At 71.2% G+C, this 57,671-nt stretch carries 45 protein-coding genes and 1 pseudogene (2 of these 46 running past the window's edge); 24 read left to right on the top strand and 22 right to left on the bottom strand.

Going from position 1 to position 57,671, the window contains the following annotated elements; translation table 11 throughout:
• The 6 genes from IE307_RS20345 to IE307_RS20320 form a co-directional block, all read right to left on the bottom strand.
• Window positions 1–536, bottom strand: partial view of an AfsR/SARP family transcriptional regulator gene (locus IE307_RS20345; protein ID WP_268250388.1) — the 5' portion only. 253 nt of this gene lie to the left of the window's left edge; the window shows 536 of its 789 coding nt (coding positions 1–536); it begins with the start codon at window positions 534–536; the stop codon falls past the left edge of the window.
• A 185-nt stretch (window positions 537–721) separates the two neighbouring features.
• A complete protein-coding gene (locus tag IE307_RS20340) occupies window positions 722–1,597 on the bottom strand; it encodes an LLM class flavin-dependent oxidoreductase (RefSeq protein ID WP_191299744.1) in 876 nt (291 codons plus the stop codon).
• A complete protein-coding gene (locus IE307_RS20335; RefSeq protein WP_191299743.1) occupies window positions 1,594–2,664 on the bottom strand; it encodes an acyl-CoA dehydrogenase family protein in 1,071 nt (356 codons plus the stop codon). Before IE307_RS20335 ends, IE307_RS20340 begins: the two co-directional genes overlap by 4 nt.
• Window positions 2,665–2,671: 7 nt before the next feature.
• Window positions 2,672–3,643 carry a TauD/TfdA family dioxygenase gene (locus IE307_RS20330; RefSeq protein ID WP_191299740.1) on the bottom strand — a complete coding sequence of 324 codons (972 nt, stop codon included), beginning with the start codon at window positions 3,641–3,643 and terminating at the stop codon, window positions 2,672–2,674.
• 7 nt (window positions 3,644–3,650) lie between these two features.
• Window positions 3,651–10,523 carry a non-ribosomal peptide synthetase gene (locus IE307_RS20325; RefSeq protein WP_191299739.1) on the bottom strand — a complete coding sequence of 2,291 codons (6,873 nt, stop codon included), beginning with the start codon at window positions 10,521–10,523 and terminating at the stop codon, window positions 3,651–3,653.
• Window positions 10,524–10,538: 15 nt separating this feature from the next.
• Complete coding sequence (locus tag IE307_RS20320) at window positions 10,539–10,739, bottom strand: MbtH family protein (RefSeq protein ID WP_191299737.1); 201 nt, start codon at window positions 10,737–10,739, stop codon at window positions 10,539–10,541.
• An 87-nt stretch (window positions 10,740–10,826) separates the two neighbouring features.
• Between IE307_RS20320 and IE307_RS20315 the strand changes: the two genes are divergently transcribed.
• The 6 genes from IE307_RS20315 to IE307_RS20290 are packed head-to-tail and all read left to right on the top strand — an operon-like array spanning window position 10,827 to window position 18,934.
• On the top strand, window positions 10,827–12,620 hold the full coding sequence (locus IE307_RS20315) for a non-ribosomal peptide synthetase (RefSeq protein ID WP_191299735.1): 1,794 nt from the start codon (window positions 10,827–10,829) through the stop codon (window positions 12,618–12,620).
• Between the two features lie 31 nt (window positions 12,621–12,651).
• Entirely contained in the window at window positions 12,652–13,989 is a 1,338-nt protein-coding gene (locus tag IE307_RS20310; RefSeq protein WP_191299733.1) for a DUF6002 family protein, read from the top strand.
• A gap of 25 nt (window positions 13,990–14,014) precedes the next feature.
• Window positions 14,015–14,437, top strand: coding sequence for an aspartate 1-decarboxylase (gene panD / locus IE307_RS20305; RefSeq protein WP_191299731.1), 423 nt, complete (start codon window positions 14,015–14,017; stop codon window positions 14,435–14,437).
• Window positions 14,434–15,555 (top strand): GNAT family N-acetyltransferase, encoded by a 1,122-nt coding sequence (locus IE307_RS20300; RefSeq protein WP_191299729.1) that lies wholly within the window; start codon window positions 14,434–14,436, stop codon window positions 15,553–15,555. The genes panD and IE307_RS20300 overlap by 4 nt, the downstream gene beginning before the upstream one ends.
• Window positions 15,555–17,375, top strand: a complete 1,821-nt coding sequence (asnB, locus tag IE307_RS20295) for an asparagine synthase (glutamine-hydrolyzing) (RefSeq protein WP_191299727.1) — start codon at window positions 15,555–15,557, stop codon at window positions 17,373–17,375. The genes IE307_RS20300 and asnB overlap by 1 nt, the downstream gene beginning before the upstream one ends.
• A complete protein-coding gene (locus IE307_RS20290) occupies window positions 17,372–18,934 on the top strand; it encodes a DUF885 family protein (RefSeq protein ID WP_191299725.1) in 1,563 nt (520 codons plus the stop codon). Before asnB ends, IE307_RS20290 begins: the two co-directional genes overlap by 4 nt.
• Window positions 18,935–18,937: 3 nt before the next feature.
• Here IE307_RS20290 and IE307_RS20285 read toward each other — a convergent pair whose 3' ends face one another.
• A complete protein-coding gene (locus IE307_RS20285; protein ID WP_229904904.1) occupies window positions 18,938–19,879 on the bottom strand; it encodes an alpha/beta fold hydrolase in 942 nt (313 codons plus the stop codon).
• Window positions 19,880–19,942: 63 nt separating this feature from the next.
• Between IE307_RS20285 and IE307_RS20280 the strand changes: the two genes are divergently transcribed.
• From IE307_RS20280 to IE307_RS20270, 3 genes and pseudogenes are all read left to right on the top strand, one after another.
• Window positions 19,943–20,890, top strand: coding sequence for a helix-turn-helix transcriptional regulator (locus IE307_RS20280; protein ID WP_191299721.1), 948 nt, complete (start codon window positions 19,943–19,945; stop codon window positions 20,888–20,890).
• Window positions 20,891–20,940: 50 nt separating this feature from the next.
• Window positions 20,941–21,432 carry an SRPBCC family protein gene (locus IE307_RS20275; RefSeq protein WP_191299719.1) on the top strand — a complete coding sequence of 164 codons (492 nt, stop codon included), beginning with the start codon at window positions 20,941–20,943 and terminating at the stop codon, window positions 21,430–21,432.
• 64 nt (window positions 21,433–21,496) lie between these two features.
• Window positions 21,497–22,153, top strand: a pseudogene (locus IE307_RS20270) (sugar isomerase domain-containing protein); the annotation flags it as partial.
• 78 nt (window positions 22,154–22,231) lie between these two features.
• On the opposite strand, the gene IE307_RS20265 reads toward IE307_RS20270, so the two are convergent.
• Both IE307_RS20265 and IE307_RS20260 read right to left on the bottom strand, forming a co-directional pair.
• Window positions 22,232–23,065, bottom strand: coding sequence for an alpha/beta fold hydrolase (locus tag IE307_RS20265; protein ID WP_191299716.1), 834 nt, complete (start codon window positions 23,063–23,065; stop codon window positions 22,232–22,234).
• 84 nt (window positions 23,066–23,149) lie between these two features.
• A complete protein-coding gene (locus tag IE307_RS20260; RefSeq protein ID WP_191299714.1) occupies window positions 23,150–24,358 on the bottom strand; it encodes a PucR family transcriptional regulator in 1,209 nt (402 codons plus the stop codon).
• A gap of 89 nt (window positions 24,359–24,447) precedes the next feature.
• Between IE307_RS20260 and IE307_RS20255 the strand changes: the two genes are divergently transcribed.
• Complete coding sequence (locus IE307_RS20255) at window positions 24,448–25,224, top strand: SDR family NAD(P)-dependent oxidoreductase (RefSeq protein WP_191299712.1); 777 nt, start codon at window positions 24,448–24,450, stop codon at window positions 25,222–25,224.
• Between the two features lie 64 nt (window positions 25,225–25,288).
• Complete coding sequence (locus IE307_RS20250; protein ID WP_191299710.1) at window positions 25,289–27,430, top strand: DEAD/DEAH box helicase; 2,142 nt, start codon at window positions 25,289–25,291, stop codon at window positions 27,428–27,430.
• Window positions 27,431–27,442: 12 nt separating this feature from the next.
• On the opposite strand, the gene IE307_RS20245 is transcribed toward IE307_RS20250, so the two are convergent.
• The 6 genes from IE307_RS20245 to IE307_RS20220 all read right to left on the bottom strand — a co-directional run bounded on the left by IE307_RS20245 (window position 27,443) and on the right by IE307_RS20220 (window position 35,568).
• Complete coding sequence (locus tag IE307_RS20245; RefSeq protein WP_229904903.1) at window positions 27,443–28,912, bottom strand: family 43 glycosylhydrolase; 1,470 nt, start codon at window positions 28,910–28,912, stop codon at window positions 27,443–27,445.
• A 10-nt stretch (window positions 28,913–28,922) separates the two neighbouring features.
• Entirely contained in the window at window positions 28,923–29,882 is a 960-nt protein-coding gene (locus IE307_RS20240; RefSeq protein ID WP_191299708.1) for an arabinan endo-1,5-alpha-L-arabinosidase, read from the bottom strand.
• 54 nt (window positions 29,883–29,936) lie between these two features.
• Entirely contained in the window at window positions 29,937–31,376 is a 1,440-nt protein-coding gene (locus IE307_RS20235) for a family 43 glycosylhydrolase (protein ID WP_191299706.1), read from the bottom strand.
• A gap of 11 nt (window positions 31,377–31,387) precedes the next feature.
• Entirely contained in the window at window positions 31,388–32,740 is a 1,353-nt protein-coding gene (locus IE307_RS20230) for a glycoside hydrolase family 43 protein (RefSeq protein WP_191299704.1), read from the bottom strand.
• A gap of 277 nt (window positions 32,741–33,017) precedes the next feature.
• On the bottom strand, window positions 33,018–34,724 hold the full coding sequence (locus IE307_RS20225; protein ID WP_191299702.1) for an RICIN domain-containing protein: 1,707 nt from the start codon (window positions 34,722–34,724) through the stop codon (window positions 33,018–33,020).
• 307 nt (window positions 34,725–35,031) lie between these two features.
• Window positions 35,032–35,568, bottom strand: coding sequence for a TetR/AcrR family transcriptional regulator (locus IE307_RS20220; protein ID WP_191299701.1), 537 nt, complete (start codon window positions 35,566–35,568; stop codon window positions 35,032–35,034).
• A 109-nt stretch (window positions 35,569–35,677) separates the two neighbouring features.
• On the opposite strand from IE307_RS20220, the gene IE307_RS20215 reads away from it, so the two are divergent.
• The 4 genes from IE307_RS20215 to IE307_RS20200 are packed head-to-tail and all read left to right on the top strand — an operon-like array spanning window position 35,678 to window position 39,138.
• Entirely contained in the window at window positions 35,678–36,472 is a 795-nt protein-coding gene (locus IE307_RS20215; protein WP_229904902.1) for an ABC transporter permease, read from the top strand.
• Between the two features lie 14 nt (window positions 36,473–36,486).
• A complete protein-coding gene (locus IE307_RS20210) occupies window positions 36,487–37,506 on the top strand; it encodes a taurine ABC transporter substrate-binding protein (protein WP_229904901.1) in 1,020 nt (339 codons plus the stop codon).
• Entirely contained in the window at window positions 37,499–38,293 is a 795-nt protein-coding gene (locus IE307_RS20205; protein WP_191299697.1) for an ABC transporter ATP-binding protein, read from the top strand. The genes IE307_RS20210 and IE307_RS20205 overlap by 8 nt, the downstream gene beginning before the upstream one ends.
• Window positions 38,290–39,138, top strand: coding sequence for a TauD/TfdA dioxygenase family protein (locus IE307_RS20200; protein ID WP_191299695.1), 849 nt, complete (start codon window positions 38,290–38,292; stop codon window positions 39,136–39,138). Before IE307_RS20205 ends, IE307_RS20200 begins: the two co-directional genes overlap by 4 nt.
• Before the next feature lie 159 nt (window positions 39,139–39,297).
• Here the strand turns inward: IE307_RS20200 and IE307_RS20195 are convergent, their stop codons facing one another.
• Together IE307_RS20195 and IE307_RS20190 are read right to left on the bottom strand one after the other, a co-directional pair.
• On the bottom strand, window positions 39,298–40,626 hold the full coding sequence (locus IE307_RS20195) for an FAD-binding oxidoreductase (protein WP_191299692.1): 1,329 nt from the start codon (window positions 40,624–40,626) through the stop codon (window positions 39,298–39,300).
• Window positions 40,626–41,309 carry an alpha/beta hydrolase gene (locus IE307_RS20190; protein WP_191299690.1) on the bottom strand — a complete coding sequence of 228 codons (684 nt, stop codon included), beginning with the start codon at window positions 41,307–41,309 and terminating at the stop codon, window positions 40,626–40,628. The genes IE307_RS20195 and IE307_RS20190 overlap by 1 nt, the downstream gene beginning before the upstream one ends.
• A 155-nt stretch (window positions 41,310–41,464) precedes the next feature.
• Here IE307_RS20190 and IE307_RS20185 point away from each other — a divergent pair, with 155 nt between their 5' ends.
• From IE307_RS20185 to IE307_RS20175, 3 genes are all read left to right on the top strand, one after another.
• The gene (locus IE307_RS20185; protein WP_191299688.1) at window positions 41,465–42,337 is read left to right on the top strand and encodes a LysR family transcriptional regulator; all 873 of its coding nucleotides are present in this window, start codon (window positions 41,465–41,467) and stop codon (window positions 42,335–42,337) included.
• A 78-nt stretch (window positions 42,338–42,415) separates the two neighbouring features.
• A complete protein-coding gene (locus tag IE307_RS20180) occupies window positions 42,416–43,636 on the top strand; it encodes an LLM class flavin-dependent oxidoreductase (RefSeq protein ID WP_191299686.1) in 1,221 nt (406 codons plus the stop codon).
• Window positions 43,633–44,790: an acyl-CoA dehydrogenase family protein gene (locus IE307_RS20175; RefSeq protein ID WP_191299684.1), complete on the top strand. Its 1,158-nt coding sequence runs from the start codon at window positions 43,633–43,635 to the stop codon at window positions 44,788–44,790. The genes IE307_RS20180 and IE307_RS20175 overlap by 4 nt, the downstream gene beginning before the upstream one ends.
• Here the strand turns inward: IE307_RS20175 and IE307_RS46865 are convergent.
• Window positions 44,766–45,143: a molybdopterin dinucleotide binding domain-containing protein gene (locus IE307_RS46865; RefSeq protein ID WP_229904900.1), complete on the bottom strand. Its 378-nt coding sequence runs from the start codon at window positions 45,141–45,143 to the stop codon at window positions 44,766–44,768. The two genes, IE307_RS20175 and IE307_RS46865, sit on opposite strands and share 25 nt — an antisense overlap.
• Entirely contained in the window at window positions 45,089–46,984 is a 1,896-nt protein-coding gene (locus tag IE307_RS20170; RefSeq protein WP_229904899.1) for a molybdopterin-dependent oxidoreductase, read from the bottom strand. The genes IE307_RS46865 and IE307_RS20170 overlap by 55 nt, the downstream gene beginning before the upstream one ends.
• A 110-nt stretch (window positions 46,985–47,094) precedes the next feature.
• Between IE307_RS20170 and IE307_RS20165 the strand changes: the two genes are divergently transcribed.
• Genes IE307_RS20165 through IE307_RS20145 form a run of 5 tightly spaced genes read left to right on the top strand, consistent with a single transcriptional unit; the run spans window position 47,095 to window position 53,447 of the window.
• On the top strand, window positions 47,095–48,720 hold the full coding sequence (locus IE307_RS20165; RefSeq protein WP_191299682.1) for an ABC transporter substrate-binding protein: 1,626 nt from the start codon (window positions 47,095–47,097) through the stop codon (window positions 48,718–48,720).
• Window positions 48,717–49,754: an ABC transporter permease gene (locus IE307_RS20160; protein WP_191299680.1), complete on the top strand. Its 1,038-nt coding sequence runs from the start codon at window positions 48,717–48,719 to the stop codon at window positions 49,752–49,754. Before IE307_RS20165 ends, IE307_RS20160 begins: the two co-directional genes overlap by 4 nt.
• Window positions 49,751–50,818 (top strand): ABC transporter permease, encoded by a 1,068-nt coding sequence (locus tag IE307_RS20155; RefSeq protein ID WP_229904898.1) that lies wholly within the window; start codon window positions 49,751–49,753, stop codon window positions 50,816–50,818. The genes IE307_RS20160 and IE307_RS20155 overlap by 4 nt, the downstream gene beginning before the upstream one ends.
• Window positions 50,797–52,401 (top strand): dipeptide ABC transporter ATP-binding protein, encoded by a 1,605-nt coding sequence (locus IE307_RS20150; RefSeq protein WP_191299678.1) that lies wholly within the window; start codon window positions 50,797–50,799, stop codon window positions 52,399–52,401. Before IE307_RS20155 ends, IE307_RS20150 begins: the two co-directional genes overlap by 22 nt.
• Entirely contained in the window at window positions 52,398–53,447 is a 1,050-nt protein-coding gene (locus tag IE307_RS20145) for an LLM class flavin-dependent oxidoreductase (RefSeq protein WP_191299676.1), read from the top strand. Before IE307_RS20150 ends, IE307_RS20145 begins: the two co-directional genes overlap by 4 nt.
• Before the next feature lie 4 nt (window positions 53,448–53,451).
• On the opposite strand, the gene IE307_RS20140 is transcribed toward IE307_RS20145, so the two are convergent.
• On the bottom strand, window positions 53,452–55,242 hold the full coding sequence (locus IE307_RS20140) for a rhodanese-like domain-containing protein (protein WP_191299674.1): 1,791 nt from the start codon (window positions 55,240–55,242) through the stop codon (window positions 53,452–53,454).
• A 112-nt stretch (window positions 55,243–55,354) separates the two neighbouring features.
• Window positions 55,355–56,308 carry a zinc-binding dehydrogenase gene (locus tag IE307_RS20135; RefSeq protein ID WP_191299672.1) on the bottom strand — a complete coding sequence of 318 codons (954 nt, stop codon included), beginning with the start codon at window positions 56,306–56,308 and terminating at the stop codon, window positions 55,355–55,357.
• A 49-nt stretch (window positions 56,309–56,357) separates the two neighbouring features.
• On the opposite strand from IE307_RS20135, the gene IE307_RS20130 reads away from it, so the two are divergent.
• Window positions 56,358–56,927 carry a TetR/AcrR family transcriptional regulator gene (locus tag IE307_RS20130; protein WP_191299670.1) on the top strand — a complete coding sequence of 190 codons (570 nt, stop codon included), beginning with the start codon at window positions 56,358–56,360 and terminating at the stop codon, window positions 56,925–56,927.
• Here IE307_RS20130 and IE307_RS20125 read toward each other — a convergent pair.
• A protein-coding gene (locus IE307_RS20125; RefSeq protein WP_191299668.1) for an NADP-dependent oxidoreductase crosses the window boundary here: on the bottom strand, window positions 56,924–57,671 show its 3' portion. It continues 230 nt past the right edge of the window; the window shows 748 of its 978 coding nt (coding positions 231–978); its start codon lies off the right edge, out of view — the gene reads right to left on this strand; it ends in the stop codon at window positions 56,924–56,926. The genes IE307_RS20130 and IE307_RS20125 overlap by 4 nt on opposite strands.

The raw sequence follows: 57,671 nt of genomic DNA, 5'->3' as shown, positions 1-57,671 counted from the left end.
TGCACGAGCCCGAGCAGCTCGCTGATCAGCTCGTGGTGCAGGCCGAGGCGGAGCTCCGCCTCGATGCGCTCCTCCAGGCAGCTGAACCGCAGCTCGCGCAACGTGGTCAGGTGGGCAGAGATCAACGGCCCCGCGTCGACGTCGGCGAGCGCCTCACCGGTCCATTCGCCGAGCGCCTCACGCAGCAGCAGCGCACCACTTTCGTAGTCGTCGAGCGCGAACGCCCGCCGTGCGCGCGCGACGCGATCGGTGAACCCGGTGAGGTCCAGCTCGTCGTGGTCGAGCGTCAGCTCGTACCCGCGCGGACGGGTGTGCAGGCGCTCGTCCGTCCCCGGCAGCCGGCGCAGCGCGCGACGGATCTGCAGCACGTACGTCTGCACGGTGGACACCGCAGTCGCCGGCGGTTTGGTGTCCCACAATTCGTCCACGCACATCGACATGGACACCGTTTTGTTCGCGTTCAGCGCCAGCAACGCGAGCAATTGACGTGGTTTCGGTGCGGTCGGCGCGCATTGAGGTCCGAATTCTTCACCCACGTGCAACGGCCCCAGCAGTTTGACCCTCACAGCAATTCCCCCCGAGAACTGAAAGGCGAGCCTCTCATCCCCACTGTAGGGACGGCGAGGGGGTCGTACAACCCGCCCCGGGGGCCGCCGGGGTGAATTGTCCGGTGGTGGGTGGTGGATCCCCTGCTGGGGGCGACTATTCAACGTTGACTGGACTACCTCGTGCTGAGCACCGCCCGTTCGAACGCCGTGACGTCACCGGCGAACACCCCGGACGGCCGGGGGTGGTTCACCACGACGTCCGTGAAGCCCAGCTCGGCGCACGTGCCGAGCAGGTCCGCGAACCGCGCGGGGGAGGCGAACGGCGCCTCGAACGCCCGGCTCAGGTTCACGAGCTTCCCGACCGAACCGAGTTCGCGGTTCCGCTTCTCGCACGCCTCGGCGAGCAGCGAGAGCTGCCGGCGCAGCACCTGCCTGCTCTCGGTGTCGGTCCGCTCACCCGGCCGCCGGGCGTCGCCGATCGTCACCCACGTCCGCGCGTGCGTCGCCACGAGGTCCAGGCCACGCGCACCCGTGGCCGCGATCGCGAACGGCACGCGGGGCCGCTGCACGCAGCCGGGGACCATCCTGGCGTCCACCACCTCGTAGAACGACCCCGAGAACGTTGTGGCGGGAGAGCGCAGCAGGCGGTCCGACAGCTCCACGAACTCGGCGAACCGATCGGCGCGCGTCGCGGGGGAGAGCTCCGGCCCGCCGAGGAGCCCGGAGTCGGCGCCCAGCGCGCCCGCGCCGATCCCGAGGACGAACCGGCCCCCGGAGATCTCGTCGAGCGTCATCACCTGCTTCGCCAGCACCGCGGGATGCCGGAAGTTCGGCGTCGACACCATCGTGCCGATCCGGATCGTGCCGGTGGTGGCGGCCACGGCGGTGAGCGTGGAGATCGCGTCGTACCAGGGCGAGTCCCGCAGGTCACGCCACGAGTGGTGGTCGAAGGTCCATGCGTGGTCCAGGCCCATCTCCTCGAGTCTGCGCCACGTCTCCCGCGTCCGCGCCCATCCGTGTTCCGGCAGGACGATCGCGCCGACCCTCATCGGGTGACCAGCTCGCGGCACAGGTGGTTGGGCGGTCCCATCAGCGTCACCGCGCGTGCGTCCTGGGCGAGCCGGTTGAGCGGGTGCGTGCGGGCGAACGCCGCGCTGCCCGCGAACTCCTGCGCCACCCGGCAGATCGACTCGGCCCGCTCGGACGCGAACACCTTCGCCGTCAGTGCCGCGCGCGACCTGTCCCCGTCGCCCTGCGTCGCCGCCTGCACGACACCGCGGATCGCGCTGACCGACGCGTGGAGCTCGAACAGCTGGTGCCGGTGCAGCGGGCTGTCGAGACCGCGTTGCGCCGCGGTCGCGAGCGCGATCTCGTACGCGCTCTCCGCCACCCCGAGTCCCACGGCGCCGAGGGTCAGCCCGAGCGTGTGCGGGTGGCTGATCACGGCCGGGGTGTCCGCCGGGCTCGCCAGCGCGTCGTCCGGGCCTGCCACGTAGGAATCGAGCCTGATCAGCCCGGTCGCCGAACGCCGCATCCCGGCCAGGTCCAGCACGCCGTCGAAGACGAAGCCGGGCCGGGCGGCCTCGACGACGAACAGGCCCTGGTTCGTCTGCCCGTAACTGCCGGCAGGCCCGTCCGCCTCACCGGTCTTCGCGAGCACCAGGTAGAGCTCCGCCACGCCCGCGCTCGTGGTGAACGACTTCGCGCCGTCGAGCAGCCAGCCGCCGTCCGCCCGCGGCGCCGCCGAGGTGGCGATCTTCTGCTTCGACGCCCCCGCACCGGGTTCGCTCCACGACGACGCGAAGATCATCCCGTCGTCGACGACCGCCGTGAGCAGCCGCTTGCGCTGCTCCGGCGTGCCCCAGTGGACGATCCTGCTCAGTGCCGCGTAGTGCAGGAACACGACGATGGCCGTCGACGCGTCCACCCTGGCCAGGGAGGTGATGACCGCGTTCGCCTCGGCCCAGCTCGCCCCGCCGCCACCGTCGTCGGCGCTGAGCGGGAGCCTCAGCACACCCGCGCGGCGCAGCGCCGTCAACGCCTCGTCGCTCGGCCGGCCGCCGGTGTCGTCGGAGGCCTCGGTCGCGAGGACGGTGAGCACATCACCCAGTTCCACGGTTCTCCTATCGGGTCAGCACGTAGCTGTCGGACGGCCGGAAGTCCCGCGAACGGCGCAGGTCCGCGAACGCGAACGTGCGCTGCACCCACCGGTCGCGCCCGTCGTAGCGGGGACGGAACGCGGTCCGGCCGTGCAGGCTGGTGCGGTTGTCGACGATGGCCAGGTCGCCGGATCCCATGCGCACCGTCCGCGCCACCGAGGCCAGCGCCCCGGACAGCTCCGCCAGAGCGGCCTCCGCTTCCGGGGTGAGGGCGACGGTGGCGGCGAAGTCGACCTGCACGGCGGGATCACCGAGGTCGCCCGCCAGCACCGGGTGGCTCGGCTGCGCTCCGCCGCCGGCACCGAACGACGGCGGCGGCTGGGTGCTGAACTCCGGCCGGGAGAGCCGGGTCCTGGCGTCCTGTGTGAGCAGCGGGAGCGCCTCGCGGATCGACGCCGTGGACAACCCGGCGACGCGCTCGTGGTCCGGTCGCAGGCACAGCAGCATCACGTGGTCCGGGCGATGCGGGTGGAACGCGTTCTCGTTGTGCATCATCAGGTCGACCGACCCGGCGTTGCCCTGGAACTGCTCCTGGCCCGGCACCGGCACGACGTCCTGCACCAGCGCGCCGGACTTCTCCGCCAGGAACGCTCCCGGGTCGCCCAGCCCGCAGGCGGTCATCACCAGCAACGCGGCGGGTGTGCTCGTCGCACGCTGCACAGAACCCCTGACCGTCGGCGTGGGCGGCAAAGCCGCCTCGTCGACGGGCAGCCCGCGCACGATCATGGCGCCCGCCGGGCCGGAGTGGCGCCGGAACTCCCTGACGCGCCGCCGGTACGTGACGGGCAGCAGGTCCCATGCGGCGCGGGCGGCGGCGACCCAGTGCGCGTCGTCGATCTCGCTGGAGACCGATCGCAGCTTCTCCGCGATCTCCAGCACGTCCCGCGCCTCCTCGGCGGAGATGGTGTGGACGACGTCGTCGACAGTGTCGATCATGGTTGTCTTACCCCCGGTTGAGCTTGTCGTTCAGCACGGCGGCGATCAGCCGCGCTGGTTCGGCGTGCACCATCTCGCCGTGTCTGCACGGGATCTCGTGGTGCTCGATCACGCCGGTGAGGTGGGGCCGCCACGACTGGGGCGTCGCGTCACCCGGAGTCGCGGTGAACAGGACGGCGTCACCGCGGAGGACCGACGGGCGGTGGGTGCGGCCGAGGCCCGCGTGGGCGACGAACACCCGCCCGAGCGCGGTGATCATCTCGTCGTCGAAACCGGCGAGCGGGCCGGCGCTGTTCGCGATGCGCACGAAGTCCTCGATGCCCGGCGCGGTCGTGACGTCATGGCCGAGCGAGTCGAGCAACTCGGCCAGCGCGTCGGTGTCCGCGAGAGGAGGGGTGTCGTCATCGGCCGGATAGCCGTCCAGCAGTGCGAGCAGTTCGACCGGTTCACCGAGTTCCTGCAACCGCACGGCCATGGCGTGTGCGACGAGTGCGCCGAACGACCAGCCGAGCAGCTGGTACGGCCCGTGCGGCTGGACCGCGCGGATCTGCTCCACGTAGTCCGCGGCCATCTCCGCCACGCTGCCCGGCACCGCGTGCGGATCGCGGACACCGCGCGCCTGCAGCGCGTGCACCGGCTGGTCGCGGTCGAGGTGGTCGAGCAGCGACGTGTAGACCCAGCCGATGCCCGCGCCCGGATGCACGCAGAACAGCGGTGTGCGCGTGCCGGACCGCAGTGGCAGCAGATCGCTCTGCTCACCGGAGTCCGGCCTCGTCGCGAGGTCCTCCGCCGTGGGCGCCGCGAACAGGTCCTGCACGCCGAGGTCCAGTCCGTGCGTCCTCGCTCGCGCGACGAACCGCGCCGCCAGCAGCGAATGCCCGCCCAGTTCGAAGAAGTTCTCGGTCGCCCGGACCCTCGGCAGCCCGAGCACCTCCGCGAACAGGTCGCACAGCACCGCTTCGCGCGCGGTCCTGGGTTCGCGTCCCGCGCTCGTCACGACCGGCGCCGGCAGCGCCGAGCGGTCGAGCTTGCCGTTCTTGGTGTACGGCAACCGATCGAGCTCGACCACGACCGACGGCCGCATGTACTCCGGCAGCGGCAGGTCGGTGAGGTCGCCGGGTTTTCCGGTCAGCACGACGTAGGCGACGATCCTGTTGTCCAGCGCGACCGCCGCGGCCGCGGCGACACCGGGCCGTGCGCGGAGCGCGGCCTCGACCTCGCCCAGTTCGACCCGGAACCCGCGCACCTTCACCTGGTCGTCGGACCTGCCGACGAACTCCGCCTGCCCGTCGGACCGCCACCGCACCATGTCGCCCGTCCGGTACATCCGCTCGCCGGGCTCGCCGAACGGGTCGGGCAGAAACCGGTTCGCGGTCAGGTCCGGCCTGCAGAGGTAGCCGCGGGCCAGCAGCCCGCCGCCGATGTGCAGTTCGCCGACCACGCCCGCGGGCACCGGGTTCAGCGCCTCGTCCAGCACGTACCACCGGGTGTTCCAGATCGGGTGGCCGATCGTGACGCCGCCCGCCGGTACCGGATCGCCCGGAGCGATGCGGAACTCGGCGCAGCCGACCGTGGTCTCGGTGGGCCCGTACTCGTTCATCACGGTGACCCCGGGGTGCCGCGAGCGCCACTCGTCGAGCGCGGCCCCGAGCAGCAGTTCGCCGCCCAGCACGAGTTGCCCGGTCGGCGCGCACTTCTCCGGCAGCACCCCGAACAACGCGAGGTGCGACGGCGTCGCCTTGACGAACGTCGGCTGGTCGACGGGCTCGGGCGCGGTGTCGTCCAGCGTCACCAGGTGGACCTCGCCGCCACAGGTGAGCGGGCCCCAGACACCGGTCACGGTCAGGTCGAACACGATGGGGGAGTGCACCAGCGCCCGGCCCGCCATCGCCGGGTACGCGTGCCGCGCCCACGCGAGGTAGAGCGCGAGCGAACGGTGCTCGATCACCACGCCCTTCGGCGCACCTGTCGAGCCCGACGTGTGGATCACGTACGCGGTGTGCGCCGGTGCGGGTGGCGCAAGAGGCGCGTCGTCCTGTGCGGCAACGGCTTGCGCGGTCTGCGGAGCGTCCAGCACCACGACCGGGCAGCCGGGCAGCCGCGGCAGCAACTCCGCGGTGGTCAGCGTGAGCACCGGGGCCGCGTCGCCGAGCACGGTCGCGAGCCGTGGCGCGGACTGGCCCAGGTCGAGCGGCACGTACCCCGCCCCGGCCCTCCAGACCGCCAGCAGCGCCACCACCAGGTCCGGCGTGCGGGGCAGCGCGATCGCCACCAGCCGGTCCGGTCCGGCACCGAGGTCGAGCAGGTGCCTCGCGAGCCGGTTCGCCCGTTCGTTCAACTCCCGGTAGGTGATCGACTCGTCACCCGCCACGACCGCGATGCCCTGCGGCGCCTGCGTTTCCACGAGCTGCGAGACCGTCTCGGACGGCGGCGCGACCGTCGTGTCGTTCCACTCGGTGAGGATCCGCCGGCGTTCGTCCGCGTCGAGCAGGTCGGGCGAGCTGATCCGGCTGCCGGGTTCGGCGGCGAAGTGCGCCAGCACGAGTCCCAGACGTCGTGCGAACGCCGCCGCCGTGCCGTGGTCGAAGAGGTCCGTCGCGTACTCGAGCACGCCGTGCAGATCCCCGCTCCGGTCGTCGGTGACCGCGAGCCGCAGGTCGAACTTGGACACGGCGAACTCCACGGCCTCCTCGGCGACTTCCACGCCGGGCAGCGCGAGCCGGGAGCCGCTGCCGTCGACCTGCAGCAGCACCTGGAACAACGGGTGCCGCGCCAGCGAGCGTTCGGGGTTGACCGACTCGACGACGCGGTCGAACGACACGTCCTGGTGTTCGTAGGCGGCCAGCGCCGTGTCCCTGACCCGCGCCAGCAGCTCGGCGAAGGTCGGGTCGCCGGAGGTGTCGGTGCGCAGCACCAGCGCGTTGACGAAGAAGCCCGTGACGTCGTCGAGCGCCTCGTCGGTGCGTCCCGCCACCGGAGTGCCGACGGGGAGGTCGGTGCCCGCTCCGAGCCGGGTGAGCAGTGCTGCGAAAGCCGTGTGCAGCACCATGAACACCGTGCAGCCGTGTGCCGCCGCGAGTGTGCGCAGGGCGCCGTCGAACACCACGGGCACGGTGCCGCCCGCGTTGCTCGCCACCGCCGGACGCGGCCGGTCCCGCGGCAGGGGCAGCTCGACCGGAGCGCCCGCGAGCCGGTCGCGCCAGAACGCGAGCTGGCGCGCGGCCAGGCTGCGGGGGTCGTCCTCGTCGCCGAGCAGTTCCCGGTGCCACAGCGTGTAGTCGGCGTAGTGCACGGGCAACGGGGCGAAATCCGGTGCGCGACCGTCGATCCGTGCCGCGTAGGCGGTGGAGAGGTCGCGCAGCACCACGTCCCACGACGCACCATCGGTGGCGATGTGGTGGATCACGAGGGCGAGCACGTGGTCACCGGGACCCGTCCCGCTCAGGGCGACGCGCACCGGCGGCTCGGCGGTGAGGTCGAACGGCCGGGTGCCGAACCCGGGGTCGAGCTCGGTGATCTCCGGTGTCCACGACGGCAGCACGCGCTGGTGCGGCTCACCCCCGGACGCCGGGTAGACCGTGCGCAGCGACTCGTGCCTCATCACGACGTCGGCGATCGCGGCGCGCAACGCCGCCACGTCCAGCTCACCGCGCAGCCGAAACGCCACGGGGCTGTTGTAGTCCGCGCCCTGACCGGCCTGGTCGAGGAACCAGATGCGGCGTTGCGCGGCGGACAGCGGCAGCACGTCCGGCCGGTGCGCGGCGGTCAGCGCGGGCCTCGCCGCGCGAGCACCCTCGATCGCGGTGGCCAGCCCGGCGACGGTCGGATCCGCGAACAGGTCCCTGATGCCGATCTCGACCGCCAGCGCCGAACGGATGCGCGCGATCAGCCGTGTGGCCAGCAGGGAGTGCCCGCCCAGGAGGAAGAAGCTGTCCTCCGCGCCGACGTGCGGCACCCCCAGCACCGACGAGAACTCGGCCGCCAGCACCTCCTCCACCGGTCCCCGCGGCGCACGGGACGTGGTCTCCGGTGCCGGCACCTCGAAGCGCCGCAACGCCTGCCGGTCGACCTTGCCCGTCGTGGTGAGCGGGAGCGCGGGCACCACGACGACGTGCGCGGGCACCATGAAGTCCGGCAGCACCCCGGCGAGAGCGGCCCGCACCCCGGCACCGTCGAGCGTGGCCGTCACATACCCGACCAGCCTGCGGTCACCCGGCACCACCTCGACCGGCAGGACCGCGGCCTCACCCACGCAGGCGAGCTCCCGCAGCCGCGCCTCGACCTCGCCCGGTTCCACCCGGTAGCCGCGGATCTTGACCTGGTCGTCGGCGCGGCCGAGGAACTCGACCGTCCCGTCGTGCCGCCACCGCACCACGTCGCCGGTGCGGTACATGCGCCGGCCGGGCTCGGCGGAGAACGGGTCCGGCAGGAACCGCTCGGCGGTCAGGGCGGGCCGGCCCACGTACCCGCGCGCGAGCGCGTCCCTGCCGACGTACAGCTCGCCCGGCACGCCGGCGGGGACGTGCCGCAGCTGCTCGTCGAGGACGTGGAGCCGGGTGTTCGTCAGCGGGCTGCCGATCGGCGGCCGCACCGGCCACCGGGCGGGGTCGCCGGTCATCAGGTGCGCCACGACGCAGTGGCTCTCCGTGGGGCCGCACTGGTTCTCCAGCACTACGCCGGGGATGCGGGCGAGGAAGCCGCGGACGTCGTCGCCGAGGTGCAGCCGCTCACCGGCGGTGATGACCTCGTCCAGCTCCGGAGGTTCGCCGCCGCAGGAAGCCAGCTGCTGCAGGACCATCGGCGGGCAGAAGAGCCGGCGCACCCCGTGCTCCCGGATCGCGGCGAGCACCCGGTGCGGGTCGCGCCGCTCGTCCTCGTCGATCAGCACGAGAGTGCCGCCGGTGAGGAACGTCGTGAAGATCTCCTGGAACGCCGCGTCGAAGTTCAGCGCGGAGAACTGCAGGGTCGGGCCGGTGGAGGTGGTGCGCTCGATCTGCCAGCGGATCACGTTGAGCAGGGGCCGGTGCGCCATCGCGACGCCCTTGGGCCGCCCGGTGGAGCCGGAGGTGTGGATGACGTAGCAGAGCCCGTCCTCGGTCGCCGCCGTCACCGGGTCGTCCGTCCCGCCGGTGCCGGTGACGTCGGTGATCACGTGGCGGGCGCCCGCGTCGGCCAGCTGGAAGGAGATCCTGTCCTCGGGGTGGGCGGGGTCGAGCGGCAGGTACCCCGCGCCCGCCTTGAGCACCGCCAGCAACGCGATCATGAAGCCGGTGCCGCGGGGGAGCCTCAACGCGACCACCTCGTCGGGGCGCACGCCGTCCGCGATGAGGTCGTGGGCGAGCTGGTTGGCCCGTGCGTTGAGGGACGCGTAGGTGAGCCGCTCGGCACCGTGCACGAGTGCCACCGCGTCCGGTGTGGCGCGGACCTGCCGTTCGAACGCCTGCGCCGTGGTCTCCCGCGGCCACTCGCGGTCGCGGTCCGCGTGCCACGCGTCGAGCCGCGCGGTGACGGCCGCGGGGTCGGCGATCGGCAGGTCGGTCACGAGCCGGTCGGGGTCGTGCGCCACCGCTGCCAGGAGATGGGCGTACTGCTCGGCGAAACTCTCGGCCGTGGTGACGTCGAACAGGTCGATCGCGTGCACCAGCTCGCCGCGCAGCGGACCGGATCCGTTGTCCTCCAGGCGGATCAGCAGGTCGAAGTTCGTCGGGGTCTCGGCAGGGCGGAGCCGTTCGACGTGGGCGGCACCGATCTGGAACGGCTGCTGCGGCGCCGCCACGTCGAACCACGTCTGCACCAGCGGGTTGCGGCTGACGTCACCTGTGGCGCCGAGGTCCTCGACGATGTGCTGGAACGGCAGGTCCTGGTGGGCGAAAGCGCCGAGCACGGTCTCGCGCACCTGGTGCAGCGCCTGGGAGAACGTGCCCGCGAGCCGAGTGCGGATCGGCAGGGTGTTCACGAAGAACCCCACCACCTGCTCCAGTTCCTGTCGCGTGCGACCGGCCGCGGGGCATCCGGTGAGGACGTCGGTGGAGCCGATGTGGCGTGACATGAGGACCTGGAACGCGGTGAGCGTCGTCATGAACAACGTCGCGCCGTGTGCGCGTGAGATCGCGCGGAGCCGGTCGGCCGTGGTCTCCGGCACCGTGAACCGGGTGATGCCACCGCGGTAGGACGGCGTCGCGGGGCGCGGGTGGTCGGTCGGCAACGCCGACGTGGTCGGGGCCTCGTCCAGCTCGGCCCGCCAGTGCGCCAGATGCCGTTCCACCGCCGCCGGGGTGAGTCGTTGTTGTTGCCACGCCGCGTAGTCCGGGTACTCGACCGCCAGCGGCGGGAGTTCGGCACCGGTGTGCGCGGCGGCGAGATCACGTTCGAAGACGTCCATCGACCAGCTGTCGAACACGCTGTGGTGCACCACCACGACGAGCACGTGGTCGTCCTCCGCGACCCTGAGGAGGGTGGCGCGGGTGAGCGGACCGGCGCTCAGGTCGAAGGGTTCGGCGCACAGCGAGGCGATGTGCTCGCCGAGAGCGCCTTCGACGCCGGTGACGTGCAGGCCGACCGAGCCGGGTTCGTCGACGACCACGTACGGCTCGCCCTCGTGCACCGCGTACCGCGACCGCAGCGGTGAATGCCGCCGGACCACCGCGTGCAGCGCCCGCCGCAGGGCCGGGACGTCCAGCTCGCCGCGGATCCGGTACACCGTGTCCGAGGTGGTGTAGGCGATCGAGCCGGGGTGGAGCTGGTCGAGGAACCACAGGCGCTGCTGGGCGAACGACAGCGGCGGCCGCTCGGCCGTGCACCGGGGGATCGCGGAGGCACCGCCCCCTCGCATCCTCTGCGCCAGCAGGTCGGCCATGTCGGTGGAAAGCCGGTCGGTCATCGGGTCTCCGGAGGCTCAGGCGTTCCGCGCGGTGCGCACGCTCAGCGGGGTGATGTCCGGCCAGGCGGTGCGGATGTGCTCGAGGCACTCCTCCCGGCTGCCCGACACGCCTGCCTCGTGCCATCCCGCGGGCGTGGCGCGGTGCGCCGGCCAGATCGAGTGTTGTTCCTCGTGGTTGACGACCACCTTGAAGAAACCCGCCGACTCGTCCGCCATGTGGCCTCGATTCGCTCGTGCCGCCGCTCGTGATCGCCAGTGAAGTCCGCCGCCTCGTGAGCAAGCAACGAAGCAGCGGGACTTCGCGTGGACTACGTGCAATCGGCGTTGCTCCCGCTGTCCGGGGGCGTTGATGCTGCGGTGGTGGACATCATCGAGCGCTTCGAGGCGCAGGCCGCCGCGACGCCGGACGCCGTCGCCGTCGTCGCCGGGCCGGTTCACGTCTCCTACCGCGAGCTCGAGGAACGCGCGAACCGGCTGGCGCACGCGTTGCGCGCGAAGGGAATCGAGAGCCGGAGCGTCGTGGCGACGTGTTTCGACCGCACCCCGGCGGCCTTCGTGGCGATGCTCGCGGTGCTCAAGACCGGTGCGGCCTTCCTGCCGATGGACCCCACCCACCCCGCGGAACGCCACGAGGCCATGTGCGACATCGCCTCCGCCCGGCTCGTGCTGAGCGAACCACTGCCCGAGCACGACGAGTTCCCCGCCACGCCACCCGCGCGTGAACTCGACGAGCGGAACGTGCGGTGCGTCCTCTTCACCTCGGGCTCGACGGGCGAGCCCAAGGGCATCGCGTTGCGCGGCGAGGCGATCGCGAAGGTCGCGGACTGGGCGGTGGCCCGGGGCACCGGGCCCGAGGTCTGGCTGCAGTTCACCTCGCTGGGCTTCGACGTGTCGTTGCAGGAGATCTTCGGCGCCCTGCTCAGCGGAGGTTCGCTGGTGCTGGTGACCGAGGAGCACCGGCGGGATCCGGTCGCGCTGCTCCGCCTGGTTGCCGAACAGGGCGTGCAGCGGCTGTACCTGTCACCCGCGTTCCTGCGGCAGCTGGCCGCCGCAGCCGTCGCGCACCCCGAGCTGACGGAGTCGTTGACGCTCAACGAGGTGGTGTCCGCGGGCGAGCAACTCCGGCTCAACGCGGACATCCGGCGGTTCTTCGCCGTCACCGGCGCGGTGCTCGAGAACCAGTGCGGCCCTTCGGAAACGCACCAGGCGACCGCCTGCACGATGGTCGGGGACCCGGTGAAGTGGCCGGAGACGCCGCCGCTCGGCCGCCCTCTGCCCGGTGTGTCGGCCTATCTGCTCGACACCTCGCTGCAGCCCGTCGCCACCGGGGAGCGGGGAGAGCTCTACCTGGGTGGCAAGGGTGTCGCGCAAGGCTATGTGGGCAGACCGGTTCTGACGGCGCAAAGGTTCCTGCCCGATCCGTTCTCACCGGAGCCCGGCGCGCGCATGTACCGCACGGGCGACCTCACCCGCGTCATCAGCACCGGCGAGATCGAGTTCCTCGGGAGGGCCGACAACCAGGTCAAGGTGCGCGGGCACCGCGTCGAACCGTCCGAAGTGGACGCGGTGCTGGGCGCGCACCCGGACGTGCGCGAGACGGTGACGGTACCGCGCCGGTCGACCGACGACGCCTGGTCGCTCGCCGCCTACCTCGTCGCGGTGCCGGGCCGGAAGGTCCCGCACGCCGCCGAGCTGCGCGCGTTCGTCCGCACGCGGTTGCCCGAGTACATGGTGCCGAGCTCGTTCGTTCCGCTCGACGCGTTGCCGTTGAACACCAACGGCAAGGTCGACCGCTCCGCGCTGCCCGCACCGGGCGCCGAGCACCGCAACCTCACCACGCCGTACGTCGCTCCCGGCAACCCGCAGCAGAAGCTGATCCGCGACATCTGGGCCGAGGCGCTCGGTGTCGACGCCGTCGGTGTCGAGGACGACTTCCTCGAGCTCGGCGGGAACTCGTTGCAGGCCATGCGGATCGCGTCACGGGTCAGCCAGGCGTTCGACGTCGACGTGACCGTGCGCGTGCTGTTCGACTCACCCACGGTCGGGCGGCTCGCTCGCGCGGTGGAGGAGCTCGTCATCGGCGAGCTGTCCAGGTAGGCCAAGACCAATGCGAGGAGTGGATTCCAGCATGTCCGCAGCGGGCAAGACCATCGTCTCGGGCGTCGTGCCCAACGCGTTGTCCAGGTACTTCGAGGAGATCCAGGCGACCGCCCGCGCGGTCGCCGCCGGGCGCGCGGACCAGCCGGTGATCCCGCTCGTGCCCGTCGAGCGGTTCGACGCGTTCACCGACGTCACCGACATCGGCCTTACCGAGGTCGACGACCACACCTACCTGCTGGACCTCATTCGCAACCCCGCCGTGCGCACCACGAAGACCGTGGCGTCCCTGCTGATGATCTCCCGCGCGGTGAGCCACATCCGGCGGACCGGCGAACGGGTCCTGCTGATCACGCCGACCTCGGGCAACAAGGGCACCGCGTTGCGGGACGCGGTGGCACGCGCGTACGCCACCGGCATCGTCACGCCGGACCAGCTGCGCATCGTGATGCTCGCGCCCAGGGCGTCGCGCTCCAAGCTGCGCGGGAGTCCGCTGACCGCCGACGCCACGCTGCGCACGGCGAACCCGCTGGTGCTCGCGCACGTCGACCGGCCGGCCGACGTGAAGCTGATCAGCGGTGAGGTCGTCGCCCGGCTCGAGCAGGAAGTGCTCGACACCACGGGTTTCCGCGTCTGGTACACCCTCGACCTGGACAACTACCGCATCGCCGACGCGGTGCGCGCGTTCGCCGAGGCCGAGTTGCTGCCGATCACCGGCGACTCCCCGCCGAGGACGCACGCCCACGCGGTGTCGAGCGCGTTCGGGTTGCTGGGCTACGGACTCGGTCTGCGGCGCCTCGCCGAGCGCGGCACGCCCGTGGCGCGCCACCCCGGCTTCTTCCTGGTGCAGCAGCTGGCGACGGCGGACATGGTGACGTCGTTGCTGAACACGAAGGTGCCCGACTACGAGTTCGACGCGGCGAGCGGTCTGTGGCGCCAGGACGCCGCTCCGGAGTTCCCGCTGGTGACCGCCGATCCCGAGGAGGTCATCGACTCGACCTTCTACACGAAGGCGCCGGTGACGAGCACGGAGATCAACGCGATCGTCGAGCGGCACGGTGGCGGAGGTGTCGTCGTGTCCAAACGCGAGTGCCTCGACCGGTTCGACCGCGTGCGCGCGCTGGCCGCCCGCGCGGGCATCGAGGTCGCCGAACCCGGGCTGATCCGCGAGTGGTCGCTCGTGAAGGCGCTGACCGGGGTACTGGTGGCGCGGGAACGCGGCCTCATCGCACCCGGCACGGACGTCGTCGTGCACGTCTCCGGCTACTACAGCGACGAGCTGATCGCGCCGATGCGCGACGACCACGTCGTGGCCGCGGACACGCCGGACGAGTTCGCCCGCGTCGTCCTCGCCGCGGCGAACGCATAACTCCCACCCGAGAGGCAAAAAGCGCATGTTCCGGACGATGCTCAAGTCCAAGATCCACCGGGCCACCATCACCCAGTGCGACCTGAACTACGTCGGCTCGCTCACCATCGACGCCGACCTCATGGACGCGGCCGACCTGCTGCCGGGTGAACTGATCCACCTCGTGGACATCAACAACGGCAGCCGGCTCGAGACCTACGTCATCGAGGGTCCGCGCGGCACCGGGATCATCGGTGTGAACGGCGCCGCCGCCCGTCTCGTCCAGCACGGCGACCTGGTGATCATCATCGCCTACGCGAGCGTCGCGGAAGCGGACGCCGCCGGCGTCAAGCCCAGCGTGGTGTTCGTCGACGGGGACAACAGGGTGGTGAGCCAGGACGCGGCGACCCTCGCCGCCGCGCCGGACGGGTACGGGCTGAAGCCGGGGAACGTGGTGGAGGCCGGGTGATTCCGGCGAACCTGCGGTACGCGTGGAACAACAGCTCCTCACCGTGGCTGGTGCGCGCACACCGGCTCGTCGACACGGCCGCTGTCGTGGTTCCGGAGCTGACCGTCTCCGTGGGCTCCGACGGCCCGACCATCGCCTACGGGGGTCTGCGGCACGGGCTCACGCACGTGTTGCCGTTCCTGGAACAACGCCGTGGCTCGGCGTCGCGGCAGAGCACCCGCCGCACCACGTGGCGGGAGCTGGCGGACGGCAGCGCCGCACCGGAGGCGGACCTGCTCCTCGTCGGGCACCTGCACGACGTCGCCGTGCCGGAGCACGCGCTGGCGTTGCCGTTCCGCATCGTCCTCGGCGTTCCGGTCGGACCTGATCCCGCCGAGGTGCCGGCCAGGCTCGCCCGCAAGGCCCGTCAGCAGCACGCCCGCGAGCTCAGGTCCCGCGAACGCACGCTGGAGGTCGCTGCCGGCGAGTCCGACTTCCACTCGTTCTACGACGAGATGCACCGGCCGACGATGGTGAACAGGCACGGCGACGCGATGCGCTCGGAGTCGCGGCGCAGCGCGCTGGAGTGCCTGTTCCGCAGGGGGAAGCTGTTCTTCCTGTGCGAGTCCGGCGAGCGGGTCGCCGGCATGTTGTGCAGGGTGGAGGGACGGACGCTGGTGCTCCGGCTGGCCGGTGTCGCGGCCGGCGGCGAGGAGCCCTACCAGGTGGGCACCTACATGGCGTTGTACGTGTTGATCCTCCAATGGGCGTCGGCGAACGGGTTCGACCTCGTCGACCTCTCCGGCTCCGAGCCGTTCCTCAGCAAGGGCATCTTCCAGTTCAAGCGCAAGATGCGCCCCGAGGTGTCGTTGCCCGCCAACCACTTCGCCTACAAGCGGCTGCTGCTGCACGTCCGGCGGGACCGCCCGCCGGTGCGGGACTTCCTGGTGGCGAACCCGGTGCTGACCGCCGGGTTCGAGGCGGTCCACTTCTTCGACGAGCAGCGTCCACCGAGGACCGATCTGCGCTGGGAGACCCCCGGCGTCCACGGGCAGCGGCTGGTTCACCTCGACGGGTTCCTGGCCGGTCTGCCCACCGGCGGCGGGAACGTCGTCCCCGTCCACCACGGAGGCATCTGATGTGCGGCATCACCGGCTGGGTCGACTTCACCCGCGACCTCACCTCGCAACGGCGGACCATCGAGGCGATGACGGCGTCGCTGTTCCGTCGTGGCCCGGACTCCGACGGTGTCTGGGTGGGGCCGCACGTGGCGTTGGGGCATCGGCGCCTCGCCGTGGTGGACATCGAGGGCGGCAAGCAGCCGATGATCGCCCACCAGGGCGGGCAGGACGCGCCCGTGGTGCTGTCCTACAGCGGTGAGGTCTACAACTTCCGCGAGCTGCGCGTGCGGCTTATGGGACTGGGGCACCGCTTCGAGACCTCCTCCGACACCGAGGTCGTGCTGCACGCTTACCTCGAATGGGGTGCGGGACTCGTCGACCGCCTCGCGGGCATGTACGCGTTCGCGATCTGGGACTCCCGCAAGGAGGAGCTGCTGCTCGTCCGCGACCGGCTCGGCGTGAAGCCCCTGTACTACCACGCCTTCCCCGGTGGTGTGCTGTTCGGCTCCGAGCCGAAGGCGGTGCTCGCGAACCCGCGTTTCACCGCGCGCACGAGCGAGGACAAGCTCCCGATCCTGTTCAACCCCAGGCTGGCCATGCCGTGGGAGACGCCGTTCACCGACCTGCGCCAGGTGCAGCCGGGCCACCTGGTCCGGGTGGACCGCAGCGGTGTGCACGAGACGCCGTACTGGCGCCTGGTCAGCCACGAGCACACCCACGACCAGCAGACGACCGTGCGCAACGTCCGCGACATCCTCGAAGAAGTCGTGGTGCACCAACTGGTCGCGGACGTGCCGCTGTGCACGCTGCTGTCCGGTGGTCTCGACTCGAGCGCCATCACCGCGCTCGCGTCCGTGCACCGCCCGCGCGGCCTGCGCTCGTTCTCGGTGGACTTCGAGAACGCGGACAACGACTTCCGCGCCACGGCACTGCGCCCGGAACGCGACACACCGTTCGCGCTGGCGGCGGCCGAGTACCTCCGGGTCGACCACACCGCGATCACGCTCGATCCCGCGGATCTCGCCGGCGTCGTCCCGGAGGCGCTCGCCGCGCGGGACACCCCGAGCCTAGGCCAGTTCGACGCCTCGATGTACCTGCTGTTCCAGGCCGTCCGCGAGCGGTCCACGGTCGCCCTGTCCGGTGAGGCCGCGGACGAGGTGTTCGGCGGCTACCCCTGGTTCTTCTCCCGCGACACGGTCTGGGGTGAGACGTTCCCCTGGCTGGGCGCCGCCCCGCGACTCACCGACTGCCTGGCCCCCGACGTGCGGGCACGCCTGCGCCCGGACGACGACGAACGCGACAGGTACGCCACCATGCTGGCGCGCGTGCCGCGGCTGCCCGGTGAGTCCGGTCTGCAGGCGCGCATGCGCGAGGTGCTGCACCTGAGCTTGCAGGGACCTCTCCTGTACCTGTTGGACCGCAAGGACAGGATGAGCATGGCCCTCGGCCTGGAGGTGCGTGTGCCGTTCTGCGACCACACGTTGCTCGAGTACGTGTGGAACGTGCCGTGGAAGATGAAGGTCGCCGACGGCAGGGAGAAGAGCCTGTTGCGCGCCGCCGTGGCCGATCTGCTCCCCTCCGAGGTGCTGCACCGCCGCAAGAGTGCCTATCCCGCGACGTTCTCGCCGGCGCACGGTGCGGCGGTGCGGTCCGCTTTGGACGCCGTGCTGACGTCGGGGGACTCCCCGCTGGCAGACCTGCTGGACGTGCCAAAAGTGCGGGCGCTCGCCGAGGGCAGGACGGAGATGATGACCATGGCGGACAACCTGCACCTGCTGCTGCCGATCGTCGAGGTCGACCGGTGGCTGCGCACGTACGACGTGACGGTCACGGCGTGACGCTCGAAGCCCTGGCCGACGAGTTCTGGGAATGGCGCCGCGCGACCGCTCCCGACACCCACGACGACCTCGCCAGGGTGCAACGCCCGCCCGGCTGGCTGCCGGACTGGTCCCCGGACGCCGTCACGGCCCGACTCACGGCGTTGCGGTCGTTCGCGGACCGCTTCCACCGCACCGACATCACGCACGCACCGGTGAACGGCAGGTTGGTCGGATCGGCGCTGGCCCGCGTGCACTGGGAGCTGAACCTGGTGCGCGGCTGGCAACGCAACCCGTGCTTCTACCTCGACCAGAGCCTGGGCCCGATCTTCGTCGCCCTGCTGGAGCCCGTTGTCCCGGTGCAGCGCGTGGCGGAACTGCTCGCACACGTACCCCATGTGCTGGCGCAGGGCGAGGAGAACCTCGCCGGACACGCTGCCGCGCCGTTCGCTCGTTCGGCACTGGTGCTGCTCGCCGATGCGGGCGACACCGTGAAGTCCGCGATGGCGGCGCTCTCGTTGAACGCCGAAGCCGCGGTCGCCGCCCTGGACTCCTTCCGTTCCTGGCTGACCACCGGACTTCCCGGCTTCACGGCGCCGACCGCACCTGGCGCGGAGGCTTTCCGCTTCTTCGCGCATCGAGTGGCACTGCTGCCGCACCCGGTGGACGAACTGCTCGCCATCGGGCGGCGCGAGCACACCCGCGCCGTCGCCGAGGAGCAGGTGCTCCGTGCCGCAGGCCGTCCAGCCCCGCGACTGCTGCCGACGGTGGCGGCGCAGATCGCGCGGCAGCACGAGGACGAGCAGGCCGTGCGCGAGTTCTGCCGCGAGCGCGGCATCCTCGACCTCCCCGACGACCTCCGCCGCTATCGCAACGCGGCGACTCCCGCCCACCTCGAACCACTGACCTGGCTGGGCGTCGAACACCACACGTCCACCCCGTCCTCGCCGGACGAGGACGCCGTGCGCTACCTCCCGGCCCCGCGCCCGGACCTGCCGTACTTCGCCCGGGCCGAGGCCGCCGACCCACGCGTCGGCATCGCGCACGAAGGCGCCCACGCCTGGCAGCTGGCGTTGTCGTGGCGCCACCCGGACCCCGTCCGCAGGCACTACTACGACTCCGCTCCCAACGAGGGAATCGCGTTCCACCACGAGGAGATCCTGCTGCGGGCTGGCCTGTTCGCCGACGCCCCGCACAGCGAGCTGTTCCTAGTCAACGCGATGCGCCTGCGCGCCCTGCGCGTCGAAGTGGACATCGGCCTCGCCCTGGGCTCGATGACCATCGAGCAGGCCGCTGACCGCCTCGCCTCGGCCGTACCGGTGGACCGCGGGACGGCGTGGGAGGAGGCGGTGTACTTCGCGGGCAACCCGGGGCAGGGCATGAGCTACCAGATCGGGAAGACGCAGATCCAGAACCTCCTCGCCGCGTGCGCTGCCCAGGGGTCGTTCAGCCTCGCGTCGTTCCACGGCCGCTTGTGGCGTGAGGGCAACGTTCCGCTCGCCCTTCAACGCTGGGAGCTGCTCGGCGACCGGGACGAGGTCGACGAGGCGGCCCGGTTGGGCGGGGGAGCGGGGCCATGACCCCTAGGCGGTCTCCTGCTGTTCCAGCCAGCTGAGGATGGCCTTCGTGGTGTCCTCCGGCTTCTCCTGCTGGATCCAGTGACCGCAGTCCAGGGTGACCACCTCCGCGTTCGGCACGAACTTCGCCAGGTCCTCGGACCTGGCGACGGCGTCCCGTTCGCCGTAGATCATGAGCGTGGGCTGCCGGATGACCGGGTCCACGTCCGCCAGCAGGTGCCAGTTGCGGTCGAGGTTGCGGTACCAGTTGATGCCGCCCGTGAAGCCCGACGACTCGAAGGCGGACACGAAGACGGCCAGTTCTTCGTCGCTCATCACGGGCTCGCCGAGCGGTGAGTCCGCCCTGGCGAGTTCGAGGAACGCCATGCCCGGCCGCGGCTCACTCGGCGGCACGTTCTTCCGGTACAGGTTGCGCAGGAACCGCGCCGTGTTCTCCTCGAAGACGGCGTCTGCGACGCCTGGCTGCCGGTTGAAGTGGACGAAGTAGGAGTCGGGGCCGAGCACGTCCTCCAGGAACTCGATCCAGGGCCTGTCCCCGCGTTCGGGGTAGGGCAGGCTGAGGTTGATCACCTTGTTCACGCGTCCGGGGTGCAGCAGGGTCAGTCCCCACACGACCATCGCGCCCCAGTCGTGACCGACGAAGGTGGCGTCGTCGTAGCCGTGGTGGTCGAGCAGGGCGACGAGGTCGCCCGACAGGTGTTCGATGTCGTAGGCGGTCACCTCGGCGGGGCGGGACGAGTTGCCGTAGCCGCGCTGGTTCGGGGCGATGACGTGGTAGCCCGCCGCGGCGAGGGCGGGCATCTGGTGGCGCCAGGTGAAGGCGTGCTCGGGCCAGCCGTGGCAGAGCACGACGGGGTTTCCGGCGTTGTGCCGGCCTGCTTCGAAGACTTCGAGCTCCACGCCGTTGACGGCGACGAGGGCGGGTTCGGGGAACGCGGGTGAGGTCATGGGGTGATCTTGCAGACCGAAACCGGTCATCTCCTGACCGCTTTCCGTGGAAATCTTGTCGGCGTGCGAACCGATCGGCTGGTGGCCGTTCTCCTCCTCCTGCAACGGCGTGAGCAGGTGACGGCGGCGGAGGTCGCGCGGGAGCTGGAGGTGTCCGAGCGCACCGCCCGCCGCGATCTGGACGCCCTGGCCGTGGCCGGGGTGCCCGTGTACTCCACGCAGGGGCGGGGCGGCGGCTGGAGGCTCGTGGGCGGTGCCCGCACGGACCTGTCCGGGCTGACCGCGGGGGAGGCCCGCGCGCTGTTCTCGGTCGCCGGTCCGGCCTCGGTCGTGACGCCGGCCGTGAAGGCCGCTCTGCGCAAGCTCGTACAGGCCCTGCCGGAGCCCTTCCGAGCGCAGGCGGAGGCAGCGGCGTCGTCGTTGGTCGTGGACCCGCGGAACTGGGGGGCGAGCCGGGCCGAGCACCGGCCGCCCCGTTTCCTCGACGCGCTGCAGGACGCGGTGATCCACGGGGTCCAGGTGCGGCTCGGTTACGTCGACCGCGAAGGGCTCGGGAGCGAGAGGACCGTCCACCCGCTGGGCATCGTCGCCAAGGGGTCGTCGTGGTACCTGGTGGCCGGCACCGAGGCGGGACGCAGGACGTTCCGGATCGATCGCGTGTCGTCCGTCGAGCCGACCGGTGATCCCGTGCACCGTCCCGGGGACTTCGACCTCGCCGCGAGCTGGCGCGCGATCGCCGACGAGGTCGACCGCAGGCGGACGCCGCTCGAGGTCCGGGCGGTGTGCGCGCCGCACGGGACACGGGTGCTCCGGCTGGCGTTCGGCGGCCGGCTCGAGGTGGGAGGTCCCACGGCCGACGAGCGCGTCGAGGTCGTGATCCGGGGCCACGACGAGCACCTGGTCGCCGGGGAACTGGCCGGGCTGGTCGACTGGGTCGAGGTGACCGGCCCTCCGGGCGTGCGTGACGAACTGGCGTTGATCGGCAAAGCACTCGTCGACCGGTACAGGTGAGACCGGTGGTCTAGCGTGCGTTCGTCCACTCGAGAATCCGGAGCGCCGCCGTGAAGTACACAGTCTCGATCCAGATCGATCAACCGCTGGAGAAGGTGGCCCCGTTGCTGGCGGACCCGGCGCAGCTGCCGAAGTGGTTGCGCGGTTTGGTGGTGCACGAGCCGATCAGCGGCACGCACGGTCACGTCGGCACGACGTCGCGAGTCGTGCTGGAGACGGGCAAGCAGAAGATGGAGGCCACCGAGACCATCACGCGCCGGGAACCGGTGGACCTGCACGGGATTCCGAAGGGCGGCGTCGTCCACTACGAGCGCGAGATCGTCGGCGAGGGCATGTGGAGTGCCGCGCGCGAACGGCTGAGCGAGGCCGGTCCTCACTCGACGCTCTGGGAGAGCGAGAACGAGTACCGGTTCAGCGGCGTGCTGATGCGGGTGGTCGGGCTCCTGATGCCCGGCGCGTTCCGCAAGCAGTCGTTGCGGCACATGCAGGACTTCAAGGCGTTCGCCGAGCGGGGGCAGGACGTGCGCGACGGGACGGACTGACCCGCAATTTGGTCTAGACCATGCGTGGGGTGGTGGGGGCAGCCGTCCGAGCGGGGGAGTGACCATGGATTTCGTCGACGACTTCGGTGCCGCGGTGCGGGAACACCTCCGCCTGCTCGAAGAGCGCAACGCCGCCACCCTCGACGCGGTGGCCCACCGGCTCCTCGACGTCGTCCGCACCGGACGGCTGGTGCACACCGCGGCCACCGGACACGGTCTGGCCGCGGTGCTGGAGAGCTTCTACCGCGCCGGAGGACTGGCCTGCGTGCGCCCGCTGTTCCACCCCGGACTGCTGCCGTTGCAGAGCGGTCAGGCCAGCACTCAGCTCGAGCGGGTCTCCGGGCTGGCCGCGACGCTGACGGCGCAGGCCGGGGTCCGGCCGGGCGACGTCGCCGTCCTCTTCTCCAACTCGGGCATCAACGCGGTCCCGGTCGAGACCGCCCGCGAACTCGAGCAGCGTGGCGCTTTCGTCGTCGCGGTCGTGTCCAGGCCCCACGTGGACAACGCCCCCGCGAGGTTCTTCGCCGAGCTGGGCGACGTGGCCGACGCCGTGCTGGACACCGGCATCCCGTCCGGCGACGCCGTGTTCCCCAGCGCCAGTGGAACCACGGCCGGCCTGTCCACCCTCTGCTTCATCTACCTGTGGAACCTCCTGCTGGTGCGGTTGACCACCCTCGCCGACGCCGCCGAGGTCACCGTTCCCCTGCGGCAGAGCTCCAACCTCCCCGGCGGGGACGCCGCCAACGAGGAGCACCTGCGCCACTACGGGCACAGGTGCCGATGCTGTAGCGCGTCCTCCTCAGCTGAGGAACTTGTCGAGGACCGTGTTGAACGCCGCCGGGTTCTCCAGGAACACGAAGTGGGAACTGGCCTCGGTGGTGGGGAAGACGTGCAGTTCGGCGCCGGGGATCCGGTCGGCGATGTAGCGCTGGGAGTCGGGGCTGACGTGGCTGCCGTCGCAGCCGAGGACGAGGGCCGGGACGTCGATGCGGGGCAGCACGTCGCGCCAGTCCTGTGCGCAGTGGTCGAACAGCAGCGGCACCGCCGCGTACGCCGGGGTGGCGGTGATCTCGTTCGCGACGAATTCCCACACCTCGGGGGCGGTGTCGCCGGAGAACATCGACCGCACGAACGCCTCGCGGACCGTCGCGCCGTCCGGTCCGTGGAGGTCGCCGTTGAGCGCGAGCAGCCCGCCCACGTCGAAGATCGCGCCCGACTCGGTCTGCTCGGCGGCCGACATCCACGGCACGGCGGCGACCGCGGCGGGCTGGTCGACGACCACCAGGCGCCGCAGCCGGGAGGTGCCGTGGTTGTCGATGTGGCTCCACAGCACGGAAGCGCCCATCGACCAGCCCAGCGCGTCGACCTGGTCGAGGCCGAGGTGGTCGAGCAGCTGGACGAAGTCCTGGGCGAGGCGGGCGATGCGGTAACCGTGGTGCGGCTTGCCGGACAGACCGTGCCCGCGCTGGTCGAAGGTGATCACCCGCCGGTCGCCGAGACCGCCGAGCTGGTGGTGGAACATCGCCTGCGTCTGGCCCCAGCCGTGCAGCATCACCAGCGGAACCCCGCCGCCCGGGCCGCCGGAGTCCTGGTAGGTCAGCGTGACGTCGTCATTCGTGGTGAACGTGGGCATGGCGATCTCCTCGTCGAGTCGGCCCGGCTGCCGAGCAGTCTCGGACCGGCGTCGTCCGGGCCACCACCGCCGGGCGACGAGAGTTCACCTCCTGGTCTGCTCCGATTGTCGAACGACGTCGGCCAGCGTGAGCCCGACGTGCAGGGCGAGCCGCGTCGGCCCGTCGGTGACGACGTCCAGGCCGGTCAGGTCCCGGAGCCTGCTGAGCCGGTAGTAGAGCGTCGTCCTGTGGACGTGCAGCCGCTCGGCGGCGACAGGTCCGTTGCCCGCCGCCTCGAGGTAGGCCCGGACGGTCTCGGTGAGCTGGCCGTCGGTGTCCGCGGCGCGCAAGCGGTGGAGCTCGTCGGGGAGCACCGCGTCGGTGAGCGCGGTGTCCGGGATCGACAGCAGCGGCCCGAGAACGCCCAGGTCGTGCCATCCCACGACCGGTCCGCGCAACCCCAGGGCGGCCGCCCGCCGCGCGAGACCGGCCTGCCGCAGCGAGGTGCCGGCGTGGTTGAGGCCCTCCCCGGTGCTGCCGATGCCCGCGACGCAGCGGAAGTGACCGAGGGCGAACTCGTGGACGCGGTCGAGCACGCCGGTGATCCGCGAGACCGGCGGCTCGCCCGGTTCCGGCGAGCCCAGCAGCACCACGGCGTTGTCGCCGGTCACCGCGACCAGGTGTGCGGCCTGCCGGCGACCGGCCAACGCGTGGCGCAGCGCGACCTCGACGTGGGGGATCGTCGTGGTGCGGGCGCCCGCGACCGAGATCTCGACCGCGGTGACCACGTCGAACCGGCCGGCGCGGCCGCTCGCGTGCAACGCCTGCTGGGCGGCCCGCCGCACGGACGGGTCGGGGCCGACCAGGTCGAGCACGGTCTGGTCGTCGTCGCTCCCGGCCGGCGCCACCCGGCCGGTCTCGGCGTGCAGCACCAGCGCCAGGTCCTGGGCGGCGTCGTTGACCTGGCCGAGCTCGGCGGTGGTCATCGACTGGTCGGCGTCCATCACCATCAGCAGGCCGAGCAGCGCGCCCTCCCAGCGCACCGGGACGCAGACCCTGGCGTGCATGCCGATCGCCTCGTTGGCGGGGATCAGCCCGGCCCTGGTCCAGGCCGACACCCCCTGGGCCAGCACGTGGCCGCGGGCGGCGGGCTCGGCCACGTGGTCCAGCACGGCCCGGATGCGCACCGGGTCCTCGTCGCCGTAGTGCGGGCTGGCGTAGAGCATCTGCATGGCCGGGTCGTTCACCACGACCGACCGCGACAGGCCGGTGGCGAGCTCGTCGACCAGTCCGGACAGGGCCGTGCTCGTCATGACCCGATTCTACAATCGGAGCATTCGCACCGGCGGTTCCTCGTCGCCGGACGGTGGGCCGTGGCGCGCGCCGGCGTCATCGTTGACCGATGAGCGAACGTGAGCTGGACGGGCGGGTCGTGATCGTCTTCGGCGCGGGGTCCAGCGGCCAGGGCCTGAGCAACGGCGAGGCCGCGGCACTGGCCTACGCCCGTGCGGGCGCCCTGGTCGCCGCCGTGGACCGCGACGCGGCCGAGGCCGGACGGGTCGCGAAGGAGATCACCGCCACCGGCGGCGCCGCGCTCGCCATCACCGCCGACGTCACCGTGGAGGCCGACGTCGCCGCCGCGATCGACGCGGTGGTGACGGCCTTGGGGCCGCCGCACGTGCTGCACAACAACGTCGGCGCGTCGGTCATCGGTGAACTCGCCGCCACCGACCTCGCCACCTGGAACCACGGCATCGCGGTCAACCTGACCAGCGCCTACCTCACCTGCCGGTACACCCTCCCGCACATGCTCGCGGCCGGCCGCGGCGCGATCGTCAACGTGTCGTCGCTGGCCGCGATCCGCGACACCGGCTACGTCTACCCGGTCTACAGCGCGGCCAAGGCCGGCCTGAACCAGCTGACCGTCTCGCTCGCCCTGACCCACGCCCGCGACGGCCTGCGCGCCAACGCGGTGCTCCCCGGCCTGATCGACACCCCCATGGTGGCCCGTCAGGTCACCACCGACATCGCTGCCCGCCACGCGGCGAGCCCGACCGGCCGCATGGGATCACCGCACGACGTCGCCAACGCCGCGGTGTTCCTGGCCTCCGACCGCGCCGCCTACGTCAACGGCGTCTGCCTCCCGGTCGACGGCGGCCTGTTCGCCCGGTCGGCCTGACACCGGTCGTCCCGGGCCCGGCAGGGGTTTGGGTATCCTCGGTCCGCCTGACGGAAGGACACGGGTGGACGACTCGTCGAAGATCGGTGGGCACGCTCGCGCGGTGCTGGCCGCCGCGGAGGCGTTCCGCGCCGAAGCAGCAGGGGTGCGCGCGGAACCGGCTCGGCTGCTCGCGCTCGCCGCCGCGCAGTACCAGGCCGTGCGGGACTCGCTGGTGGCAGGTCTGCTCCGCGCCATGCCGGTGGACAAGCTCCGCGACACCAAGGCGAACCTGCGGCTGAGCACGCTGAAGGACGCCGGGTACCGGACCGTCGCCGACGTCGCCGGTGCGCGCCCGGAACAGCTCGACGGCGTGCCCGGCATCGGCAGGCAGTCCGCCGAGGAGATCGTGCGGGTCGCCCGGGCCGTCGCCGACGGCGTCGCGCGCGACACGACGGTCCGGCTGAGCCCCGACCGCGCCGACGGCGCCCAGACCGAGCTGCTGCAGCTGTTGTCCAAGCTGCGCAGGGCGAACCAGCTCGTCGGTCCGCTGCGCGAGCCGCTCGGAGACGTGCTGGACAGGGTCGAGTCCGACGTGCGCGCCGCGTCCCGTGCCTGGAGCCGGGTGCGGATGTTCTTCTCCTTGCCGAGGAACCGGCAGGCCGCCCTCGACTCGCTCGGCCGGCTCGAGACGTTGCTCGCCAGCCGTGACGTGGCGGCGTTGCGCGCGGTGGGCACGCAGCTGAGGGTGCCGGACCTGGACCACCGCGCGCTGTGGCGCGACTACGAGCTCGACGCGGCCGCCTACAACACGCTCCTCGCCGACCTCGCCGGTGCGGACGCGGTGCCGGATCGCAGTGCCGCCAAGGGGTTCGTCCCGGCGGAGATCGAGCACGAGGTCGACGCGACCCCGCTGGACACCAGCCTGCTGAAGGTGTCGCTGCGCGGCTACCAGGTGTTCGGGGCGAAGTTCGCGCTCGCCCGCAAACGCGTCATCATCGGCGACGAGATGGGACTGGGCAAGACGATCGAGGCCATCGCGGTGATGGCGAGCCTCGCCGCCGGTGGGCGGCGCGGGTTCCTGGTGGTCTGCCCGGCGAGCGTCGTCGTCAACTGGGTCAACGAGATCGCCCGGCACAGCGACCTCGCGCCGCACCAGCTGCACGGCGCGGGCCGCGACGGAGCGGTCGGCGAGTGGGTGGCGCAGGGCGGCGTCGGTGTGACGACGTTCGGCACGTTGCCGAAACTGGTGCTGCCGAAGGGGTTCCGCCCGACGCTGGTCGTGGTCGACGAGGCGCACTACGTGAAGAACCCGGACACGCAACGCTCGCAGGCGGTCAACAAGATCGTGCAGCGCGCGGAGCGGGCGGTGCTCCTCACCGGCACGCCGATGGAGAACCGCGTCGAGGAGTTCCGCAACCTGGTTGCCTACCTCCAGCCGAGCGTCGCCGCGCGCACGGGCGCCACCGACGCCGTGGTGGGAGCCAAGGCCTTCCGCCGCGTCGTCGCACCGGTGTACCTGCGGCGCAACCAGGAGGACGTGCTGGGGGAGCTGCCGGAGCTGCTCGAGGTCGAGGACTGGGTCGAGTTCGGCAAGCAGGACAGGGGCGCGTACCTCGACGCGGTGCGCGAGGGCAACCTGATGGCGATGCGCCGCGCCGCCTACGCGCCGGGCACGCCTGACGGTTCGGCGAAGCTGGAGCGGCTGCTGGAGATCATCGAGGAGTCGAGGGACAACGGCTGGAAGGTCGTGGTGTTCTCGTACTTCCACGACGTGCTGGACGCGGTCGCGGGCCACGTCCAGGTGTTCGGCCCCCTGACCGGCGCGACGCCGGCGCAGGGCCGTCAGCAGATGGTGGACGACTTCACGGCATGTGAGGACCACGCGGTGCTGGTGGCCCAGATCGAGGCGGGCGGTGTCGGCCTCAACATCCAGGCCGCGTCCGTGGTGATCATCACCGAGCCGCAGTGGAAGCCGAGCACCGAGGACCAGGCGATCGCCCGCTGCCACCGGATGGGCCAGGTCCGCAAGGTCCACGTGCACCGGTTGCTGGTCAAGGACAGCGTGGACGCGCGGGTGCAGGAGGTCCGCGACCACAAGACCCTGCTGTTCGACCACTACGCGCGCGAAAGCGACACGAAGCACTCGCACGCGAGCGCGCTGGACTCCGCCGTGTCGGTGGAGCAGCGGGTGGTGCAGGCCGAACAGCAGCGCCTGGGTCTCTAGCACGTCACCGGGTCACCCGACCGGCTCGCCCGACGGCGCGGGGACCTGGACGCCGAGCGGGACCGGGGCGCCGAAGTTCGGGGTGCCGTCGGCGTTCCAGGTGAACTTCTGCGCTCGGGCGGACCGTTCCATGCCGCAGCCGCCCGACGCGCTCGTGTTGCCGTGGTAGACGATCCAGTCCTCGGTGCCGTCGGGGGACTTGAAGAACCCGTTGTGGCCGGGACCGAACACGCCGTGCTCGTCGTTGCGCTGGAACACCGGGTCGGGCGACTTCGTCCAGTGCGCCCGGTTGAGCGGGTCGGACCCGGTGAGGGTGAGCAGGCCGAGCTTGTAGTCGGGACCCCAGCAGGCGCTGGCCGAGTACACGATCATGGTGCGGCCGTTGCGGTACAACGGCTCCGCGCCCTCGTTGACCGGTGCGGTCTGCCGCTCCCACGCCAGGGTGGGCTGCGAGATGGTGCGCCGCGCGCCGCTGGTGGTGTACGGGTTCGACAGCGGGGTGATGGTCAGGCTCTGGGTGCCGTCCATCGCGCTGCCCATCAGGTACAGCTTCCCGTTGTGCTGCAGGACGCTCGGGTCGAGCTCCCAGGTGTTGCCCAGGTCCGCCTTGAACGAGTACGGGCCCATCGGGTCGGTGCCAGCGCTCTCCAGCACGTGCAGGCGCTGGGTCGGGTTGTAGTCGGACACGTTCTGCCCGGCCACGTAGTACAGGTACCAGCGGCCGCCCAGCAGGTGGAACTCCGGCGCCCACATGTTGCAGCACCCGTTGGGCCTGCCGGACAGGCTGAACACGACGGTGTCCGCCGCGCTCGACAGACCCGCCAGCGTGCGGGAGCGGCGCATGGTGACCGTGGAGTTCCACGTCGTGGTGGCCAGGTAGTAGTAGCCGTTGTGGAACTGCAGCCACGGGTCGGGGCCGCCCCGCTTGATCGGGTTGGTGACGTTGCCGGGAGCGCCGATCCTCACCAGCCGCCACTGCTGGTTCGTGCCGCCGGTGTCGGGCCACTGGATCATCTGCGCGCCGTTGGCGGCGGAGAAGTCGAGCACGTCGACCGCCTTCCCGCTCGCGCGACTGATCAGCCGCACGTGCCCGTCCGGCGAGTCGGCCAGCCGGAACTGCTGGCCGGTGCGGCCCGCGTCGGTCGTCTGCACGAGCCCGGCCCGGTCCGCGGTCGACGGGAAGTCGAGCACCTTGCCGCTGTGCCGGGACTTCACCCGGTAGTAGCCGCCGCCGGAGTCGACGAACTGCCACTGCTGCCACGCGCCGTCGTTGCGCGCGTACTGGGAGATGCGGGCACCGTCCGCAGTGGACAGGTCGTAGACGTCCAGCGCCTTGCCGCTGTTGCGGTTGACCAACGCGTACGAGGCGCTGGTGTCCACGACCGCGGCGGACGCCACCGTCGGCACGGCGACAGTGGTGCCGCTCAACAGGACGACCGCGGCGGCCAGGACGGTGCCGCGCCGGTTCATGATCGAGGTCAAGGTCTTCTCCCTAGCGCAGGACCGGCCAGCCCGCCGAGTCGTGGCCCAGCAGGTTGATGCCGAGCCGTGACGCACCGGTGTCGGTGTAGTACTGGTAGACGAGGACGTCGCCGTCGACGTCGGCGAGGACGTCCTGGTGCCCGGTTCCGTGCACGCCGCCCTGCCCGGCCAGCACCTCCGTGCCGCCGCCGGACGTCATCGCGGTGCCGTTGCGCGCGACGTACGGGCCGGTGACGCTGGTGGAACGGCCGACCACCACCCGGTACGTGCTGGACGCGCCCCGGCAGCAGTAGTCGAACGAGACGAAGAGGTAGTAGTAGGAACCGCGTTTGACGATGTTCGGGGCCTCGATCGGACCGCCGTTCCTGCCCGCGAGCGAACGCAGGGCCGAGTCGGACCGCAGGCCGGTGGACGGGTTGAGCGCGACCATCTTGATCCCGGACCAGAACGAGCCGAAGCTCAGCCACCAGCGGCCCTGGTCGTCCACGACGAGGTCCGGGTCGATGGCGTTGAAGTCGTCCGACGTCCGCGACTCGACGACCAGCCCGCGGTGGGTCCAGGTGCCGGAGTCACCGCTCGGACTGGTGGCGAGGAAGATCGCCGACCGGTTCGAGCCGAACGTCGAAGCCGAGTAGTACAGCCAGTGCAGACCGTTGCGGTAGGACAGGTCCGGCGCCCAGAGGTTGCGGTCGCCGTTGGTGTACGGGGTGGTCCACGACGCACCACCGGGGAACACCGAACCCGCGTTGCGGAACGCGATCCGGTCGGTGGAGGTCTTGAGCGCGATGCCGGTGCCGGTGTGCGCCACCAGGTAGCTGCCGTTGGGGCGCTTGACCACGCTCGGGTCGTGCACGCTGATGTCACCGGTGACCCGGCCCGGGAGGGGGTAGGCGGACGCGGGTGGTGCCGTGGCGACCGCCGCGGTCAGGACCACGGTCACCACCAGTGCGGACTTCCTCAGAACGGCCATGAGACACCTCGATCTCCTGGACGGGGTTGTCGCGGCGGCGGGCCGGAACTCCTGTCACTCCAGGACGAACGTCGCGTCCGCCCGTCCCTGTGCGTCCGTCACGGCCTGCAGGCCGAGCAGTCCGTTGGCGGCGCGGAGGTGGAGGCCGGGGAAGTTGACCGACTCGAACGACACCGCCGAGCTCGCCGCGAGACCCGCGCGCTGCGAGAAGCTGGCGTCGTTGCGGAACAGGGTGCTGCCGTCGTTCCGCTCGACCCACAGCTCGTTGTCGCGGTGCCGCAGGTAGTAGCCGGGGAAGTTGGCCGACTCCAGCGACACGGTGCCGGAGCCGGTCAGCCCCGTGACGAGCTTGAACTGGGAGTCGGCCAGCGGGGACACGCCCGCCTCCACCCGCGCCCGGTACTCCCAGTGCCGCACGAAGCGGTCGGTGGAGGCGTAGGACCGGAGCCTGACCGGAGTCGGCCCGTCGGCGACCGGGATGCCGAAGTCCGGTGTGCCGTCGGCCTTGTAGTACACCTTCTGCACGCGGGTGCGGCGGTTCGGGTCGTTGAGCGGGTCGCCGCTGATGTCGCGGTAGTTGCGGTCGTGGTAGACCATCACGTCGCTGCTGCCGTCCTCGGACACCGTGAACGAGTTGTGGCCGGGGCCGTACTGACCGGTGGCCGCGTTCGTGGCGAAGACGGGGTTGGCGCTCTTGGTCCACGACGCCGGGTTGAGCAGGTCGGCCGACGCCGACGCGGTCAGCAGGCCGAGGCAGTAGTTCGCGTCGGTGGCGCTGGCCGAGTAAGTCAGGAACACCTTTCCGTTGCGTTGCAGCACCGCCGGCCCTTCAGCCACCTTGAACCCGCGCGTCTCCCAGGAGAGTGACGGCACCACGAGCCGGGTCACCGAGCCGGTGATCGTCCACGGGTTCGCGCCCATGCGGGCGAGGTAGACGTTGGAGTTCGTGGAGATGCCCGGTTCCTGTTGTGCCCAGGTCAGGTACCGGACGCCGTTGTGCACGAACGTGGAGGCGTCCAGCGAGAAGGTGTCCCACGGCGTCGTGACGCGGCCGCGCTCGGTCCACGCCCCGGTCAGCGGGTTCGCGGCGGAACTCTCCAGCACGTACATCCGGATGCGCCAGATGTCGTCGGTGCGCCCCGCGGCGAAGTAGACGTACCACTTGCCGTTGATGAAGTGGATCTCCGGCGCCCAGATGTGGGCGCCCATCTCGCCGCTGGAGTGCTTGCGCCAGATCACCGTCTCTGGCGCCGAAGCCAGGCCCTGGATCGTGGTCGCGCGGCGCAGGACGATCCGGTCGTACTCCGGAACGGTCGCGGTGAAGTAGTAGAAGCCGTCGGTGTGCTTGAAGACGTGCGGGTCGGCACGCCGTTCCGCGATCGGGTTGGTGTACCGCACCGCAGGCGTCGCACCCGCCTGCGGCACGGGCATTCCCGCTGTGGCGGTGACGGCGGCGAACACCAGCACGGCCAGGCGGAGGAGAACCGTCTTCATCGACTGTCCTTTCAGGCCAGTGGTGCGGTGACGGTGAAGGACGCGTCACCGGCGAACGCCGAGTCGGAGGTGCGCCAGTCGACCCGCAACTCGTGGTTCAGGTGGCGCAGGTACCGGCCGGGGTGGGAGTAGGACTCGAACGACGTGCTCCCGCCGCCCGCGAGACCGGCCCGGCCGCAGAAGGTGGCGTCGCGGGCGAACACCGCGTCACCCGTGTTGACGTCCAGCCGCACGCGGAAGTCGTAGTGCCGCAGGTAGCGGTCCGGGAAGTTCACCGAGCGCAGCGAGTGGCAGCCCGCGTTCGCCAGACCCGCCACGACGGTGAACGTCGCGTCCTGGCGCGCGGAGACGGAGCTGGACGAGCTCACCGGTTCGACGTAGCCCAGGTCGTCGCGGTGGCGGGCGTAGCGGTCGGGCAGGTTGACCGACCGCAGCGACCGGCTGCCGGTGGCCACCGCCGTGCCGTCGCCGGAGTCCTCCCGCAGCACGGTGAAGTGCCGCGCGGTGCCGGACAGCCCGGTCAGCTCGGTCTTGGCGCCGAAGCTGGTGAGGTTCGCGCTGTCGGCGTAGAAGTACCGCCGCTGGCCGTACTGGTCGAAGTAGATCCGCCACCGGCCGTCGGGCAGCCGCACGAGCGCGGGTCCTTCGAGCCCGGAGCCCCAGCCCGCCCAGTTGCCCGTGCCGACGAAGGTCCACGGCCCGTTCAACGACGTGGCGGTGGCGTGCTCGATGTACTTCGTGGTCTCGTTCTTGAGGAAGTTGTGGTAGGTGCCACCGACCTTGACCAGGAAGCTGTCGATGAAGTTGGCCGGGATGCCCAGCGCGACAGGACTGCTCCACGCCGAGAGGTCCGCGTTGGCCGCGGTGATCCGGTACGGCCTGAACTGTCCCGCCGTTCCGGTCGTGGACGCGGAGAAGACCACGTGCACGCTGCCGTCGGAGTCCTTGAACCACTCCGGCGCCCACGTGCTGCCGGTAGCCCCGTTGAGTCCTACCCGGACGTTGCGCAGGAACGTCCACGTCACGTAGTCCGCGCTGCGGGCGAAACCGATGGTGTCGCCCGTCCAGTTCGTCGTGTAGACGATGTAGTAGTAGCCGTCGGTGTGCCGCAGGACGCTGGGATCGCGGATCAGCCCCGACGGTGGCGTGTAGGCGTTGGCCCTCACCTGGGTGAAGCCGGTCGCGTTCGCCGAGTCGTAGACGTACATGTTCGACTCGCTGCTGTTCGTGAACGCGGTCATCAGGTAGTGCGGCACGGGGCCGGCGGCCGAGGCGGCCGGAACACCGGCGGCGAGCACGGCCGCGACGAGCGCCAGCACCCACCTCCTGGCTGGACGAACGGCACGCGGCAGGGGGAAACGCATGGACCGGCTCCTTGCACCATTGAGAGGGGCCCGCAGGGTTAGCGTTAACACTATGTGGCATAGCTGCGCTGCAAAGCAATGGTGAGGTGTGGGGCGAAGTGAAGTGAGCGATAACAGGAGGTCGGTGGCGCGGTGACCATTGTCGAATTCGATTCGAACGTCATTCGACGGAATTCGAAGAAGGACAAGCCGGGCCGCCGCGGCTGACGCGACGACCCGGCCTGCGATGGGTGGCGACGGTGGCCAGAGGGCGACGGTGGCCAGAGGGCGGTGGTGCTCAGAGGGCGACGGTCCTGCCGCCGAGGGTGACGACGAGCTTGCCGTCGGAGGCGAACGACCAGCCGAGTGCTCCGGTGTAGCTGGAGCACCGGGAGCCGTTGGTGCCCGACCAGAACTGGTTGGAGGAGTCGGAGCTGCCGACGACCTTGTCGTTGCTCCCGCTGCTGCTGCGGCAGGACGTGTTGCCGCGGAACACCGAACTGCCCGCGTCGAACGAGAAGTTGCGCTCGTCGTTGTCGATGCTGAGGTTGCTCGACACCGCCATCGAGCCCGTGTTGCGGTTGTAGGTGAAGCCGTGTTTGCCGTTGTCGTAGGCGATCGTGCGGGTGATCGTGTGGTTCACGCCGATGTCCTCGCCGCCGAGCTTGAAGCCGTTGCGGTCGCCGTTGCCGGCCTGACCGCCGTTGCTCAGGGTGCCGTTCTTGTACGCCAGCGAGTCCTCGATGGTGACGGCGCCGATCGGCCCGGTGTCCGACTTGGTGTAGAGGTCCCAGCCGTCGTCGATGTTGTTGTGCGCGACGGAGTAGCGGAACACGTTGCCGGGCCCGGACGTGAGCTTGGCCGCGAACCCGTCGGCGTCCTCCCCGTCGGAGTCGGCGTTGTCGTGCGACTCCGCGCTGAGGATCAGGTTGTAGGACGGCCACTGGTCCTTCGGCGTGCTGGACAGCGCCCGGGAGAGCTGCAGGCCGGTGTCGCGGTTGAACCGGGTGATCGTGCGTTCGAAGATGTTGTTGCTGCCGCCGACGAAGATGCCGTTGTCCCCGGCCCGTTCGACGATGACGCCCTGCACGTGCCAGTACGAGCCGATCACCGCCAGGCCTCGGTTGGCCGGGTCCTCGGTCTGTGCCGAGAAGTTCAGCACCGGCTTCTCGCCCTGGTAGGCCGCCAGCTTCTTGCGGGCACCGGCCGTGCCGTTGTTGGTGGCCGGGATCGTCACCGTCTGCGCGAAGCTGTACGTGCCACCGCGCAGGAAGATCGTGCCGCCCGCGGCGACGCGGGGGAGCGCGGACGTCAGCGTGGTCGGGTCGGAGATCGTGCCGCTCGCGCCGTCACGACCGGTCGGCGACACGTACAACGCGTTGGCGGGCGGCGTGCTCGTCGTCGTGGTCGTCGGCCCCGTGGTCGTGGTCGTGGTGGTGGTGGTGGTGGTGGTCGTGCTCGTCGGGCCGCCACCGGCCGGTCCGAGCGTCCACTGCTTGGTGGCGGCGCCGTCGCAGGAGTTGGTCTGCACCAACGCCCCTGACGTGGTGGCGTTGTCCTTGACGTTCAGGCACTTGCCGCCGTTGGCGTTGACCAGGCGGTAGTCGCTGCCGTTCGGCGTCAGCGCCCAGACCTGGCTCGTCGCACCGGTGCACGTCTCCAGCTGGACCGGCTTGCCCGCGCTGGTGGACGCGTCGCGCACGCCGACGCAGAGTCCTCCCGCGGTGATCCGGACCCCGCCGCTGACGTCGGTCAGCACCCACTCCTGGCCGGCGCACGCCTGTTGCCGCAACTGCGTTCCGCTCGACGGGCTGGTTCCCGCGTCGAGGCACTGGCCGCTGCCGGCGTTCTTCACCACGTAGGTGCCCGCCGCGTTCGCGGTGGCGGCCATGCCGGGCCACGCGGCGAGTACGGTGACCAGTGCGACGACAGCGCCACCCGACACCACTCCGGCGCGGACGCGACGTTGTCGCGCCGAGCGCGCGGGCTGTTCCGAAATGCCCATGAGGACTCCACTTCCCAACGCTGGGAGAAAGGGTTTCCGGCCAATGCGGCGGGTTCTCGCCGGATGTTATGAGCGTTGTTCGTGCGAGGTCAACGCCGGGATCGCGCGAATCCGGTCGATGTCCGCAGTCGAATTCATCGAATGCGCAGGTTGTCGTGAGTCGAACTGATCAATGGATTTCACGAGGAAATATCTGCTGGTCACACTCGTGAACAGAATGGGTTATTCGCGGTTCATCAGCATGAACTTCCCGGCCGTCTCGCCGTTCTGAATTGCGTCCTTCTCGTCTTCGTGAGCAGGTGCTGCGCTAATCCAGCAGGCGGCGCAGCACCTGCTCGAGGTCCGCCTGCTCCGGCTTCCCGGGCGACACCAGCGCCTGGTAGAGCAACCCGTTGAACATCGCCGTCAGCGCCCGAGCCGTCGCGGCGTCCACTGTGGACTCGAAGACCTCGGTGAGCATCTCGTCCCACGACGTGCTGGCGGCCCGCAACGCCGGTCGCCGCAGCGCGCCACCGTACAACTCGTAGGCGAGCACGCTGGTCTGCCGGTGCTCTCCGGCGAGCAGGACGATGAAGCCGGCGAGCTCGGTGCTCAGATCGGCCTGGGCCGGCAACGAGAGCGCCCACTCGCGCAGACGCGCGACGTTGCGTTCGGCGACGGTGTGGACGGCGGCGTCGAGCAGTTCGTCGAGGCTCAGGAAGTGGTAGGTGGTGGAGCCCAGGGGCACGTCGGCGCGCGCGGCGGCGGTCCGGTGGGTGAGGGCCGCGAGGCCGGACTCGGAGATCACCTCGACCGCGGCCTCGATGATCCGTTGCCGGCGGTGCGGGTCGTGCCGCCGCGTCATCGTGGCTCCTTAGCGGTTCGTCGAGCCTCCGCGCAAGAGGCATCGTCGCGGAGGACCACGATACGGAACGGTCCTGACCGGGGATGTGTACGTGCGTACATTCTCCGGCGTGACCAAGATCCGGGCATCGCGGTGGCTGCTGGTGCGGCTGGTGGCCATCGGCGCGCTGTTCCTCGTGTGGCAGTTGGTCGCGCTGGCCCAGATCTGGCCGGCGGCCGTGCTTCCCAGTCCCGGTCAGGTGTGGGACCAGCTTCTGTCCACATCGGACTACGGCAACGGCCAGGGCGGATACGCCGGTTCGACGCTGGGCGAACGGCTGGGCGTCAGCCTGCGGCGGGTCGGGTACGGGTGCTTCTACGGGGTGCTGCTCGGTCTCGTGCTGGGGCTGGCGATGGGGCTGATCCCGGTGGTCCGGGCCGTGACGGAACCCGCCGTGGCGTTCCTGCGCGCCCTTCCGCCGCTGGCCTACCTGAGCCTGCTGGTGATCTGGTTCGGCATCGACGAGGAACCCAAGGTCTACCTGCTGATGATCGCCGCGTTCCCGCCGGTGGCGGTGGCCGCCGCGGCTGCGGTGAGCGGCGTCAACCGGCAGTACGTCGAGGCCGCGCAGGCGTTGGGCGCCAACGCGATCGACGTCATCCGCGCGGTGATCCTGCCCGCGTCGGGACCGGAGATCCTCACCGGTGTCCGGCTCGCCGTCGGCATCGCCTACAGCTCCGTGGTGGCGGCCGAGACGGTGAACGGCGCGGACGGGATCGGCGGCATGGTGCTCAACGCCCAGCGCTTCAACCAGACCGCGGTGGTCATCCTCGGTCTCTTCGTCATCGGCATCACCGGCCTGATCATCGACTCGCTGATCGTGGCCGCCCAACGTGCGTTGTCCCCGTGGCGCGGACGCGCCTGACCTGAGGAGTCGTCGTGCCGATCTCGCGCAGGACCATGCTCGCCCTGCTCGCTTCCGCTCCGGTGCTCGCCTCGTGCGGGGTGGGCGGTTCGTCACCGGGTGAGGGCAAGAGCGTGCGGGTGGCGTTCCAGAACTTCGCCGACAGCACGCTGCTGGTGAAGGACCAGCAGACGCTGGAGAAGGCGTTACCGGACCACAAGATCACCTGGACCGCCTTCGACTCCGGTGCCAGCATCAACACCGCGTTCCTGGGCGGTGCGATCGACCTCGCGGTGATCGGCAGCAGCCCGGCCGCCGCCGGCCTGTGCCCGCCGCTGAAGATCCCGTACCAGGTGATCGAGCTGCTGAACGTCATCGGCGACAGCGAGGCACTGGTGGTGCGCAAGGCCACCGGGATCACGAAGATCTCGGAGCTGGCCGGCCGCAAGATCGCCGCGCCGTTCAGCTCGACCGCCCACTACAGCCTGCTCGCCGCGCTGGAACTCGCCGGGGTGGACGCGGGCTCGGTCACGCTGGTCGACCTCGAACCGCAGAACATCCAGGCCGCGTGGCAACGCGGGGACATCGACGCCGCCTACGTCTGGACGCCGGTGCTGAGCGTGTTGCAGCAGGACGGCGTGACGCTCACCGACAGCGCGAAGCTGGCGGCCTCCGGCAAGCCGACGCTGACGTTCACCGTGGCGCGCAAGGAGTTCCTCGACGGCAACGCGGACGTGGTCGACAAGTGGCTGGCCGCCACGAACGACGCGATCAAGCTGATCAAGACCGATCCCGCGAAGGTCGCGGCCGCGGTCAGCCGGCAGATCGGCATCGGGGAGGCCGACGCCCTGGCCCAGCTCAAGCAGAACATCTACCTGGACCACGACGAGCAGCGCGGTCCCGACTACTTCGGCACGTCGGCGGCGCCCGGGAAGCTGGCGAACCGCCTGCGCGACACGGCGGAGTTCCTGAGCGCGCAGAAGAAGGTCGAGCAGGTGCCGGACCTGGCGACGTTCCAGGCGGCGCTGAGGGCACCGGGAGGCGGGCGTGGCTGAGGTCGCCGAACTGCGCGGGGTCGAACACTCCTACCGGACGAAGGAAGGTCCGGTCCCGGCACTCGGCCCGCTGGACCTGGTGGTGGAGCCGGGGGAGTTCCTGGTCGTGGTCGGCCCGTCCGGGTCGGGCAAGAGCACCCTGCTGCGCCTGCTGGCCGGGTTCGAGCGTCCGTCCACAGGGGACGTCACGCTGCTCGGGCACCTGCCGGTGCCGGGACGTGAGGTCGGGGTGGTGTTCCAGCAACCCCGGCTGTTCCCCTGGAGCACGGTCGCCGGCAACATCGGCACGGCGCTGAAGTGGGCGAAGGTGCCGAAACCGGAGAGGGCGTCGCGGGCGGCGGAACTGCTGGCCTTGGTCGGACTGGGCGGCCTCGGTCCGCGCCGCACCTGGGAGATCTCCGGCGGGCAGCAGCAACGCGTCGCCATCGCCCGCGCGCTCGCCGCACGTCCCCGCCTGCTGCTGATGGACGAGCCGTTCGCCGCGCTCGACGCCCTGACCAGGGAACGGCTGCAGGAGGACGTGCGGTCGCTCGCCGGTGACGGCAGATCGGTCGTGTTCGTGACGCACAGCGTCGACGAGGCCGTGTTCCTCGGCAGCCGCGTCATCGTCCTCACCGATCGCCCGGGTCAGATCGCGTTGAGCCTGCCCATCGATCTGCCCCGCCAGGGCGTCTCGGCCGACGAACTGCGCGGCTCGCCGCGCTACGCGGCACTGCGCGGTGAAGTGGGCGCCGCGGTGCGGGCCACCCTGTCCTCCCGACCCGACCAGCTCGTGGAGAAGTCATGACGCTCTCGTTCGAACCGCTGACGATCGCCATCGGCGCGCAGGTGTCCGGAGTGGACCTCGAGGACGAGCTCGCTCCCGAGACGTCGGCCGCGATCCGGCGGACGTTGCTGGACCGCAAGGTGCTGGTGTTCCGCGGCCAGCGGCTGAACCCGTCCGCGCACCGGGCGTTCGCCGCGTCGCTCGGCGAGCTGACACCGGCCCACCCCGTGGTGCCCGGTCTCGACGCCGACCACCCGGAGATCTACGTCCTCGACAGCGGCGACGGCGGCAAGGCCCCGGAGTGGCACACCGACGTCACGTTCACCCGCACGCCGCCGCTGGGCTCCGTCCTGCGCGCGGTGGACCTGCCGCCCACCGGGGGCGACACCTGCTGGACCGATTTGGAAGCCGCCTACCTCTGGTTGTCACCGCCCCTGCGCGAACTGGCCGACAAGCTGGAGGCGGTCCACGACGGGCGCAAGGACTTCGAGGAGCTGTTGCAGGTCAGGCAGTCCGGCGAGGGGAACCTCTGGGACGGCGAGCGGGTCCGGTCGCTCGACCCCGTCACCCACCCGGTCGTGCGCGTGCACCCGGAGACCGGCCGACGCAGCCTCTTCGTGAACCCCGGCTTCACCACGCACGTCAAGGACGTGTCGGAGACCGAGAGCCGCGCCCTGCTCGCCCTGTTCTTCGCCGCCATCGGCCGCCAGGAGTACAGCGTCCGCCACCGGTGGGCGCCGGGCGACGTGGTGGTGTGGGACAACCGCAGCACCGCTCACCTCGCCGTGGACGACTACGGCGACCAGCACCGGGTCATGCACCGGATCACCATCCGCGGCGACCAGCCTGTCGGTCCGCGCAGCTAGTGGCGCGTCGCAGAACGTTGGCGAGGTAATTCACGCTCAGCAGGGCGCCTCACGGTGCCGCCCCCACGCCCCCGTACAACCAGTACGAGGCCGTGGGGGCGGCACCGTGATGCACCCGTCTGACCCCGAATTCCCCCGGCAACGTTCTGCGCCACACCACTAGAACGCCTTGCCGGGGTTGAGGATCCCGCGCGGGTCCAGTGCGGCCTTCAGCGAGTTCTGCACGTCGAGCACGTCCTGGCCGGCCTCACGCGCCAGCCAGTCGCGTTTGAGCAGCCCGATCCCGTGTTCGCCGGTCACCGTGCCGCCGAGGTCGAGCGCCAGGGCGAAGAGGTCGTCACCCGCCCGCTGGACGGCGTCCGACATACGGTCGTAGCCGATGATCGGGTGGAGGTTGCCATCCCCGGCGTGGGCGAACGAGTAGATGCCGACGCCGTGCCGGCTCGCGATTTCCTCGATGCCCTGGAACGCGTCGGCGAGCCTTGAGCGGGGCACGCAGATGTCCTCGATCAACGCCCGCCCGAACCGTTCGATCGACGGCAGGGCCATGCGGCGTGCGAAGAGCAGGCGTTCGGACGCGGCGGGGTCGACGGCCTGTTCGGTCCAGGTGGCCTCCTTGCCCAGCACGCCGGCGATGGCGGCGATCTCGGACTCGGCGGCCGCACCGTCGGCCTGGGCGATCACCAGAGCCCGGCCGCGCGCCGCGTAGTCCGTTCCCTGTGCGCGGTCGATCACGCCGAGGGTGGCGCCGTCGAGGAGTTCGAGCAGGCTCGGGTCACGGCGGGTGCGGGCCAGTTCGGTGCACGCCGTGGCGGCGGCGCGGACGCTGTCGAACGCCGCCACCGCGGTGAACGTGTGCGCCGGCAACGGACGGAGCCGAAGCGTGGCGCCCACGACGACGCCGAGCGTTCCCTCCGACCCCACGAACAACGCCGTGAGGTCGAGACCCGCCACGCCTTTGACCGTGCGGCGATCGGTGCTGATCAAGCGCCCGTCGGCGAGCACGACGTCCAGCCCGAGCACGGCCTCCCTGGTGACGCCGTACTTCACGCAGCGCATGCCGCCCGCGTTCGTGGCGATGTTGCCGCCGATGGTGGAGATCGCCGCACTGGCCGGGTCGGGGGCGTAGCGCAGACCGAACTCCGCCGCCGCGCGGTCCAGATCGGCCGTGATCACGCCGGGTTCGACCACGGCGAGCTCGTCGACGTCGTCTATCTCGACGATCCGGTCGAGACCGCTCAGATCCAGCACCACGGTGCCGGGACCGGCGACCGCGCCGCCCGCCAGGCCCGTGCCCGCACCGCGCGGCACCACCGGGACGCCGTGCTCGTGCGCCAGTCGCAACGCCGTCCGCACGTCGTCCACAGTGGACGCGCGGACGACGGCGAGCGGGAGCCCGTCCGGGACCGTTCCCGAACGGTCGGTGGCCACGGCGGCCAGGTCCTCCGCCGAGGTCGAGACACGGGGGAGTTCGTCGAGGAACGCCATCACACCACGATGTCCGGCAGATCGCCGCCGAGCTTCAGGCTCTCGAGGAACAACACGACGGTCGCGGCCACGGACCGGTGCGAGACGTCGTTGAGGACGTCGTGACGACCGCCGACCACCGTGCGCCGGCGTGCGTGGGGGAGAAGCTCGAACGCGGAGGCCGAAGGAGTCACGGTGTCGCTGGAGCCGTGCAGGACGAGTGTGGGCACGGCAGGAGGTTCGACGGTCCAGTCCGACGGAACGGGTCGTGCGAGCGCGCCTCGGGTGAAGTCCTCGTCCTCGGACAGCACGCCCTGGTGCGTGGGGCACGCGGAACGGGCGTCCAGCTCGGCCTGCCAGTCGGTGACCGGGGTGCTGCCGGGCAGCGCGAGACCGGCGAGCACCAGGCCGTCGGCGCCGGGGAGCTGGGTGGCGAGGGTCGCGCCGGTGTCCGAGCCCGCCAGCACCTTCGGCGACGGCAGGTCGTCGTCGCGCAGCAGTGCCTCGACCTGCTTGCGGGTGGTCGTGAGGTCGTCGAGGTCGGTCTCGACCACGCGCACGCGGTAGGCGTCGGCGGCGATCCTGCGGCCGAAGCGCTGGTAGGTGCGGGCGGTCTCGCCGCGGCCGGTGAGCAGGATGACGGTGCCGCGCGCGGCGAGGCCCGGTGGCTCGTCCCAAGCGCCGGTGCTGGAGGTGGTGGTCACGCGATCACCCTGGCGGCCGGGCGTCCCGCGCGTCCAAGAGCGTTTCTCGATGACTACCCATGCGGATGCGTGATGAATTTGCAAGCCCCTCGCGGGTACGTTCTCACATGCCGGTCGGCATCTCGGATTTCGCTCGAGTCGGTTCTAATCGAGCCATGACGAATTCGCTCGACCTCGAACACCTGCGGACGCTGATCGCGATCGCCGAGTGCGGCGGGTTCAGCAAGGCCGCCGCGGTCCGGCACATCAGCCAGCCCGCGCTGAGCCAGCACGTCAGGCAGCTCGAACGCGGTCTCAAGCGCAAGCTGTTCGAGCGCGACGGCCGCAACATGCGCTTCACGCACGAGGGCGAACGCGTGCTGGCGGAGGCGCGGCGGATCATCGAGGTGCACGACACGTCGTTGCGCAGGCTGGAGGCGGAGCGCGACCGGACGATCGTGGTCGGTTCGACCGAGCACAGCGCCGAGCAGATCCTGCCGGAGATGATCCGCGCGCTGCAGGCCGCGTTCCCCGGCTGCGCCACGAGGTTCGAGATCGGCAGGTCCACCCAGCTCACCGAGGCGGTGAACAAGGGGACCGTCGACTTCGCGTTCGTGCTGGACCCGAGCGGCCAGGGCGCCGGGCACCTGGTGGGTGAGCTGCCCCTGGTCTGGTACGCCGCACGGGGCTGGTCCCCCGAACCGTCCTGCCAGCTGGTGGCGTTCGAGGAACCGTGCGGCCTGAGGGAACGGGCGCTGACCGTGCTCGCCGGGCAAGGACACCGGGTCGAGGTCGTCGGTCAGTCGACCACGCTGGAAGGGGTGCTCGCGGGTGTGCGGGCGGGCCTGGGCGTCGCACTGCTGCCCAGCGCGGGCGGCCGTCCGCAGGGGCTGACCGTCCACAGTGAACTCCCGGACGCGGGGACGACGCACCTGCGCATGGTCGCCCGGCGCGGGCTGTCCGCCGACGTCGAGCAGACCGCGTTGTCCGCGGGCACCGACTTCTTCGCGCAGCGGCCCCACCTGCAGCTGGTGTCGAGGGGAGCCTGAGTTGATAAGGCGCGGCTATGGGTTTGGTTCGCGGACTTGTCTTGGACCCCGCGGCGCACCGTCCTTACGGTCGAGAACGTGACCAGCGCACCCGTCTTCGACGCGAAGATCCCCGAGGCGGCCTCGCCGAAGGTCGAGTTCATCAGCCTGTCGCACCTCAACCCGTCGACGGAACTGAACCCGATCCCCACGCGTGGCATCGACCTGAAGTACTTCCGCCACTACGTCCGCTCGCTCGAAGAGGGCGGGTACGACTACACGTTGCTGCCGTACGGCGCCGCGAGCGCCGACTCGTTCGTCGTGGCCTCGGCCGTCGGTCAGCTCACCGAGCGGATCCGGCCGATCGTGGCGCTGCGTCCCAACACCACGTTCCCCCTGGTGGGCGCGCAGAAGCTCGCCACCCTGGACCAGCTCACCGAGGGCCGCGCGGTCGTGCACCTGATCTCCGGCGGCAGTGACGCCGAGCAGGCGCGGCAGGGCGACTACCTGCCGAAGGACCGCCGTTACGCCCGCACCTCGGAGTACATCGACCTGCTGCGGCGGGCGTGGACCGAGCCCGAACCGTTCAGCCACGAGGGCGAGTTCTACAGGTTCGACGACTTCGGGCCGGGCTTCGCGCCGTACGGCTCACCGATCCCGATCTCCATCGGCGGTCAGTCCGACGAGGCGTTCCAGGTGGGCGGCGAGAAGGCCGACATCTTCAGCTTCTGGGGCGAGCCGCTCGACGACCTGCGCGGTGAGATCGACCGCGTGCACGACATCGCGAGGGCCGCCGGCCGCACGACGCTGCCGCGGATCTGGGTCACGTTCCGGCCCATCATCGCCCAGACCGACGAACTCGCGTGGCAGAAGGCCCACGAGTACGTGGCGAAGATCAGTGACACCTTCGGCAAGGCCGCCTACGGCAAGCAGCGCTTCATCACCGCGGGATCCCCGCAGAACGTCGGGTCGCAGCGCGCTCTCTCCTTCGCCGAGAAGAGCGAGCTCTACGACCGGGCGCTGTGGACGCGCACGGCCGCCGTCACGAACGCGGCCGGCGCGTCCACCGCACTGGTCGGCTCCCCGGAGACGGTGGCGGCGGCGATCCTGGACTACGTCGACCGCGGCGCCGACCTGGTCAGCATCCGCGGCTACGACACGCTCGCCGACGCGGTCGACTACGGCAAGCACGTCCTCCCGTTGGTGCGCCAGGAACTCGCGCACCGCGCCGCCACGGGCACGCGCGGCACGCTGCAGGCCGAGCACCTCGGCAACTACGCCGAGGAGTACCGGCGGCACGCGACAGCGGGTCAGGCGTGACGGCCACGGGCTACGAGATCCCGGTGCCCACCGAGGACCTCGCCGCCGTCACGGCCGCACTCGCGGAGACCGCGGCCGAGTACGACCGGACCGGTGCGATCCCGGTGCGCGGCCTGGAGGTCGCGCACCGGGCCGGTCTGTTCACCGCCACGGTCGGCGCGCGGTACGGCGGACCCGGTGCCGGACCCCGTGAGGTGGCGCGCATCCTCACGGCGCTCGGCGAGGGCGACCCGTCCGTCGCGCTGGTCGTGGCCAACACGCTGATGGCCCACTCCGCCCAGGCCGCGAACGACCACTGGCCGCGGGAGTTCTACGAGGACGTGCTGCGCCGCTCGGCGGCCGGTCCGGCCCCGGTCAACGCGATCAGGGCCGAGCCGGAACTGGGTGCGCCCGCTCGCGGCGGACTGCCGAAGACGACGATCACGCGATCCGGTTCGGGCTGGGTCCTCAACGGCCACAAGGCTTACGCCACGGGAGCCGCCGCGCTGGCCTACCACCAGGTGTGGGTGGTCACGGACGACCCGGAACCGCGCGTCGGCCACGTTGTCGTGCCGGGTGATCTTCCCGGCATCACGTGGGTCGACACCTGGGACCACCTCGGCCTGCGCGCCTCCAACACGCACGACGTCATCTACTCCGGCGTCGAACTCCCCGAGACGGCGTTCGTCGAGATCCCGCGCGGCGCGGACGGTGTCTACCGCGATCCGGCGGCCGTGGCCGGGCCGGGCAGCTTCGGGCATCCGGCGCTGTACATCGGCGTGGCCAGGGCTGCTCGGCGCGCGTTCGCCGACTTCGCCCGTGCCAGGGTGCCCGCCGCCCTCGGCAGGCCGATCGCGACCACCGAACGGATCCAGGCCGTCGCGGGCGAGATCGACCTCCAGATCGCCCAGGCCGAAACGCTGCTGCACGGCGCGTTGCTGCGGCTCGAGGCGGGCGAGGCGCTCCAGCCCCAGCTGTCGCTGGTCAAGGTCGCCATCGCCCGGTCCGTGGTCTCCGCGGTGCAGACCGCGGTAGCGGCGCTGGGAAACCCCGCGTTGTCACGCCGGAACTCCCTCGAACGGCACCTGCGGGACGTGCTCTGCGTGCGCGTGCACCCGCCGCAGGAGGACGCCGCGCTGATCGCGGCGGGTCAGCGGGTGCTCGGCGGGTCGTAGGCCCGGACCGGCGGCACCGGTCCGTCGTACCGGGTGACGGCAACCAGCACGTGCGCGCCGCTGGTCGCCTGGGTCAGCTCCGAGGTCGGCACGTCCCTGGTGAGCACGTTGACGTTGCCGTTGACGCAGTCGGCGATCTCCGGCGCGCTGGGGTCGAACCAGGCCCCGGTGTGCATCCGCGCCACCCCGGGCAGCAGCGCGTCGCTCACCACGACACCCGCCAGCAGGCTTCCCTGCTGGCTTCGGACGAGTGCGACGTCCCCTGTGGACAGTCCGCGGGCCTGTGCGTCCGCGGGGTTCAGCCGGACGGGCTCCCGACCGGCCACCTTCGTCGACTGGCTCGCGTCGCCCATGTCCAGCTGGCTGTGCAGGCGGTGGGTCGGCTGGTTGCACAGCAGGTGCAGGTCGAACTCGCCGGCCGCGCCCCACCACTGGGTGGGCTCGTGTGCCCGGTCAACGGCGTCCACAGCTCGATCCGGCCGCTCGGCGTGCCCAGGGGAGCGCCGTCGCGGAACTCGGCGAACGCGGTGTCGCGGTAGGGGTCCTGCGGCAGGTCGACCCCGCCGTCCCGCCAGAACTCGGCGAACGGCGGCGCGGGCGGTGAGCCGGGAGCGGCTCGCCACTCCTCGTAGATCCGCTCCAGCCACTGCCGGGAGTCGAGCCCCTCGGTGAAGTCCGAACCCAGGCGCCCGGCCAGTTCGGCGTAGATCCAGAACTCCTCGCGCGCCTCACCGAGCGGCTCCACGACCCGTGGCACGACCCGCAGCCTGCTGTCGCCCGCACCCGCGGCGACGTCCTCGCGTTCGAGAGTGGTCGCGACCGGGAGCACGACGTCGGCGTGCCGTGCCGTCGGCGTCCAGTGCGTCTCGTGCACGACGAACGTGTCCAAACGGGACAGTGCCTCGCGCAACCGCTTCAGGTCCTGGTGGTGGTGGAACGGGTTGCCGCCCGCCCAGTAGGCGAGCTTGACCTCCGGGAACCGCAGCGTGCCGCCGTCGTAGGGGATCTCCTCGCCGGGATGCAGGAGCATGTCGCTGATCCGCGCGCACGGGATGAAGTCCGGCACGGGGTTGACGCCCTGCGGGAACGTCGGCAGCCGCGACCCCGCGACGCCCACGCCGTAGTCGCCCATCGAGCCGAAGCCGTGCGCGAAACCGCCGCCCGGCAGGCCGATCTGCCCGAGGAACGCCGCCAGCGTGAGCGCCGCGAACACCGGCTGTTCGCCGCCTTCGCCGCGTTGCAGGGCGTAGACGACGTTGATCAGGGTCCGGCCCGCCGCCATCCGATGCGCCAGGTCGCGGATCACCGGCGCGGGCGTCCGGCTGATCCGCGAGGCCCACTCCGGTGTCTTCGCCACCCCGTCGGCATCGCCGAGGACGTACCGGCGCACCTCGTCGGCGCCGACGGTGTACCGGGCCAGGAACTCGTCGTCCGCGAGCCCGTCGACCACCAGCACGTGGATGAGAGCGAGCAGCACGGCGGTGTCCGTCGCCGGCATCACGCCGATCCACTCGGCGCCGATGTCCTCGAACGCGTCGTCCCGTTGCGCGGACAGGAACACGACCTCGGTGGTGCGGCCGACCGACCTGGCGTGCGCGGACCCGATGTGCCGCTCGTGCCCGCCCGGCACGACCCAGGTGTTGGACCGCCGCACGCCGCCGAAGCTGACCAGCAGGTCGGTGTGCTCGACGACGTCCGCCCACGACGCGGGCTTGTAGCGCAGGTCGAGCGCGGTCCGCGGGCCGACGAGGTGGGGCAGGAGCACGATGCTCGCTCCGCGGCTGTAGTCGTTGATGGAGCTCGTGTAACCACCGACGGAGTTGAGGAACCGGTGCAGCTGGCTCTGCGCGTGGTGCAGGCGCCCGGCGCTGCCCCAGCCGTAAGACCCGCCGAAGATCGCCTGGTTGCCGAACCGCGACCGCACGCGTTCCAGTTCCTGGGACAGGAGACCGAGTGCGGTGTCCCAGCCGACCTCGACGAAGTCGTCGGGGCCCCGGTCGCGCGGCCCGGGACCGTCTTCCAGCCACTGCCGGCGGACGGCCGGGCGCGTCACCCGTGAGCGGTGGCGGTTCCCGCTGACGACGTTGCCGATCGCCGGTGCGGCGTCCACGTCCTGGGGTTTCGCCGCCACGACCTCGCGACCGTCCGGCGACACCTCGACCGGGTACGTTCCCCAATGCGCGCTGGTCTCCACCTCACCGACGTTAGCCGCATTCCTGCGGTATCAGAGATAAGAACACGTGATGGGAACCGATCCCCATTTCGTCTTGGACCCCTTGACGTGCGCGCTCCTACGGTTTTCGCATGAAACCCCTTCACGCGTTCCGGACCATCGTCGGCTTCGTCACCGTGCTGGCCCTCACCGCGTGCGGGGCCGGCGCGGCCACCAGCGGAGGCCAGGCGAAACAGGGCGGTGACATCACCTTCCTGATCGACTCGCTCGGCGACACCTGGATTCCCAACAACAGCGCCATTTCGAGCTTCCAGGGCCACATCTGGGGCCACGTCACCGACAAGCTCGTCCACGTCGACGAGAACGGCAAGGTCAGTCCGTGGATCGCGGAGAAGTGGGAGCAGAACGACTCCGCGACCGAGTTCACCCTGCACCTCAAGACCGGCGTGACGTTCTCCGACAAGACCCCGGTCGACGCGGCGGCCGTCGTCGCGAACCTCGACATCTGGTCGAAGGGCGACCCGGCGCGGGGCATCAACCCGATCGGCCTGTTCCCCAAGACCTACGACCGCGCGCAGGCCGTCGACGCCCAGACCGTGAAGGTGTTCTTCAAGGCGCCGACGCTCGGGTTCGTCCCGACGCTGGGCTACCACGGTTCGATCCTGATCTCTCCCAAGACCATCGCGCTGCCCGCCGCCCAGCAGGCCGACCTCTCCAACGACATCGGCAGCGGACCGTTCGTCGTCGCCTCCTGGAAGGAGGGCGACAGCGTCGTGCTGAAGAAGCGCGAGGACTACAACTGGGCGCCCGCCGCGCTGGGCAAGCAGGGAGCGGCCACGCTCGACTCGATCACCTACAAACTCGTCGCCGAACCGTCCGTGCGCACCTCCGCCGTCCAGTCCGGGCAGGCGGACGTGGCGTACAACCCGTCGCCGCAGGAACTCAAGTCGTTCAAGGACCAGGGCTTCACCACGGCGACCCCGCGCTACCTCGGGTTCGTCAACGGGTTCGCGGTGAACACCAAGGTAGCGCCGTTCGACGACGTCAAGGTGCGCCAGGCGTTGCAGCACGGCATCGACCGCGCCGAGATCATCTCGACCGTCTACACCGAGGACTGGCTGCCCGCGAAGTCGTTGTTCCAGAGCAACGTCCCGGGTGCCACCGACCGCAGCGCCGACTTCGCCTTCGACGCGGCCAAGTCCGCGAAGCTGCTCGACGAGGCCGGCTGGGCCAAGGGCGCCGACGGCGTGCGCGTCAAGGACGGCAAGCAGCTCTCGCTGACGCTCTACTCCAACCCGTACCTGGCCGCGTCCAAGGCGATCGACGAACTAGTCGCGCAGCAGCTCGGCAAGCTCGGCTTCAAGGTCGGCATCCAGTCGTTCGACGTCGTTACCTACGGCGAGCGCGTCAAGCTCAACAGCCCGAGCGTCGCCACCTACGAGATCACCCGCAGCTTCATCGACGCGGGCACCGTCGCCGGGATCCTCACCGACGCCAACAAGGGCGAGAACTGGTTCGGCGTCGGGCAGAGCGACCCGAAGCTGGTCGAGCTCGCGACCGGCGTCGCCCGGTCGGAGAGCGTCGAGGCGCGGGCCAAGATCCTCGACGAGCTGCAGGGGTACGTGTTGCAGCAGGGCTACTTCGTGCCGCTGACGCAGATCGTGCAGCGCATCTACCTGCAGTCGCCGAAGCTGACCGGAGTCACGTACAACGGCATCGCGTACGCCAACTACTACACCGCCTCGCTGACGTCATGAGCCGCGGCTACAAGATCTACGCGCTGCGGCGCGTGCTGCAGGCACTGGTGGTGATCCTGCTGGCGTACGTGTTCACGTTCATCGTGATCAGCGTGCTGCCCGGCGACCCGGTGACGAACACCCTGCGCAACCCGCAGAACGGGTTCACCGAGGAGGAGATCACCTCCATCGTCGCGTACTACGGCCTGGACCGGCCGGTGTACGTGCAGCTGTGGGAGTCGTTGTCCCGCTTCGTGACCGGGGAGCTGGGCGTCTCGCTGCGGTCGGGACGGCCGGTGTCGGACCTGATCGGCGAGGTCCTGCCGTCCACGATCGTCCTGGCGCTGTCGGCACTGGCGGTCGCGCTGGTGCTGGCGTTCGCCATCGGGTTCGGCACCCGCTACCTGCCCCGCCGCTACGGCCAGGGCGTGCTGCGCGCGTTCCCGTCGTTGTTCCTCTCGGTGCCGAACTACGTGATCGGCCTGCTGCTGATCAACGTGTTCGCGTTCCAGCTGGGCGCGTTCCGGGTGATCGACGCCGAGGGCGGGCTCGCGACGCTGTTCGCGGCCATCGCCCTGGGCATCCCGGTGTCGGCACGGGTCGCCGAGGTGCTGATCGCGAACCTCGACCACGAGGCGGACCAGGAGTACGCGGCCGTGGCGCGGTCGCGCGGGCTCGGCCAGACCCGGTTGTTCCTGCGGCACCTGCTCAAACCGTCGTCGCTACCGGTCGTGACGGTGATCGCGCTGACCGTCGGCGAGCTGCTCGGCGGCGCGGTGATCACCGAGAAGATCTTCGGGCGGACCGGGATCGGCAGTCTGGTCGAGCGGTCCGTCACCACGCAGGACCTGCCGGTGCTGCAGGCGGTCGTGGCGCTGGCCGCGGTGATCTTCGTCGTGGTGAACCTGGTGGCGGACCTGGTCTACCCGTTGCTCGACCCGCGGGTGCGGTTCGGGGACGGGAGGTCCGACGACAGGAAGCCCGGTGGCAGGCCGCCCGGTGGCAGGCCGCCCGGTGGCAGGCCGCCCGGTGACAGGAAGGAGGTGACGGCATGACGCTCATCCAGCCCCAGCCCCAGCCCCAGCCCCAGCCCCAGCCCCACTCCCAGCCCCAGCCCCACTCCCAGCTCCAGCCCCAGCCCCAGCCCCACTCCCAGCCCCAGCCCCAGGCCCAGCCGCAGCCGCAGCCCCACTCCCAGCCCCACTCCCAGCCCCACTCCCAGCTCCAGCCCCAGCTCCAGCCCCAGCTCCAGCCGCAGCCCCACTTCCAGCCCCAGCCCCACTCCCAGTCCCGATTTCGGTCCTGGTTCCGCTCCCGTCCCGGCCTTCGCCCCCGCGTCCCCTTCACAGCCGCGCTGTCTCTCGGCGTCATCGGCCTGGTGCTGCTGTGGTCGTTCCTGCCCGGCCTGTTCGCCTCCCAGAACCCCGCCGCCGGCGTCCCGGCGGACAAGTTCGCCGCACCGAGCGCCGCTCACCTGTTCGGCACCGACCACCTCGGCCGCGACCTCTTCGCACGGGTCGTGCACGGCACCGCGTCGTCGGTGAGCAGCGCGCTCCTGGCCGTGAGCATCGCGGTGGTGGTCGGCGGCCTGATCGGACTGGTCGCGGGGTTCGTGGGCGGCTGGACGGACACCGTGCTGGCACGGCTCGTGGACGTGCTGCTGGCGATCCCGGAGTTCCTGCTGGCGGTGATCGTGGTCAGCGCGCTCGGGTTCGAGACGACCAACGCCGCCATCGCCACCGGTGTGTCCGCGGTGGGCATCTTCGCCAGGGTCATGCGGTCGGAGGTGCTCAAGACCCGCCGCGCCGTGTTCGTCGAGGCCGCCTACCTGCACGGCGGGGCGCAGTGGCACATCCTCGTGCGCCACGTGCTGCCCAACGCCTCGCGGTCGCTGCTGTCGCTCGCGGTGCTGCAGTTCGGCTACTCGATCCTGCTCATCGCCGGGCTCGCGTTCCTCGGCTACGGCGACCCGCCGCCCGCGTCGGACTGGGGGCTGCTGATCTCGGTCGGCAAGGACTACCCGCTGTCCCCGTGGCTGGTCTACGCGCCGGCACTCGTCATGATCACGACAGTCCTCTCCGTGAACAGGATCAGCCGATGGCTCCGCAAGACCGACTGACCCTCGACCGCGTCACGACGGCCACCGTGCTGAACGTGACCGGACTCTCCGTGTCCTACGGCCCGCACCAGGTCGTGTCCGACGTCAGCTTCTCCCTGCGGCGCGGGGAGAGCCTCGCCCTGATCGGTGAGTCGGGGTCGGGCAAGTCCACGATCGCCCGCTCGGTGCTGCGCCTGCTGCCCCGGTCGGGCAGGGCGGAGGGCGTGGTCGACTTCGCGGGCCAGGACGTGCTGTCGTTGCCGGAGAAGCGGTTCCGGCCGTTGCGCGGCCGGTCCATCGGGTTCGTGCCGCAGGACCCGAGCCACGCGCTCAACCCGGTGCGCACGGTCGGCTCCCAGGCGCTGGAGGCCGCTGCCCTGGCGGGGGAGCCGAGCAGGGAACGGGTGCTCGACGCGTTCGCCCAGGTCGGGCTGGACGACCCGCGCCGGGTCTTCGGCTCCTACCCGCACCAGCTCTCCGGCGGGATGCTGCAAAGAGTCCTCATCGGACTGACCGTGCTGCCGCGGCCGCGGCTGATCGTCGCCGACGAACCGACCTCCGCGCTCGACGTCACCATCCAGAAGCGCATCCTCGACCTGCTCTCCCAGCTGCGCCAGGACCTGGACATCAGCCTGCTCCTGATCACCCACGACCTCGCCATCGCCGCCGAACGGGCCGACTCGCTCGTCGTGCTCAAGGACGGCGTGGTCCAGGAGTCCGGGGACACGGCGGCGGTGTTCACCGCGCCCGCGTCGGCCTACGCCGAGCGCCTGCACGCGGACGTCCCCGCGCTCAACCCCGACCGCTACGAGCATCTGCGCACCGTGCCGGACGAGTCCGAGGCGAAGATCCGCGTCAGTGGCGTGACCAAGTCGTTCGGCGACCTCAAAGCCGTGGACGACGTGTCCCTCGCGGTCGGGGCGGGGGAGACCCACGCGCTGGTCGGGGAGTCCGGTTCCGGCAAGACGACGACGATCCGCCTGCTGCTCGGGCTGGAGGCGCCGGACAGCGGCAGCATCACCGTCGCCGGCGAGGAGGTCACCGGGCGGACGCACCGCGACCTCCGCGCCGTCCGCCGGCACCTGCAGCTGGTGTACCAGAACCCGTTCACCTCGCTCGATCCCACGTGGACGGTCGGCAGGCTGGTGGGCGAGTCGCTCGACCGGTACCGGGTCGGGACGCGCGCCGAACGCGCCGGCCGGGTGCGCGAGGCGCTGGACGCCGTCGGGCTGAGCCCCGACCTGGTGTCCCGCAGGCCGTCGGCGTTGTCGGGCGGCCAGCGGCAACGGGTCGCGATCGCCCGGTCGCTCGTGCTGCGGCCGGACGTGATCGTGCTCGACGAACCGACCTCGGCGCTCGACGTCACCGTGCAGGCCGGCATCGTCGAGGTGCTGCTGTCGTTGCAGGCGGAACTCGGCCTGACCTACGTGTTCGTGTCGCACGACCTCGCCCTGGTCCGGCAGCTCGCGCACACGGTCTCCGTGATGCACCGGGGCCGGATCGTCGAGAGCGGCCCGGTGAAGACGGTGTTCGACTCACCGCGCGAGCCCTACACGCGCGCACTCGTGGAGTCGGTTCCCGCTGGTGTGAAAGGACTTCGATGACCCTCGCCCGCCTCGGCTTCAACACGCGCGTCTCGTTCGACGACGACAACGGGCCGGAGCACGGCCTGCGGGGCGGCATCGCCCTGTTCCGCGCCGCGGAGGCGCTGGGCTACCAGTCCGGCTGGGTCTACCAGCGGCACTTCGACCACTACCTGTCCTCGCCGCTGCCGTTCCTCGCGGCCGTCGGCCAGCACACGCACCGCATCCGTCTGGGCACCGCCGTCCTGCCGATGCGCTACCAGGACCCGATCCTGCTCGCCGAGGCCGCCGGAACCACCGACCTCCTGGTCGGCCGCCGTCTCGAACTGGCCGTCGCCACGGGAGCCAACGCCGCTTTCGACGCCGTCTTCGGAACCGTTGAGACGGATGCGCGCACCGAGGCGCAGCGCCGTCAGGAACGGTTCCTGACGGCGGTGGGCGGCTCTCCGCTGCACGTGGTGGACGGTCCGGGCCAGGGCGCCCCGGTGGGCACCGAGCTGAGGGTGACGCCCCACAGCCCAGGGCTGCTGTCCCGCGTGCGGCAGGGAGCGGCGAGCCTCGGATCGGCGGTGAGGGCGGCGGAACTCGGCATCGGGTTGATCACCGGGACCGTGCTGCACGACCTGGCCGAGGGGGAGACGTTCGGCGAGTACCAGGCGCGGATCATCGAGGCGTACCGCACGACGTGGCGGGACAAGCACGGCACACCGCCGCCGCCGGTGGCCGTCGCGGCGTCGATCCTGCCCGCGCCGACCGCCGACCTGGGGGAGAAGTACGCCGCCTACGACCTCCAGCGCCGCACCGAGGGCATGGCCGCGTCACGGCCGCGCGGCGCGCTGGAACCGGTGATCACCGCCGACCTCCCCGCCGGCATGCGCATCAGCCCCGTCTTCCACGGCTCGCCCGACGACGTCGCGGAGGCGGTGCTCGCCGATCCCGGCCTGCGGGCGGCGGACGAGGTCGTGCTGTTCCTGCCGCCCGCGTTCAGCCTGGCCGACGACGTCCGCCTGCTCACGGACCTCGCCACGACCGCGGCGTCCGCCCTGGGGTGGACGCCGTCGGCCTGACGGGTCATTCCCCGAACGCGACGGGCCTGTCCGGATCGTTCGACCAGGCGGACCACGACCCGGGGTACAGGGCGGCGTCCACGCCCGCCACGGCGAGCGCGGCGATCTCGTGCGCGGCCGTCACACCGGAACCGCAGTACACGCCGACGTCCTCGTGCTCCAGGCCCGCGAACCTCGCCCGCAGCTCCTCGGTGGGCAGGAAGGCGCCGTCGCGCAGGTTGGCCGCGGTCGGCGCGGACCGGGCGCCCGGGATGTGTCCGGCGCGCGGGTCGACCGGTTCGACGTCGCCGCGGAACCGGTCGGCGGCACGGGCGTCCAGCAGGACTCCCTTGTCGGCGAGCGTGGCGGCCTCGTCGGCCGTGAGCGTCGGCAGGTGACCGGCGGACAGGTCGACGTCACCCGGTTCGGCGCTCTCGTCGCCCGTGGCCAGCGCGAAGCCCTTGGCCTGCCACGCCTTGAGGGCGCCGTCGAGGATGCGCACGTCGGAGAGACCGGCCCAGCGCAGCAGCCACCAGGCACGTGCGGCGGAGGTGCCGCCGTTGTCGTCGTACACGACCACCGGGCGCGATGCCGTGACGCCCCACCGGCGGGCGGCGGCCTGGAGGTCGGCGACGTCGGGCAGCGGGTGCCGCCCGGCCGTGCCACCGGGCGGTGCCGCCAGTTCGGTGTCGAGGTCCACGTAGACCGCGCCGGGAACGTGCCCCGCCCGGTAGTGGTCGTGCCCGGCCGGGTCGCCCAGCGCCCAGCGGACGTCGAGCACGAGCGGCGCGCTCTCGTGCTGGAGCAGGTCGTTCAGCTCGGCGGGCTCGACGAGCACGGTGCGGCGGGTGAGGTCCGGCAGGGTCGCGAGGAGGTCGGCGTCGCCGAGACCGCCCGGCGTCGCCCCGTCGGCGACGGCGCGTTGCACTCGTTCGGCGAGCGCGGCGTTGTAGGGCGCGGTGCGGCCGGACAGCCTGGCCTGCAACACGATCTCGCCGTTGAGGTAGTCGGTCTCCGGGGCACCGCCGCGGTGCAGGCTCTGCCAGGTCGAACCGCCCTGCCTGCCGTGACCGGGGATGTCGTGGATCACCACGGCCTCGGTCACCTGACCGGGCGTGATGCCGCCGACCCCGAGGACCAGTTCGGCCTCCTGGCGGGTGATCCGCGCGGCGGCGTCGCGCAGGGAGCTCGGCGCGTAGAGGGCGCCGAGGCCGTTGGCGGTGTTGGAGACGAGCTTCGCCGCCTTCCAGCGCTGGACGTCCCCGACCACCTCGACGTGGAACCGCGCGGCGGTGAGGTCGGCGGCGATGGGGCTGAGCCTCGGGTGGATCCCGCTCGGGTAGGCGCCGAGCCACAGCGCGCCCACCGCGGGCTCGGCGGGGGAGACGACCTCACCGGGTTCGAGGTGGCTCGTCGGCACCCAGACCACGGCCCCGAACACGGTCTCGAACCGCCGCAGGGCGATCCGCTCGTTCTCCAGCCCGTTCTGCAGCACCACCACCGGAAGTGCCGCGGCGGCCGTGCTGCCGCCGACCGGACGCCACGCCCAGGTCCGCACCACTTCCTCGGTGTCCTGGGACTTCGTCGCCAGCACGAGGACGTCGTCGTGGTGCAGCTCGACCTCGTCCGGCCCGCCCGCCACCGGCAGGTGGACCACCTCGGTGCCCCGCGGGGTCACGTACCGCAGCCCGCGCTCGCGCAGCGCCTCGAGGTTCGCGCCCCTGGCGACGAGGACCACCTGCCGGTCGGCGCGGTGCAGCTCGGCGGCGAGGGTGGCACCGACGGCCCCTCCGCCGATGATCACGTACCTGGTCATGACTCTCCCGTGTGGACAGACGGGTATCCTTTTCCCGCAGGGAGAACACTCGTCGCACGGTGCCGCGGAGACAAGCCCGACCACATCGTGGGACCTGTGGTGCCACGATCCGTCACGGGGTCAGCACGACCCGGCCGAACACCTCACCCGCCTCCATCCTGCGGTGGGCGGACGCGGCCTGCGCGAGGGGCAACACCTCGTGCACCACCGCCGTCAGGTCACCGCGAGCGGCTTCGGCGAACTGAGCGGTCCTCACCGCCCGCTTGTCGTCGTTCGGCACGGTGTTGGCGCTGAACGTGCTGAACGACAACGACTTCTGGAACAACACCATGACCCGGGCACCGAAATCCGCCGGTGGCTGGCCGCCGACGGCGCCGACCACGACGAGGCGCCCGTTCGGGTTGAGCACGTCGAAGAACGACGGCACGTCCGGACCGGCCACGACGTCGATGATCACGTCGAAGCCCGCGGGAGAGCCCTCACCCGCGCGGTTCAGCACGTGGGTCGCGCCGAGTGCGCGCAGTCGTTCGCCGCGTGCGGCCGACGACGTCGTGACGGCCACCACGCCCGCACCGCTCCGTGCCGCGAGCTGGACGGTCATGATCCCGAGGCTGCCCGCCGCGCCCCGCACCAGCACGGACTCCCCGGCGGCGAACCGGGCGTGCGCGAGGCCGAAGTGCGCCACTACACCGGCACTTCCCAGAGCCACGGCGTCCACGGCGGACAACCGGCCGGGAAGCGGCACGACCTCGTCCGCCGACGCCACCGCCCGCTCCGCGTACCCGCCCCCCGTCCCGGTCGGCGCCCAGACGCGCCGGCCGATCCACGCCGGGTCCACGCCGTCGCCGACCGCCGCCACGACACCGGCGACCTCCCCGCCGAGGACGTGCCCCTCCCGGAACCCGTACGCGGCCAGATCACCACGCCGGATCACCGCGTCGACGCCACCGACCCCGATCGCCTCGACGTCGACCAGAACCTGGGACCGGGCCGCGACGGGCGCCGGCAGCGCGACGACCGCCATCCCCTCCGGCCCGCCGAACTCCTGCACCGCGACAGCTCTCATGACGCCCGAAGCTAACGGACGCCCCCGTCCGTTTCGCTAAAGTGAGAGCATGACCGGCCGTTTGACTCACCCCACGCGTTCCGACGCCCGGTACAACCGCGAGCACATCCTGGACGTGGCCAGGGAGGTCTTCGCCACCGAGGGCCTGACCGCCCCGATGCGCGAGATCGCCCGCCGCGCCGGCATCGGGCCCGCGACCCTCTACCGGCACTTCCCGACGAAGGAGCTCCTGGCCACCGAGGCGTTCGCCGCGCAGATGGCGGCGTGCGAGACCGTTGTGGACGAAGGGCTCGCCGACCCCGACCCGTGGCGCGGCTTCTGCTCGGTCATCGAGAGGATCTGCGAGCTGCACGCCCGCGATCGCGGCTTCACCGCGGCGTTCACGACGAGCTTCCCGCACGCGGTGGACTTCACGGCCCGCCGTGAGCGCACGCTCGCCCTGGTCGCGAAGCTGGCCGGTGAGGCGAAGAAGTCGGGCCGGTTGCGCCAGGACTTCGTGCTGGACGACCTGGTCCTGGTGCTCATGGCCAACGGGGGCATCCACGCCGCGTCTCCGGCCACGCGCGTCGCCGCGTCCCGGCGCTTCGCCGCGCTCGTGATCCGGGCGTTCGAGGCCTAGTCCTGCAAGCGCACCAGCATCTTCCCGGTGTTGGCGCCGCTCAACACGCCCAGGAACGCCTTGACGAGGTTGCCGAACCCGTCGACGACCGTCTCGTCCACCACCACCGCACCGCTCTGGACGTGCGGCACCAGGAAGCGCTCGAACCTCTCCCGCACGTCGAGGTGCTCGCGGACCAGGTAGCCCTCGACGCGCAACGCCTTGAACATGACGTCGGCCAGGTTGTGCGGCGCCGCCGGGGGAGCGGAGCTGTACTGGGCGATCGCCCCCGACCAGGCGACCCGGCCGTGCGGGCGCAGCGCGTCGATGGCGGCGGCGAGGTGGTCGCCGCCGACGTTGTCGAGGTAGACGTCGATGCCGTCCGGTGCCGCCTTCGCGAGCTGCTCGCCGACCGGTGCGGCGCGGTGGTCGAAGGCCGCGTCGAAGCCGATCTCCAGCAGGTGCGCGACCTTGGCGGCGGATCCCGCGCTGCCGATGACGCGCCCGGCGCCCAGCAGCCGCGCGATCTGGCCCGCCGCGCTGCCCACGCCTCCCGCGGCGGCGGAGATGAAGAGGTCCTCGCCGGGTTGCAGCCGGGCGATCCTGGTCAGGCCGACGAACGCGGTCAGCCCCGTCCCGCCCAGCACGCCGAGGTAGGCGCTCAACGGCACGCCCTCGGCCTGGTGCACGGACCGGAGTTCCGCGGCGGCGACCACGGCGTGCGTGGCCCACCCGGCGCGGTGGAACACCGTCGTCCCCTCCGGG

Origin of the sequence: Lentzea cavernae, from assembly GCF_014653695.1 — a bacterium.
Lineage (GTDB): Bacteria > Actinomycetota > Actinomycetes > Mycobacteriales > Pseudonocardiaceae > Lentzea > Lentzea cavernae.
Note: the sequence above shows the minus strand (reverse complement) of the source record. Positions and strands in the feature narration are given on the sequence as shown.

What these genes read in the sequence shown, in the direction of transcription:
- IE307_RS20135 (WP_191299672.1), bottom strand. Translation starts at nt 56,308, where the DNA reads ATGAGAGCTGTCGCGGTGCAGGAGTTCGGCGGGCCGGAGGGGATGGCG.
- IE307_RS20240 (WP_191299708.1), bottom strand. Translation starts at nt 29,882, where the DNA reads ATGGCCGTTCTGAGGAAGTCCGCACTGGTGGTGACCGTGGTCCTGACC.
- IE307_RS20310 (WP_191299733.1), top strand. Translation starts at nt 12,652, where the DNA reads ATGTCCGCAGCGGGCAAGACCATCGTCTCGGGCGTCGTGCCCAACGCG.
- IE307_RS20145 (WP_191299676.1), top strand. Translation starts at nt 52,398, where the DNA reads ATGACCCTCGCCCGCCTCGGCTTCAACACGCGCGTCTCGTTCGACGAC.
- IE307_RS20155 (WP_229904898.1), top strand. Translation starts at nt 49,751, where the DNA reads ATGACGCTCATCCAGCCCCAGCCCCAGCCCCAGCCCCAGCCCCAGCCC.
- IE307_RS20150 (WP_191299678.1), top strand. Translation starts at nt 50,797, where the DNA reads ATGGCTCCGCAAGACCGACTGACCCTCGACCGCGTCACGACGGCCACC.
- IE307_RS20220 (WP_191299701.1), bottom strand. Translation starts at nt 35,568, where the DNA reads ATGACGCGGCGGCACGACCCGCACCGCCGGCAACGGATCATCGAGGCC.
- IE307_RS20235 (WP_191299706.1), bottom strand. Translation starts at nt 31,376, where the DNA reads ATGAAGACGGTTCTCCTCCGCCTGGCCGTGCTGGTGTTCGCCGCCGTC.
- IE307_RS20200 (WP_191299695.1), top strand. Translation starts at nt 38,290, where the DNA reads ATGACGCTCTCGTTCGAACCGCTGACGATCGCCATCGGCGCGCAGGTG.
- IE307_RS20265 (WP_191299716.1), bottom strand. Translation starts at nt 23,065, where the DNA reads ATGCCCACGTTCACCACGAATGACGACGTCACGCTGACCTACCAGGAC.
- IE307_RS20340 (WP_191299744.1), bottom strand. Translation starts at nt 1,597, where the DNA reads ATGAGGGTCGGCGCGATCGTCCTGCCGGAACACGGATGGGCGCGGACG.
- IE307_RS20160 (WP_191299680.1), top strand. Translation starts at nt 48,717, where the DNA reads ATGAGCCGCGGCTACAAGATCTACGCGCTGCGGCGCGTGCTGCAGGCA.
- IE307_RS20130 (WP_191299670.1), top strand. Translation starts at nt 56,358, where the DNA reads ATGACCGGCCGTTTGACTCACCCCACGCGTTCCGACGCCCGGTACAAC.
- IE307_RS46865 (WP_229904900.1), bottom strand. Translation starts at nt 45,143, where the DNA reads ATGGGCGACGCGAGCCAGTCGACGAAGGTGGCCGGTCGGGAGCCCGTC.
- asnB (WP_191299727.1), top strand. Translation starts at nt 15,555, where the DNA reads ATGTGCGGCATCACCGGCTGGGTCGACTTCACCCGCGACCTCACCTCG.
- IE307_RS20255 (WP_191299712.1), top strand. Translation starts at nt 24,448, where the DNA reads ATGAGCGAACGTGAGCTGGACGGGCGGGTCGTGATCGTCTTCGGCGCG.
- IE307_RS20260 (WP_191299714.1), bottom strand. Translation starts at nt 24,358, where the DNA reads ATGACGAGCACGGCCCTGTCCGGACTGGTCGACGAGCTCGCCACCGGC.
- IE307_RS20325 (WP_191299739.1), bottom strand. Translation starts at nt 10,523, where the DNA reads ATGACCGACCGGCTTTCCACCGACATGGCCGACCTGCTGGCGCAGAGG.
- IE307_RS20230 (WP_191299704.1), bottom strand. Translation starts at nt 32,740, where the DNA reads ATGCGTTTCCCCCTGCCGCGTGCCGTTCGTCCAGCCAGGAGGTGGGTG.
- IE307_RS20320 (WP_191299737.1), bottom strand. Translation starts at nt 10,739, where the DNA reads ATGGCGGACGAGTCGGCGGGTTTCTTCAAGGTGGTCGTCAACCACGAG.
- IE307_RS20140 (WP_191299674.1), bottom strand. Translation starts at nt 55,242, where the DNA reads ATGACCAGGTACGTGATCATCGGCGGAGGGGCCGTCGGTGCCACCCTC.
- IE307_RS20185 (WP_191299688.1), top strand. Translation starts at nt 41,465, where the DNA reads ATGACGAATTCGCTCGACCTCGAACACCTGCGGACGCTGATCGCGATC.
- IE307_RS20285 (WP_229904904.1), bottom strand. Translation starts at nt 19,879, where the DNA reads ATGACCTCACCCGCGTTCCCCGAACCCGCCCTCGTCGCCGTCAACGGC.
- panD (WP_191299731.1), top strand. Translation starts at nt 14,015, where the DNA reads ATGTTCCGGACGATGCTCAAGTCCAAGATCCACCGGGCCACCATCACC.
- IE307_RS20330 (WP_191299740.1), bottom strand. Translation starts at nt 3,643, where the DNA reads ATGATCGACACTGTCGACGACGTCGTCCACACCATCTCCGCCGAGGAG.
- IE307_RS20165 (WP_191299682.1), top strand. Translation starts at nt 47,095, where the DNA reads ATGAAACCCCTTCACGCGTTCCGGACCATCGTCGGCTTCGTCACCGTG.
- IE307_RS20225 (WP_191299702.1), bottom strand. Translation starts at nt 34,724, where the DNA reads ATGGGCATTTCGGAACAGCCCGCGCGCTCGGCGCGACAACGTCGCGTC.
- IE307_RS20195 (WP_191299692.1), bottom strand. Translation starts at nt 40,626, where the DNA reads ATGGCGTTCCTCGACGAACTCCCCCGTGTCTCGACCTCGGCGGAGGAC.